Annotated in this window: 43 protein-coding genes and 2 pseudogenes (2 of these 45 only partly in view); 9 read left to right on the top strand and 36 right to left on the bottom strand. The window is 48.6% G+C overall.

Annotation, left to right across the window (positions count from 1 at the left end):
- From OK023_RS02025 to OK023_RS02005, 5 genes are all read right to left on the bottom strand, one after another.
- Positions 1-351, bottom strand: partial view of a hypothetical protein gene (locus OK023_RS02025; protein WP_317694530.1) — the 5' portion only. The gene continues 84 nt to the left of window position 1, outside the view; only the first 351 of its 435 coding nucleotides appear in the window; the start codon lies at positions 349-351; the stop codon falls past the left edge of the window.
- A gap of 27 nt (positions 352-378) precedes the next feature.
- A complete protein-coding gene (locus OK023_RS02020; RefSeq protein WP_317694529.1) occupies positions 379-564 on the bottom strand; it encodes a hypothetical protein in 186 nt (61 codons plus the stop codon).
- Between the two features lie 248 nt (positions 565-812).
- Positions 813-1859 carry a hypothetical protein gene (locus tag OK023_RS02015; protein ID WP_317694528.1) on the bottom strand — a complete coding sequence of 349 codons (1047 nt, stop codon included), beginning with the start codon at positions 1857-1859 and terminating at the stop codon, positions 813-815.
- Positions 1805-2404 (bottom strand): hypothetical protein, encoded by a 600-nt coding sequence (locus OK023_RS02010; protein WP_317694527.1) that lies wholly within the window; start codon positions 2402-2404, stop codon positions 1805-1807. Before OK023_RS02010 ends, OK023_RS02015 begins: the two co-directional genes overlap by 55 nt.
- Positions 2405-2422: 18 nt before the next feature.
- A complete protein-coding gene (locus OK023_RS02005) occupies positions 2423-4660 on the bottom strand; it encodes a CS1-pili formation C-terminal domain-containing protein (RefSeq protein WP_411569380.1) in 2238 nt (745 codons plus the stop codon).
- Between the two features lie 584 nt (positions 4661-5244).
- On the opposite strand from OK023_RS02005, the gene pfkB reads away from it, so the two are divergent.
- The gene (gene pfkB / locus OK023_RS01995) at positions 5245-6195 is read left to right on the top strand and encodes a 6-phosphofructokinase II (protein ID WP_317694526.1); all 951 of its coding nucleotides are present in this window, start codon (positions 5245-5247) and stop codon (positions 6193-6195) included.
- A 79-nt stretch (positions 6196-6274) separates the two neighbouring features.
- Here the strand turns inward: pfkB and tssL (OK023_RS01990) are convergent, their stop codons facing one another.
- The 13 genes and pseudogenes from tssL (OK023_RS01990) to OK023_RS01930 all read right to left on the bottom strand — a co-directional run.
- Positions 6275-7627 carry a type VI secretion system protein TssL, long form gene (gene tssL, locus OK023_RS01990; protein ID WP_317694511.1) on the bottom strand — a complete coding sequence of 451 codons (1353 nt, stop codon included), beginning with the start codon at positions 7625-7627 and terminating at the stop codon, positions 6275-6277.
- Positions 7627-8973, bottom strand: coding sequence for a type VI secretion system baseplate subunit TssK (tssK, locus tag OK023_RS01985; RefSeq protein ID WP_317694509.1), 1347 nt, complete (start codon positions 8971-8973; stop codon positions 7627-7629). The genes tssL (OK023_RS01990) and tssK (OK023_RS01985) overlap by 1 nt, the downstream gene beginning before the upstream one ends.
- A 3-nt stretch (positions 8974-8976) precedes the next feature.
- A complete protein-coding gene (tssJ, locus tag OK023_RS01980; protein ID WP_317694508.1) occupies positions 8977-9525 on the bottom strand; it encodes a type VI secretion system lipoprotein TssJ in 549 nt (182 codons plus the stop codon).
- 82 nt (positions 9526-9607) lie between these two features.
- Positions 9608-10093 carry an Hcp family type VI secretion system effector gene (locus OK023_RS01975; protein WP_317694507.1) on the bottom strand — a complete coding sequence of 162 codons (486 nt, stop codon included), beginning with the start codon at positions 10091-10093 and terminating at the stop codon, positions 9608-9610.
- A gap of 181 nt (positions 10094-10274) precedes the next feature.
- Entirely contained in the window at positions 10275-11777 is a 1503-nt protein-coding gene (gene tssC, locus OK023_RS01970; protein WP_317694506.1) for a type VI secretion system contractile sheath large subunit, read from the bottom strand.
- Between the two features lie 15 nt (positions 11778-11792).
- Entirely contained in the window at positions 11793-12326 is a 534-nt protein-coding gene (tssB, locus tag OK023_RS01965) for a type VI secretion system contractile sheath small subunit (protein ID WP_317694505.1), read from the bottom strand.
- Positions 12327-13746: 1420 nt separating this feature from the next.
- Positions 13747-14274: a fimbrial protein gene (locus OK023_RS01960; protein WP_317694522.1), complete on the bottom strand. Its 528-nt coding sequence runs from the start codon at positions 14272-14274 to the stop codon at positions 13747-13749.
- A 648-nt stretch (positions 14275-14922) separates the two neighbouring features.
- Positions 14923-15450, bottom strand: coding sequence for a fimbrial protein (locus OK023_RS01955; RefSeq protein ID WP_317694525.1), 528 nt, complete (start codon positions 15448-15450; stop codon positions 14923-14925).
- A gap of 376 nt (positions 15451-15826) precedes the next feature.
- Positions 15827-16354, bottom strand: a complete 528-nt coding sequence (locus OK023_RS01950; protein ID WP_317694524.1) for a fimbrial protein — start codon at positions 16352-16354, stop codon at positions 15827-15829.
- Between the two features lie 780 nt (positions 16355-17134).
- Positions 17135-17662 carry a fimbrial protein gene (locus OK023_RS01945; RefSeq protein WP_317694522.1) on the bottom strand — a complete coding sequence of 176 codons (528 nt, stop codon included), beginning with the start codon at positions 17660-17662 and terminating at the stop codon, positions 17135-17137.
- Positions 17663-18441: 779 nt separating this feature from the next.
- Positions 18442-18969 carry a fimbrial protein gene (locus OK023_RS01940; protein ID WP_317694521.1) on the bottom strand — a complete coding sequence of 176 codons (528 nt, stop codon included), beginning with the start codon at positions 18967-18969 and terminating at the stop codon, positions 18442-18444.
- A gap of 644 nt (positions 18970-19613) precedes the next feature.
- Entirely contained in the window at positions 19614-20210 is a 597-nt protein-coding gene (locus OK023_RS01935; RefSeq protein ID WP_317694520.1) for a fimbrial protein, read from the bottom strand.
- A gap of 457 nt (positions 20211-20667) precedes the next feature.
- Positions 20668-21032: pseudogene (locus OK023_RS01930) on the bottom strand (IS4 family transposase); the annotation flags it as partial.
- Between the two features lie 446 nt (positions 21033-21478).
- Between OK023_RS01930 and OK023_RS01925 the strand changes: the two are divergent.
- Positions 21479-24748, top strand: a complete 3270-nt coding sequence (locus OK023_RS01925; protein WP_317694519.1) for a hybrid sensor histidine kinase/response regulator — start codon at positions 21479-21481, stop codon at positions 24746-24748.
- Between the two features lie 21 nt (positions 24749-24769).
- Positions 24770-25420, top strand: coding sequence for a response regulator (locus OK023_RS01920; protein WP_317694518.1), 651 nt, complete (start codon positions 24770-24772; stop codon positions 25418-25420).
- Positions 25421-25845: 425 nt separating this feature from the next.
- Here the strand turns inward: OK023_RS01920 and OK023_RS01915 are convergent, their stop codons facing one another.
- From OK023_RS01915 to tssH, 18 genes and pseudogenes are all read right to left on the bottom strand, one after another.
- Positions 25846-26343 (bottom strand): type VI secretion system baseplate subunit TssE, encoded by a 498-nt coding sequence (locus OK023_RS01915; protein WP_317694517.1) that lies wholly within the window; start codon positions 26341-26343, stop codon positions 25846-25848.
- Entirely contained in the window at positions 26327-27148 is an 822-nt protein-coding gene (locus tag OK023_RS01910) for a type VI secretion system accessory protein TagJ (protein WP_317694516.1), read from the bottom strand. Before OK023_RS01910 ends, OK023_RS01915 begins: the two co-directional genes overlap by 17 nt.
- 19 nt (positions 27149-27167) lie before the next feature.
- Positions 27168-27992, bottom strand: coding sequence for a TagK domain-containing protein (locus OK023_RS01905; RefSeq protein WP_317694515.1), 825 nt, complete (start codon positions 27990-27992; stop codon positions 27168-27170).
- A 5-nt stretch (positions 27993-27997) separates the two neighbouring features.
- Positions 27998-28261 (bottom strand): PAAR domain-containing protein, encoded by a 264-nt coding sequence (locus OK023_RS01900; RefSeq protein ID WP_317694514.1) that lies wholly within the window; start codon positions 28259-28261, stop codon positions 27998-28000.
- 744 nt (positions 28262-29005) lie between these two features.
- Positions 29006-31642, bottom strand: a pseudogene (locus OK023_RS01895) (type VI secretion system Vgr family protein); the annotation flags it as partial.
- 97 nt (positions 31643-31739) lie between these two features.
- Entirely contained in the window at positions 31740-32384 is a 645-nt protein-coding gene (locus OK023_RS01890) for a hypothetical protein (protein ID WP_317694513.1), read from the bottom strand.
- Positions 32384-36199 (bottom strand): type VI secretion system membrane subunit TssM, encoded by a 3816-nt coding sequence (tssM, locus tag OK023_RS01885; RefSeq protein WP_317694512.1) that lies wholly within the window; start codon positions 36197-36199, stop codon positions 32384-32386. The genes OK023_RS01890 and tssM overlap by 1 nt, the downstream gene beginning before the upstream one ends.
- Positions 36200-36209: 10 nt before the next feature.
- Complete coding sequence (tssL, locus tag OK023_RS01880) at positions 36210-37562, bottom strand: type VI secretion system protein TssL, long form (RefSeq protein ID WP_317694511.1); 1353 nt, start codon at positions 37560-37562, stop codon at positions 36210-36212.
- Positions 37562-38908 carry a type VI secretion system baseplate subunit TssK gene (gene tssK / locus OK023_RS01875; protein ID WP_317694509.1) on the bottom strand — a complete coding sequence of 449 codons (1347 nt, stop codon included), beginning with the start codon at positions 38906-38908 and terminating at the stop codon, positions 37562-37564. Before tssK (OK023_RS01875) ends, tssL (OK023_RS01880) begins: the two co-directional genes overlap by 1 nt.
- Before the next feature lie 3 nt (positions 38909-38911).
- Complete coding sequence (tssJ, locus tag OK023_RS01870) at positions 38912-39460, bottom strand: type VI secretion system lipoprotein TssJ (protein WP_317694508.1); 549 nt, start codon at positions 39458-39460, stop codon at positions 38912-38914.
- Positions 39461-39542: 82 nt separating this feature from the next.
- Positions 39543-40028 (bottom strand): Hcp family type VI secretion system effector, encoded by a 486-nt coding sequence (locus OK023_RS01865; RefSeq protein WP_317694507.1) that lies wholly within the window; start codon positions 40026-40028, stop codon positions 39543-39545.
- 181 nt (positions 40029-40209) lie between these two features.
- Positions 40210-41712 (bottom strand): type VI secretion system contractile sheath large subunit, encoded by a 1503-nt coding sequence (tssC, locus tag OK023_RS01860; RefSeq protein ID WP_317694506.1) that lies wholly within the window; start codon positions 41710-41712, stop codon positions 40210-40212.
- A 15-nt stretch (positions 41713-41727) separates the two neighbouring features.
- Positions 41728-42261: a type VI secretion system contractile sheath small subunit gene (tssB, locus tag OK023_RS01855; RefSeq protein WP_317694505.1), complete on the bottom strand. Its 534-nt coding sequence runs from the start codon at positions 42259-42261 to the stop codon at positions 41728-41730.
- Between the two features lie 148 nt (positions 42262-42409).
- Positions 42410-43012, bottom strand: a complete 603-nt coding sequence (locus tag OK023_RS01850; RefSeq protein WP_317694504.1) for a fimbrial protein — start codon at positions 43010-43012, stop codon at positions 42410-42412.
- Positions 42991-45588, bottom strand: coding sequence for a fimbria/pilus outer membrane usher protein (locus OK023_RS01845; protein WP_317694503.1), 2598 nt, complete (start codon positions 45586-45588; stop codon positions 42991-42993). The genes OK023_RS01850 and OK023_RS01845 overlap by 22 nt, the downstream gene beginning before the upstream one ends.
- A 68-nt stretch (positions 45589-45656) precedes the next feature.
- Entirely contained in the window at positions 45657-46418 is a 762-nt protein-coding gene (locus OK023_RS01840) for a fimbria/pilus periplasmic chaperone (RefSeq protein ID WP_317694502.1), read from the bottom strand.
- 153 nt (positions 46419-46571) lie between these two features.
- Positions 46572-47105 (bottom strand): fimbrial protein, encoded by a 534-nt coding sequence (locus tag OK023_RS01835; protein ID WP_317694501.1) that lies wholly within the window; start codon positions 47103-47105, stop codon positions 46572-46574.
- Between the two features lie 324 nt (positions 47106-47429).
- Positions 47430-50096, bottom strand: coding sequence for a type VI secretion system ATPase TssH (gene tssH / locus OK023_RS01830; RefSeq protein ID WP_317694500.1), 2667 nt, complete (start codon positions 50094-50096; stop codon positions 47430-47432).
- A 772-nt stretch (positions 50097-50868) separates the two neighbouring features.
- On the opposite strand from tssH, the gene tssF reads away from it, so the two are divergent.
- The 6 genes in view from tssF to OK023_RS01800 are tightly spaced (at most 47 nt apart) and all read left to right on the top strand, a layout consistent with a single transcriptional unit that may run on beyond the window.
- The gene (gene tssF / locus OK023_RS01825; protein WP_317694499.1) at positions 50869-52749 is read left to right on the top strand and encodes a type VI secretion system baseplate subunit TssF; all 1881 of its coding nucleotides are present in this window, start codon (positions 50869-50871) and stop codon (positions 52747-52749) included.
- A complete protein-coding gene (tssG, locus tag OK023_RS01820; RefSeq protein ID WP_317694498.1) occupies positions 52749-53768 on the top strand; it encodes a type VI secretion system baseplate subunit TssG in 1020 nt (339 codons plus the stop codon). Before tssF ends, tssG begins: the two co-directional genes overlap by 1 nt.
- A 47-nt stretch (positions 53769-53815) precedes the next feature.
- Positions 53816-54883 (top strand): ImpA family type VI secretion system protein, encoded by a 1068-nt coding sequence (locus OK023_RS01815; RefSeq protein WP_317694497.1) that lies wholly within the window; start codon positions 53816-53818, stop codon positions 54881-54883.
- 34 nt (positions 54884-54917) lie between these two features.
- Positions 54918-55907, top strand: coding sequence for a fimbrial protein (locus tag OK023_RS01810; protein ID WP_317694495.1), 990 nt, complete (start codon positions 54918-54920; stop codon positions 55905-55907).
- Between the two features lie 36 nt (positions 55908-55943).
- A complete protein-coding gene (locus tag OK023_RS01805; protein ID WP_317694494.1) occupies positions 55944-57305 on the top strand; it encodes a GlcNAc-transferase family protein in 1362 nt (453 codons plus the stop codon).
- A protein-coding gene (locus tag OK023_RS01800) for a hypothetical protein (RefSeq protein WP_317694493.1) crosses the window boundary here: on the top strand, positions 57302-57671 show its 5' portion. The gene runs 236 nt beyond the window's last position; only the first 370 of its 606 coding nucleotides appear in the window; the start codon lies at positions 57302-57304; its stop codon lies off the right edge, out of view. The genes OK023_RS01805 and OK023_RS01800 overlap by 4 nt, the downstream gene beginning before the upstream one ends.

The following is a 57671-nucleotide window of genomic DNA, read 5'->3' as shown; positions in this document are numbered from 1 at the left end:
GCGCAGGTCCGCTCCGGTATAGCTTTCCCCTGGCAGCAGATTAAACACCTTGGCCGTGTCATCTTCGGCCAGACAACTCTGGTGGATCATCACGCGGAAATAGCTATTACCGGTATTTTTCAGCACCCCAGACTGTGGATCATATTGATAAGTGAAATGCATCTTACGCGGCCTAATCACCAGAATGGTGTCAAGCGCTACCGTGGGTGAAATCAGAGGCATTTTGCTTTGATTCGGTATGGAAATCGCATTGGCAGGGATCTCTTTAATGACGATACGATAATAACGTTCTCGCTCATCAGCTGCCCCACGATAGAGGATTTTAAAATATTCCCAACCGCCAGGTTCCACGATTTTCTTCAGTGGCGTGTATAGTATCTAGCCATGCTCCACCGGCAAAGGGCGCTCATCGACCCCCGGCTTATTAATCCGGTAAGCATTAATGACGTACAGATTGGTACTTTGAGTATTATTCACAAACTGGCGCGATAAGAAACGCTTGCCGCTCTCCAGCGTAAACACGCCGGAAGAGAGATAAATCGCCTGTGCCGGAAACGCGAGCATAAGTGCCACCAGCCACAAAACCAGACCATACGCCTTAATGGTGTATATACCGCAAGATTTTGCCGGCCGCAGAAACGACAAGTAACGTGGTCGTGCCCCCCAGTATCCCCTACCTAAAGGGGCAAGCGCACAAAGCCCGTGTTCTACGTTACGCCCTCGATACCTTCCACTTTCCATCTTGATGACGGTTTTTGGAGGCAGCCTCGGCGCCTTGGGCAATTGACGAGAATCGCCTGAAATCATCATAATCATTTCTTAATATCTACGCCTGTCCAGATGGCCGTAACCCGCACCTCACCAGAGGCGCTCACCATGCCCATCCAGTCCTGTCCATCCAGAGTCCGCATCGATTGCGGTTCATTCATCGGGAAAGTGAGCGATAAGTCGGTGCGATAAAAACTGCCATCATTCTGATAGGGGTCGGGCCAGGTTGATTCCACCCAGCGCGCCGGATTCAGGCTGATAGTCGAGTTATCACAACTATTGCGCGAACGGACGGTTTTCCCACTGCTATCGGTATAAGCCAGATAGGCGGAGAACGGAACACGGAACTTGCCATCGCTGGAGGAAAATATACAGTACGGACGCTGATTGACTATCTCCATCGGGCCGGAAACCTGTGCAGCAATCACATCGGCCTGCCTCGGCCCGCTTGTGGTCACGGTATAATCGAAAACAATCGGTGGCTCCTTTTCCCCCACCTTTCCTTCGCGCACAGGCTTGGCAACCAAATCCTTGGAAACGATGCTGATACCATAATCGCGCGGGTGGATAATAATGGTGTTCGAAGGGGTGAACTCGTAATACCCCGACTGCGGAGCTGAAAGGCTGGTAAATAGGAAAGTGAAAAAATCCTGGCTGTGAGCCAAATCAACACCACGATCGATCAGATTCTTCAAGAATGTCTGGGAAAAGAACACATAAATACCCCCATCACCTGTTTTGAATAGCCTTGAGGCCTGCGTGGTTGAGCTGTAGGACACCCAATTGTTAGCACCGTCTGGGCTGAGCCGTATCGTGTTTGCGGCAGGAGTGAACCCTAGTGCAGCCGTATTGACCCTCAAATTTACACGCACTGGCGCAATCATCGTTCCCTCCAACGAGTAATTCACCAGTCTACAGATAGCCCCGGATTGCGCACCAATGTAGCCTACGGTACAAAAATGTGAGCCTAATCCAATAACCGGGTTGCCATTACTGTCGATAAAAATCTCTTCCAGCGCGTTTGATGATTCAAGCTTTAAGTCGCCCGCTTTAGTGATGGTGAATTGATCGTTTCCCTGCGTTCCCCCCACCGAGACACAACTTTGCCCGGCGGCAGGACATAATCTTTGGTCGTGTAACAATAGTGGTACTTATAGACATTCACCGCGCCCACGGGGACATTTCTAAAATACTCATAGGCTGAGTTAGAGAATACGCCACGAGGGAATCCCGCCTCGCCCAACCAAGTGCTTACTTTTATGTGGTAAACACCGTTTTTACCTATGTAGCCCGGCAGATAGCCATCTGCCGGACAGGTTTTTTCGCTTCGCCAGCAGCGATCACCGACGAAAGGCCGATCTATCGGCGAGTCTTCCAGCCAGATATCAGCAAAGGAATTAAGCGCCATAAGGCCAAAAGCACCCATATAACCCAAGCTGAGTTGCCTGTTCGACGCATATTTAGTAAACATGTTGGCACCGGTAAAGCGAGGGTCAAGCGTCAGCGGCGTAACGAAGTACTCGCCATCAATCTGATTCTCGACAAATAAATACTGGTTCTTCACGTTAGCAGCCTGAATGGTGAATGAAGCCAAAAGTAAACCCACAGCTAATATGATAAAATTGCGCGGTTTCATCGTTTAATCCCCCTGTTGTTATCGTTGTGCCAAGACGGTCTGCGGCTTACAGACCACATCACCGACCCACTTCACACCCCGGGCTTTGCCCAGGTCGAGATCCACCTCACAAATCCCGTTATCCTCGGTAGTTAACGAAACGCTTGGGAAACGCTTATCGACATCCATAGAGAAGGCCCCCTGCGCATCCGTGGTTGTTTTTCCGATGTGGTTGCGTACTGCTGCATTAGCCAGCGCCTGGCCATTCTCGGTCGTCATTCGGCCGAACACCGTGACCAACTGCTTGACTTCTGGTTCATAAACGGCAATGTTCCCTGGATAGAGCGTGACATTACGGGTTCGCCCTTTCACGATGTCAAAACTGTCCATCGAGTTTTTATCATTCATCAGTTCAACCTTATATTGGGCATAAGGTGGTAGCGGAATAAAGTTATCAGCGCCGCTCAGGCGATAATTACGGCCATTGACCTGTGCGGAAAGCACCGCATTGTCAAGGATATTGGTTTTCACAATCACACCAGACTTCTCTTGAATACCGCTGGCAGCGAATTTTTTATCGCTGTAGGCGACAGAACCTCGAGCGGTGAGATTACCGTTGAGGTGGTTGTTATCGGGTCGTGAAAGGGTGAGCGTGCCCGTACTGTATTTGGTATCAAATGCAGCGTAGCCAGAAGCGGAATAGTCACTTTCACCGTTGTACTTATCTTTAACCAGCTTCGCCAGATTGAAGCCCGCAGAGGTGATAGCCGAATTTTCAAAGTTTTTGTTCGCTGCCAGATTGGCACGCACGTTACCATTGCTCGAAGAGACACCGGTACTCAGCCAGGCCGCCAGGGGTAACGAGAAGTCCAACGCGATATAGCGCTGATTGATACTGTTTGACTGGTAATCGTACTGATAACGCTGTATGCCCGCGCGAAGATTCACCGAACCGTAGCGTCCGGAAAACAGTGCCGTTGAATATTCAAGGTTGTTCGATTTGCTGCGATCGCGTTTATCTACGGTACGGCTCAGTGTGATTTGCCCTCCGCGCTCAAATAACCGGTTCAGGCTAAAAGTGCCACCATACGAATAGGTATCTGACTCGTAGACAGGCAGGCTATCGCCAATGTGACTTTTCTCACGGTTGGCCCACAACGAACCGAACCCTCCCGGCAGTAACGTACTGATGCTGAAAATATTACGATAGCGCCCACCTTGTGAAATAAGCCCTTGCCAACCCAGAGTGGCAGATTGGTTCACGCTCAGATTCACAGAGGTTTCGTTCACCACATGACGATCAAAGGTGTAGCTGGAGGTTTGCACCGCTAACCCTAAAATTACCGGTACGGAAGTGACCTTAAGTATTTCCGGTATCGACACCGCAGCCGCGCCTCCAGCCAGGTAAGTCTGGCGAGTACCATTGATAACGTTGGCGTCGTTGATGCGGTAGCTGCGCTTATCGTAATCCATATAGCCGCCGTAGAGCTGCCAACTGGTTTGATTAGCCTGAATATTACTGCCGGAAAAAGCTTTGTTGATGGTCTGACGCATCCGTGAATGGACTTTACCGTCAATCACCACCTCGACATCAACATCAACATCATAAATACCAAATGGCAAACGGCTGGTATCTACTTCAAAGCTCCCCATAGGGAAGTTCTGAATGTTCAACAGGCGCCCTTGGCGGTAAATGTGCACTTCCCCTGCACTGGGTAAAAAGACGGTGATTGGCGTCAACGAATACTGGTTATGATGGATCCGCGTGGAGGATTTGTTACCGTAAGTCAGGCCATAGACCTTACTGCTATTTAGTGCCGAAATACTGCCAATCGACTGTAGATTCCAGGTATCAACCATGCCTAATGCCAGGCGATGCCCGTTAATATCCCGCTCATACATTGCCCGATAAAGCTCCGTAGTTTGCTGGGCGTTCCCAATACCATAGAAGGAGCCATTCACGTTAAAGTGATGTTCAGCAATGCCAAAGGTATTATCAAGACTCAGATAACTATTAGTGGTGTTATCCCCCTGTTTTGCCTGGCTGTTGTATATACCAAGATCGTAGTTGAGTACCGAGCCGAAATTCGGCACCGAAGATGCGCCCAAAACACTTTGACGTGGAATGATGGCCGTAGACAGGCTTTTTTCACTCACGTCCAGCGTGAGAACAAACGAACGAAGATCCAGATTCAGCTCCGCATCAGGAGAAAGCTCAATACGAGTATTCTGATTGAAAAGACGGTCTTTCAGGCTGTCAATTACTGTTTGCGGCACCGATAGCGCTGATGGCCGGCTTTTCCCAGACCGTGTTTTTTAACGGATTCAGCCTGTTCAAAAAACGGGTAATCCACATCAACTTTCACCATTCGATACACGCTGTCAACAGGGTGATCTACAACACAATCAACACATTGAATACTTGACCGACTTTCGAGCCCCTTGATGCTGCTGTAAGGTCTCTTAAACATCCAAGATGGGTACTGGGAAAACGGACCAACACTCCGGTTGACAGTATTTTTTATACAATAGAGGACAGCTTACTTACTGCAAAAAGAGACAAAACCTTCAGTGCTACGCAAATAGTTTTGTATATACTTAAAGCCCGATGAATGTGTTAAGTATGCTGGCCTACTGAATAGGCTTCATTAATGAGACTCATGGTTTCCAAGAGTACAGATAGCTCTGTAGCAAAGGTGGCCAATTTATCAGTACAAACCAGTCAGAAACCGATTTGAATGCCACAAAGAGCCAGCCTGAATAAACGTTGAATACCTAACAGTAGCAATCGGCTTACCTGCCGATATCTGTTCTTCAACCAAATCAACAGAGTAAAATCAAAATAAGAGGGTTTGCCCATCATGACTCAGATTTTTACTTTAACATTATCCCCCTCTCTAGACAGTGCAACGACCACCGCAAAAATTTACCCTGAAGGTAAATTACGTTGCACTGTACCCGTTTTTGAACCTGGCGGTGGTGGGATCAACGTCGCTCGGGCTATCGTCTATCTTGGTGGGCAAGCCAGTGCAATCTTTCCGATCGGCGGCCCGACAGGCGAGCATTTGAAAGAGTTACTTGATCGTCAAGGCATTCAGACAGAAACCCTGAAAACTCAAGATTGGACGCGGCAGAACCTGCATGTCCATGCAGACAATAGCGGTGAACAGTTTCGCTTTGTTATGCCAGGCGCACGGATCAGTGATGCGGAATTTGAACAACTTGTGATGAAGGTACAAAAGATCCCCCAGGGTTCGATTCTGGTGATCAGTGGCAGTTTGCCGCCAGGTACCACGCTTGAAAGGTTAACGGGCTTGGTTAAGCACGCAAAGGCAATGGGATTGCGCTGTATCGTTGACAGTTCTGGGGATGCTCTCCAGGCCTGCCTGAATTTGGGAGGGCTAGCGTTGGTAAAACCCAATCAAAATGAGCTATCCGCGCTGTTCGGGCAAACATTGGCAGATCCCGATGATGTGCGCACTGCTGCACAAGAATTGGTGCAACGAGGTGGGGCAGAACGTGTGGTCGTATCGCTCGGCCCACAGGGCGCTCTTGCTGTCGACCGTAATATCTGCGTACAAATAATCCCGCCTCCGGTGAAGAAAATAAGCACTGTCGGCGCAGGGGATAGCATGGTAGGCGCGATGGCACTGAAATTGGCAACTGGCGCAGATCTAGTGGATATGGTGCGTTTCGGCGTGGCGGCAGGTAGTGCGGCAACGCTTAATCTGGGAACTCGACTCTGCTCACTAGCCGATACCCAACGTATGTATGACTACATTTGCAAGATTTCAAGTCGCTCAGCCAGTTAACCTACTAATACTAGGCTGAGCACCTTAATTTCATACAAGCACATTACTGCGTTATTAGCATGCAGCCAAGTGCCACAGCCTAGTAAGTTACAGAAATTTCTACACGACGATTTTGTGCTCGCCCTTCTGCGGTATCGTTACTGGCAAGCGGCTCACCCTCACCTCGCCCTTCAAAGCGGATGCGATCGGCAGGGATACCTGCCTGTTGGAGCAATTGCGCCACACTCGCCGCTCGTTTCTCCGACAACACCTGGTTGTTCGGTAAACCCGGACGGTTGATCGGCGTACTATCGGTATAACCCACCACCACCACGCTCCCTTTCACTCGCTGGATCTCCTCCGCCACGCGCTTGAGCACTGGCAACATCTCTGGCTTCACGCTGACGGCGCCGACCCTAAACATCGAGTCTCCCCGGAAGGTCACCTTACTGTTACCCGCCGTTTCATCAACACTCACCAGCTTTTGCGCTATCTCCGCCTTCAACAGTATCGCCAAACGCAATCGTTCCGGGGCAACCGGGGCACTGACCGGCTGAGCCTCAGGCTGACGCATCAGGGCCTTCATCTCTTCAAGCAGTTCACCTTGCGGCACCATCAGCAGGTATTTGAACGTGATAAAGCTGCTCACCACCAACACGCCTGCAAACAGCAGTGATACCCGCACCGGCACAAAAAAACGCTGCTGCTTCTTTACCTCACGCTGTGGGAGTGCATGTACTGACAGCGCCCCCACCGTGCTGTCTCGCGTGCTTTGCAACAGCGTCAGCAAACGTTGACGTATTTTCGTCAGTTGGCGTTCACCGTTTTCAATGATGCTGTAACGCCCTTCAAAACCCAGTCCCATGATGCGCAACAGGATTTCCAGAACATCGGCATACTCCTGTGGACTCATCGACAACCGGCCTACCAGCAGGAAGAACTTGTTACCGCCGTCGTTATCCCCTTCGAAGTGGTTGAGCAGGTTGCTCTGTGACCACCCCATGTCCATGCCCCAACGCCGGGCATGTGCCGCTTCATCCAGCGCCGTGCAGATACAGTAGCGGACTATCGCCATTTTCTTCCACGAAAGGTCCGCCTCGTCGCACACCACACTGAACAGCGTGATCTCATTCTTCAGGCTCTGCTTGAGCAGCGACGCCTGATCGCGGTCTTCTACCTCGTCAGGCATGTCACTCAGCGCACGTAACAGCGGCTCCGCGGCTTCAAGCAACGGGGTCGATGACGCCCGCACCGCGGCCACGCGCTGTTGCACACTCTCTCTACGCAGTTGACTGGCGTCATAACGGGTGCCGGCATCGTTACCGTATCCCCCTGTCGGGCTTTGGCTGTCCAGCAAGAAATGGCCCAGCGCTTGTGCATGGGGTTCGCTGGTGCTTTTTGGGGAAAACGCCGAGAAATCCCCGTTCAGGTTCGCTTCGCTGCTATCACTCATCAGTCTCTAATACCCCAGAGCTCCATTTTCAACCCAGGGAAGTTACCCGCCACGTGTGTGGCTATGGCCCCTGTGCTGGCAATTTTGTCCCAAAAAGGTTCACTCTTCATTAATTCGAAGTAGACGTATCCTGCCGTATAGGGGATTTGGCGCGGTGGCACCGGCAACGCATGGATCTCCAATCCCGGCAGGTGAGAACGCACCAGCTCGTGCAACTGCTGCGGTGCACTGAATTTGGCCTGTGCTGCGTACTGATGTTGCAACACATCCATCGGTAACTGCGCCGACACCGCCAATACCAGGCTTGAGAAGCTGCGCAATTCACCCGGGAGCATCGAAGCCGACCACACGCCGTTGCCACGCGGCTCCAGCGGGATCATCTGACCGGCACGGACCAGGATCTGGTTGAGCAGATCGTGGATATCATCCACCAACGGGCGGATCGACGGGTACAGCCGCGCATGGTCGTAGCCGGGCGCCGGACGCGGACGGCGGGTCTTGACCCGAATGAACGTTGACAGCTCACCGGCAAATTTGGCCAACTCCTGGTACAGCGTGATCGGCGGCAGTTCCGGAATATGCCGTAAATGGTCGAGTATCGGTTCGTATTTATTGAAGATCTGCAGCAGCAGGTAATCAACAATTTCCGCACTGGCGCTGGCTTTGCCGTCGCTGTTGGACAGACGCTGCGCCAGCATCTCGGCACGCATCTTGACCAAGCCATTTAGATGGGTCAACCATTCGGTCAGCAAATCATTGGCCGCGTAGCCCGTGACCGGCGGAATGTAGTCTTCGGTGTGCAGCAGTACGCTGCCATCCGGTTGTATCGCACGCACACGCGTTAATGGCAAACCAATCCAGGACTCGGTCATCTCAGTCTCCGAGAGCAATCGCAGGCGCAACTGCGCCAGTTGCACCGGTTTTGGCCCTTGACGAATGGCGTTGGTATCATTGAGTTCTGCTTCCTGCGCCTTGAAACGCGCCAATGAACTCAGGTCATACTCGTCAAAAATCGTTTCATCACTGTTATCTAAGCGTAGCGGGACAGCCAGATAAATCAACTTTCCCAGGTGATCTGGCGTGATGGTCAGCGGCTCTGGCAGGGCGGCATGGCCCGGCATATCAAACGGCGTACCGTCGGGCAACACACCCCGGCCGGAGCGCATCACCAGTTTGCCGTACGATAACGCTTCATTATCCACTTCGTATTGGGCAAATCCCCAGAAAAAAGGGGTAATGGTAGCAGCACGCTTATGGGCGTAATACTCGAGATAGCGTTCTTGTTGCTGGAAAAGTTGCGGACGAAGAAAAAGGCCTTCACTCCAGACGACTTTGTTTGTTCTCACGGCTTAATCCATTATTTTAATTGATGTAGTCAGATGTTCCATACGAACCAACATGTTAGGCTGCCAGGCATCATTGCTTGACCACCAGTTACTGTACCAAGGCGTTTCGGGCCTGGGTGGAATAATATAAAACACTCGCCATTCTGCTGCCGAAATGTCCCGGTACGCCGTGACCACGCCAATGGCAGTGGTTTCTTGATTAACCGGTAGCGTTATTTCTTTTTTTTCTCCGGGCACCATGATGGCGTCATAACTCTTGTGCGTCTGGTTTTTTGCCTCAGTGCCATCACTCAGACCAAAAAAATCACTAGCAAGGAATTCGTCACTTAACGTCAATTGATAGAGGGTAACGCGCACCGGACTCGGCTTGCCATTCTCATTAGGATTGACGTCCTTGGCGGTTTGTAATGTCACATGCACGCTCTGTGCACGGTTATCTGGAGGCGGTTTTGAACTGCAGGCGGTTAACCACAGAGCAACCAGTACCACCCACACGCTATGCCGCCGGCCTTGGTAACACGTCATGGTTTTTTTCAGGCATTTACTCGCCATTGTTGCACGCCTTATCCCGACAAATGCACGTAAACCCTACCACCCAATAAATGGGTGGCAGGGTAACAACAGACGACAATAATTAGCCGTGCAGGTTGGCTTTCACGTCATAGCTGGCAGAAATCACACCAGATTTATGACCTTCAGCATTCTGCATCACGTAATCTTGTGTCATTTTTGTGAAGGAGAAACGCACTTCTTCACGTGGACGGGTTTCGTCCTGGACAGAACCGGCCATCGCAACACGAGTGATAATCACATCGGTGAACTTGATGATCAGGAACTCAAGAGGGTCACCACCCGCTTTACGCACTACGAACTGGATGTTTTTAATGTGCTTGCCTGACAGGCAGTAGCTCAGCAGGTTAGGGCTGGCTTTATCCATGTAGTGTTCAAAACAGAAATCCGCTACGGTCGCTTTACCCGAACCACCGCCAGAGCCGCTGTGCATGTTAGAATGCTGTGACACATCCCAATTCCAGCCCAGTACCTGGATTTCGTTTTTATGAGTGGTATCTAAAGACTCCCCTTCAATACCGTCGATCTTAATAAACATATCTTGTGCCATAATATCCTCTTTTATGCACGTTAATTATATTTCCAATGCGTCCTCCTGGACGCTTTGAATGTCAGCAGCCCCGGTGCTGAAACCAGCACACAATGCTCCCTATACGGAGGGTAATGGAAACCATTACCTATCTTTTTTTACTACTACTGATACGCTGCTTGATAGCAGCGTTATCGGGTCTTTAAGCGACGTCTTTCACTGATGGCAGTTTAGCAACCATACGCAGAGAAACCGTCAGCCCTTCCAACTGGAAGTGTGGCCGCAGGAAGAATTTCGCCTGGTAATAGCCTGGGTTACCTTCCACATCCTCGACAACCACTTCTGCCGCCGCCAGTGGACGACGAGCTTTGATGTCTAACGAAGAGTTGGCTGGGTCACCGTCAACATAGTTCATTACCCAATCGTTCAACCAGCGCTGCATCTCGTCACGCTCTTTGAATGTACCGATCTTGTCACGCACGATGCACTTCAGATAGTGGGCAAAACGCGAACAGGCGAACAGGTACGGCAGACGTGCTGACAGATTGGCGTTGGCCGTTGCATCCGCATCGTAATATTCTGCCGGCTTCTGCAAGGACTGTGCACCGATGAAGGCAGCATAGTCGGTGTTTTTACGGTGTACCAACGGGATGAAACCGTTTTTCGCCAGCTCCGCTTCACGACGGTCAGAAATGGCGATCTCGGTCGGGCACTTCATGTCCACGCCGCCATCGTCGGTTGGGAAGGTATGGCACGGCAAACCTTCAACCACACCACCACTTTCTACACCGCGGATCAGGGTACACCAGCCGTACTCTTTGAAAGAGCGGTTGATGTTGACGGCCATAGCGTAAGCGGCGTTAGCCCAGGCATATTTGCTGTGATCTGCCCCATCAGTGGTCTCTTCGAAATGGAAGGCATCCACTGGGTTAGTCTTGATACCGTATGGCAGGCGTGCCAGGAAACGTGGCATGGCCAGACCGATGTAGCGTGAATCTTCCGACTGACGCAGGGAGTTCCAGGCTGCATATTCCAGGTTCTGCGTGAAGATTTTGGTCAGGTCACGCGGATTGGACAGCTCTTGCCATGAATCCATCTGCAGCACATTCGGTGATGCGCCAGTAATGAACGGTACGTGGGCCGATGCGGCCACTTTACCGATAGAGGCCAACAGATCCACATCAGGCGCGGTATGGTCGAAGTAGTAGTCCGCGACCAGACAGCCATAGGGTTCACCACCCAGTTGACCATACTCTTCTTCGTACACTTTCTTGAACAGTGGGCTCTGATCCCAGGCGATCCCCTTGTAGCGCTTCATGTTGCGGCGCAGTTCTTCCTTGGAGATGTCCATAAAGCGCAGTTTGAGCTTCTCATCTGTCTCGGTGTTAAAGACCAGGTGATTCAGGCCACGCCAGGCACTCTCCAACGCCTGATACTCGCTGTGATGCAGGATCAGGTTAATCTGTTCGGACAGTTTGCGATCAATTTCAGCAATGATCGAGGCAATGCTTTTATACGCATCGTCAGAGACCGTGACGCTGTTTGCCAACGCCTGCTCTGCCAGCGTTTTTACTGCGCCTTCAACGGCAGATTTAGTCTGCTCTGATTTGGCTTTAAATTCTTTCGTCAATAAAGAATTGAAGTCGTCAAAGCGGGTAACTTCCGCTGCCGGGCTCTGATTTACCTTAGTTTGCGATGTAGACATAATACCCTCTTTCACTTAGTCTTCCTGATCCACATTAGTATCGGCAGCCTTGGCTTCTTTAGGCGCGGATGCCAGTGCTTTCAGCAAGGATTGATCCTTGAGCAGTGCCATCACCAACTCTTCTGCACCGGCTTTACCGTCCATATAGGTTTGTAAATTTGCCAACTGGGTGCGTGCATCCAGCAATTGCGAGAGGGAATCGACCTTTTTCGCGACAGCGTCCGGCGAAAAATCACTCATGCTTTCAAAGGTGATGTCGACCATCAGCTGCCCTTCACCGGTCAGCGTATTCGGCACCGCAAAAGCGACACGTGGACGCATGGCCTTCATACGCTCATCGAAGTTATCGATGTCGATACTCAGGAAATGGCGGTCGGCTACCGAAGGGAGAGGCTCAAGCGGCTTACCGGATAAATCAGCCATCACGCCCATAACGAATGGCAGTTCAACTTTTTTCTCGGAACCGTAGATTTCCACATCGTACTCAATCTGCACGCGAGGAGCTCGGTTCCGCGCAATAAACTTTTGCGAGCTATTTTTACTGACCATAGTGCTTTCAATACCTTTAACTGATGTTGTCTTTTTTAAAGACTCAGAGACCACCCCGAGTCGACGGAATAATACTTTTTGTTGAAAAATAACCTGCATATCCCCCTTCAGTGATAGTGAAGTTCAAAGCCAGTAATATATTTACCAGTCCTGGGATTTACATTAGCGCTGGTATTTAGAGGGTAAACTGCCCTCAGCAGGAACCCTGTCACCAGCTAACCTTGCCGTTACTTTACTGACCGTCGCGCAAACGTCTCCCATTTGCGTAATCTGCGTTGTCCTTGCTCATTCATTTAACATCCTGCAAATCGATATCTATCCGCAAGATGTGCTGCTGCCCAGCACGCCAACCATATATCTGGTCATCCGTGCTCACCCAGAGTCATGATAGGGCATCAAGTGATGCTATTATCGTATACTCTCGGCTGTCGACCCGGGCATCTTGCTCATTTGCCAAGCACACACCAGTAGTCTCAGAGCGCCAGCGATGGTAGAAACACATCACCGATTACAGGGCTGGCAGCCATACCGCTTTTACGCATATCGAGACAGCCATTCAAAGCTGTTGTGCTAGCTAAGTTGCCAAACCCCACTTAATTCTTATCCTTCACCGCTGTAGCGTTACTGCTGGCATAACAGCAAACAACGTAAGTCAATTTGTTTGTTCCTATTGGCTACTATTGCCAACTTACAGAACCGGATATTACTATCGAGGCCACCGTTAAAAACAGCGTCTGTCTGTTGTCACAGCCCTTCGGTGACAAGGTGAGGAAAACGTTGACCCGTACGTTAATCAACGTTGTTAGTATAATCCATACTTTCGCTATGTTCCTAGCTAACACAAGAAAAGTATAAAATCCGCACCAAAAAGTATAAAACCCGCTCCAAGAGTAACTATACGCTCTCGTTACAGGCTGCTTGACGGATGGACCCAGGAAAATGCAATACAGTCAATAAAAAAATTAAAGCCTTATAAAACAGAATATTAAAATTTTAATTGTTATTTCTTTTCTGCTCATTTACCCCTGGCTAAGCGAATAAATATTGTTCTTGCAATACCCATTCGTCTTATTAGGGTTCAGTGACTGGCAACTTTTATATAGTGCTACCCAGTTTTAGTATCAGAGAAACTGCCTTTTAGCCTCTCTTTTCTGTTTTGACCAGCCTTGCGTTCGAGCACTTTTAACGAAATGCCCTATTTACGCTTCAAGTTGGTGAAAGTGACGCACAACGCCAACACACCGTGAACCCATCCATGGGTGCACGCATCCTTGCGCTAAATGGCCAGTAAACTAGCATCACTCTCACCTATTAACACGATTACGCGCTACTGTTCCATTTCATACCGGAGAGACTCTCCCCCCGGTATTCACTTTACCCAGCGGTTGCTAATAGCCCATCCGCTTACCGGGCTACGCGATTATGGGTAAGCCAGTACGTATGAAGCTACAGAAGTCACCGGACCAGGAGTGGTCACGCCTGTTGCGTAGTAACCACCAACATAAGTCATTGTTGCTTTTTGATTAACAACATTGAAGAATTCACCGGTAGAACCTACACGGATCTGCTTACCGTCGACGTTATACAAACGAACTTGAACTTGCTTAGCAGGTGTCGCTGCAGTTGACGCATTCACCAGGTTACCGGTCGTTGGGTCGAAAGCAGAACCACCAATCGCGTTAAAGTGTGCAGCAACCTGAGTAATGCTCGCTGGGCAGGCTTCAACATTGAGCTGGAACTCGCGAGAGCCTTGCTCAGCACCAGCAACGTTCAGATCCTGAGTAGGGATCTTTGGCAGTTGAACGATCTTGTTGATGCTGTCGCTAGAAATAGTACAGGTGTCAGCAACCAACTCACCGTTGAACGTTACTGTGCCGCTAGATACTGCGTTTGCGCCTACAGAAACAGCCATCGCCAATGCGCAAACAACGTGTTGAATCTTTAACATTAAAAATATCCTTAACAAACTACTTGGTTGATAAAAACTGGGAAGTCATGACGACTGATTAATGAGAAAATACGGCAGTGAACCCTATTTCCTTATGAGAGATTTCTTCGATAGACATTATATAGATGTCTTTGTCTAACGATATAAGGGAAACCTTAAAATTACTTTAGTAATGACATTCAGGTGACTTAAAACACAAAAAATAAAATCACTTTATTATATTTTAATATCGTAATACCACAATAGGCTTCATCACCCTATCTATTATCCATATTTCTGTACTTCGTGATATAAGGGAAACCTTAAAACAGTACAGTCGATATATTGTGTTTACTTTACGTACCGAAAATATGTGCACGCCTTAGGCTATGAGAGACCTCATCATCGTGACCCTATGCCGTCATACTTCAAGCTGCAGGAGACGGTGTTACCCGCCCCACCTGTGAGCTTCATCCCTTCAGGGGCAGTTCAAATCAGTTCTAGACCGATTTAAGCAACCTGCATCTTGAAGTAAGTTCGGTATTTACAAAATAATAATGTGAGTTACAGCGTTAAATCAGCAAACTTGAGAGTCCCTAGGAAAGTCTCTCCCCAGTATTCACTTTACCCAATGGTTCTAATAACCCATTCGCTTACTGGGCTAGACGATTATGGGTAGGCCAATTCGTATGAAACTACAGAAGTCACTGGACCAGGAGTGGCAGCACCCGTTGCATAGTAACCACCCACATAAGTCATCGTGGCTTTTTGATCAACAACGTTGAAGAATTCACCGGTAGAGCCTATGCCAATGGGAGTACCATCTACGTTGTATAAACGAATTTCAACTTGCTTAGCGGGTGTCGTTGCTGTTGACACATTGACAAGGTTACCAGTAACCGAATTGTAATCAGAAGCTACATTCGCACTAAAGCGTGCAGCAACCTGGGTAATGGTCTCCGGACAGTCTTCAACGTTGAGCTGGAACTCGCGAGAGCCTTGTTCAGCGCCAGCAACGTTCAGATCCTGAGTAGGGACCTTTGGCAGGGTAACGACCTTATTCACGCTATCAGCAGAAATAGTACAAGTATCAGCAGTCAACTCACCGTTAAAAGTCACTGTACCGCTAGACACTGCGTTTGCGCCTACAGAAATAGCCATCGCCAATGTACAGACAAAATATTGAATATTAGGCATTAAAAAATATCCTTAACAAACTATTGGGCTGAGAGAACTGAGAAGTCATAGCGACTGATTAATGAGGAAATACGGTGCTGAACCCGACTTATTGTGAGTCACTATCTCGATAGACATTGTTAAAACTTCTTCGCCTGCCGATATATAAGGAAGCCTTAAAAACAGTAAAGTAAATATATTGTTCTTACTTTAAATACTGAAAGTGAGTTCACTCATTAATAATGAGAGAGTCCCCAGACGAGATCATCCCGCTATCACTCTCACGTGTAACACGGTTACGCGCTACTGTTCCGTTTCATACCGGGAGAGACTCTCCCCCCGGTATTCACTTTACCCAGCGGTTGCTAATAGCCCATCCGCTTACCGGGCTACGCGATTATGGGTAAGCCAGTACGTATGAAGCTACAGAAGTCACCGGACCTGGAGTGGTTGCGCCAGTCGCGTAGTAACCACCAACATAAGTCATTGTTGCTTTTTGATTAACAACATTGAAGAATTCACCGGTAGAACCTACACGGATCTGCTTACCGTCGACGTTATACAAACGAACTTGAACTTGCTTAGCAGGTGTCGCTGCAGTTGACGCATTCACCAGGTTACCGGTCGTTGGGTCGAAAGCAGAACCACCAATCGCGTTAAAGTGTGCAGCAACCTGAGTAATGCTCGCTGGGCAGGCTTCAACATTGAGCTGGAACTCGCGAGAGCCTTGCTCAGCACCAGCAACGTTCAGATCCTGAGTAGGGATCTTTGGCAGTTGAACGATCTTGTTGATGCTGTCGCTAGAAATAGTACAGGTGTCAGCAACCAACTCACCGTTGAACGTTACTGTGCCGCTAGATACTGCGTTTGCGCCTACAGAAACAGCCATCGCCAATGCGCAAACAACGTGTTGAATCTTTAACATTAAAAATATCCTTAACAAACTACTTGATTGATAAAAACTGGGAAGTCATGACGACTGATTAATGAGAAAATACGGCAGTGAACCCTATTTCCTTATGCGATACTTCTTCGATAGACATTATATAAACGTCTTCGTCTAACGATATAAGGGAAACCTTAAAATTACTTTAGTAATGACATTCAGGTGACTTAAAACACAAAAAATAAAATCACTTTATTATATTTTAATATCGTAATACCACAATAGGCTTCATCACCCTATCTATTATCCATATTTCTGTACTTCGTGATATAAGGGAAACCTTAAAACAGTACAGTCGATATATTGTGTTTACTTTACGTACCGAAAATATGTGCACGCCTTAGGCTATGAGAGACCTCATCATCGTGACCCTATGCCGTCGTACTTCAAGCTGCAGGAGACTGTGTTACCCGCCCCACCTGTGAGCTTCATCCCTTCAGGGGCAGTTCAAATCAGTTACAGACCGATTTAAGCAACCTGCATCTTGAAGTAAGTTCGGTATTTACAAAATATTGCACTTCTGAAGCGTTTTTTCTAACAATTTCCTGTTTCTCTACTAGCTGAACGCCCGCAGGTACAAATGCGAGTTGCAACATTAAAGCGGCAAACGTGAGAGTTCCCAGACGAGATCATCCCGCTATCACTCTCACGTGTAACACGATTACGCGCTACTGTTCCATTTCATACCGGAGAGACTCCCCCCGGTATTCACTTTACCCAGCGGTTGCTAATAGCCCATCCGCTTACCGGGCTACGCGATTATGGGTAAGCCAGTACGTATGAAGCTACAGAAGTCACCGGACCAGGAGTGGTCACGCCTGTTGCGTAGTAACCACCAACATAAGTCATTGTTGCTTTTTGATTAACAACATTGAAGAATTCACCGGTAGAACCTACACGGATCTGCTTACCGTCGACGTTATACAAACGAACTTGAACTTGCTTAGCAGGTGTCGCTGCAGTTGACGCATTCACCAGGTTACCGGTCGTTGGGTCGAAAGCAGAACCACCAATCGCGTTAAAGTGTGCAGCAACCTGAGTAATGCTCGCTGGGCAGGCTTCAACATTGAGCTGGAACTCGCGAGAGCCTTGCTCAGCACCAGCAACGTTCAGATCCTGAGTAGGGATCTTTGGCAGTTGAACGATCTTGTTGATGCTGTCGCTAGAAATAGTACAGGTGTCAGCAACCAACTCACCGTTGAACGTTACTGTGCCGCTAGATACTGCGTTTGCGCCTACAGAAACAGCCATCGCCAATGCGCAAACAACGTGTTGAATCTTTAACATTAAAAATATCCTTAACAAACTACTTGATTGATAAAAACTGGGAAGTCATGACGACTGATTAATGAGAAAATACGGCAGTGAACCCTATTTCCTTATGCGATACTTCTTCGATAGACATTATATAAACGTCTTCGTCTAACGATATAAGGGAAACCTTAAAATTACTTTAGTAATGACATTCAGGTGACTTAAAACACAAAAAATAAAATCACTTTATTATATTTTAATATCGTAATACCACAATAGGCTTCATCACCCTATCTATTATCCATATTTCTGTACTTCGTGATATAAGGGAAACCTTAAAACAGTACAGTCGATATATTGTGTTTACTTTACGTACCGAAAATATGTGCACGCCTTAGGCTATGAGAGACCTCATCATCGTGACCCTATACCGTCGTACTTCAAGCTGCAGGAGACGGTGTTACCCGCCCCACCTGTGAGCTTCATCCCTTCAGGGGCAGTTCAAATCAGTTACAGACCGATTTAAGCAACCTGCATCTTGAAGTAAGTTCGGTATTTACAAAATATTGCACTTCTGAAGCGTTTTTTCTAACAATTTCCTGTTTCTCTACTAGCTGAACGCCCGCAGGTACAAATGCGAGTTGCAGCATTAAAGCGGCAAACGTGAGAGTTCCCAGACGAGATCATCCCGCTATCACTCTCACGTGTAACACGATTACGCGCTACTGTTCCGTTTCATACCGGAGAGACTCCCCCGGTATTCACTTTACCCAGCGGTTGCTAATAGCCCATCCGCTTACCGGGCTACGCGATTATGGGTAAGCCAGTACGTATGAAGCTACAGAAGTCACCGGACCAGGAGTGGTCACGCCTGTTGCGTAGTAACCACCAACATAAGTCATTGTTGCTTTTTGATTAACAACATTGAAGAATTCACCGGTAGAACCTACACGGATCTGCTTACCGTCGACGTTATACAAACGAACTTGAACTTGCTTAGCAGGTGTCGCTGCAGCTGACGCATTCACCAGGTTACCGGTCGTTGGGTCGAAAGCAGAACCACCAATCGCGTTAAAGTGTGCAGCAACCTGAGTAATGCTCGCTGGGCAGGCTTCAACATTGAGCTGGAACTCGCGAGAGCCTTGCTCAGCACCAGCAACGTTCAGATCCTGAGTAGGGATCTTTGGCAGTTGAACGATCTTGTTGATGCTGTCGCTAGAAATAGTACAGGTGTCAGCAACCAACTCACCGTTGAACGTTACTGTGCCGCTAGATACTGCGTTTGCGCCTACAGAAACAGCCATCGCCAATGCGCAAACAACGTGTTGAATCTTTAACATTAAAAATATCCTTAACAAACTACTTGATTGATAAAAACTGGGAAGTCATGACGACTGATTAATGAGAAAATACGGCAGTGAACCCTATTTCCTTATGCGATACTTCTTCGATAGACATTATATAGATGTCTTTGTCTAACGATATAAGGGAAACCTTAAAATTACTTTAGTAATGACATTCAGGTGACTTAAAACACAGAAAATAAAATCACTTTCTAATATTTGAATATCGTAATACCACAATAGGCTTCATCACCCTATCTATTATCCATATTTCTGTACTTCGTGATATAAGGGAAACCTTAAAACAGTACAGTCGATATATTGTGTTTACTTTACGTACCGAAAATATGTGCACGCCTTAGGCTATGAGAGACCTCATCATCGTGACCCTATACCGTCGTACTTCAAGCTGCAGGAGACGGTGTTACCCGCCCCACCTGTGAGCTTTATCCCTTCAGAGGACCGTTCAAATCAGTTACAGACCAATTTAAGCAACCTGCATCTTGAAGTTTGGTATGTACAAAATATGCGAGTTGCAGCATTAAAGCGGCAAACTCGAGAGTCGAACGTAAATAAGTATTAACTGGGGTGAGAAAAACAGCTAACATGCAGGAAACGTGAAGTATGATGAGTCTGCCATATCAATTATAACGAAGCTCAATACCTGCAACAGTATTTACTAACCCTGAAGTAACGTTTGCGGTTCCTGCATAGTAACTGGCACTGTAATGCTGGGTCACTTCACCACCGTTAGCCGGAATAACATATTGTTGAAAAGTGCTCGGATCATCAATACGCATCTGGTTGTTAAGCGTATTACGCAAACGTACCTGAACCCCCGCACTCATACCTACACCCGTAGTCACATTCTTCAGGTTACCGGTAGCGGTATCAGGGGCAATTCCGGTAGATACAAAATATAAATTGATATTCGTGTTTGCCGGGCAAGCTTTGAGCGCAATATTGAATTGCGTACTCCCTGCTTCACTCCCTTCACTTTGCAAGTTCGCCGTCGCTATTTTCGGCAATTGAACAACAGCATCATCCCCTTTGCCGTCAATACTTATTTCACAAGTATTTTCCTTGTAAACCCCAGTAAATTTGACAGGGATATTACAGTTGCCCTCTGCCTGACAGGTCTCAGCCAACACGGGGGTCACAAAAGCAAAATTAGCCCCAAGCAGAAAACCAGCTACCAGCCCAGCCTGTGGCCACTTTATTAAATGTTGCGCAAACATATTGCCTCCATTTGCGTAATCTGTGTTGTCTGTAAGGAGCAAAAAAGTACCGTACGAGTCGGTAGTGACGCAAACTTGTTGATCTTGTGTACCTTCCCTTTGGGATGCGGTATGAGGTGAAGATTGAACTCGTCTGCTTTCGGTATTATGAAATCGGCTTTGCCATATCCGCAGCCCATCAAGCTACGGTGATGTAGACCGCATTGCTCAGTACGGTTTTGATTTACCAAGCTTCTGGTAGTCCACTCAACCTGCACTTCGAGGTAATTGGGGGTACATCTTTTACACGCACCTTCATAACAGCCGCTATTATCTAGATTTCTGCACATGATGATATAAGCCGATCCTTAAAAACCTTTCAGACAGCTCAGAGATCCCCTCATTAACATCTTGTTCATAACGCCCCCTGCGTTTTCCGGCAAAAGGTGTGTTGATTGAAGAGAGCTGTGAACCTTTCCAGCAAGGGAGTATTGCGTCCATGCTCTGTCTTCAGGCTAAGCACCAATGTGGCGTGCCTCTCGGCGTCAAATTCGGTCCAATCCATGGACACGATAATGGCTTCGCGCTGCGCCACGATGAACGGCACCCAGTCGCGGAACAGGTCAGGCAGGTGAATAGCCGGATTGCTGAGCAGACCATCAACCTGCTTAATGGCGCATTTACGTTGGAGGCCGTTTGCCAGAGCAAGGCCGGAGCCGATGGCATGGAGGCGAGTGAACCACTTTAGATAACGCCGGTAGCTGCATTGCTGAGAGACCGAAGGTGTTTCAGGTGTATATTGGCACCGAAGACAGAATCAACAAAGCATGAAAGGTCAGACATGACGTGCTCCCAGACTAACGTCCTGAGAGCATTCTAAAACCAAATGTTAAAATTGAAAAATGAGAGGATATCTGAGTTCAGACAGACATTGTGTTATTTTAAAGTCAAGGCCTCGATCAGGTGGTGCACCACTACCGTCATACTACTGGTATGTGTCCCGCCACACTTCGAGTTTCAGCTTGAAAGATGATGAGGATAGACTACCTTTATACTGACATCACCCACTTTGAGTTACAGATAACAACAACGCCGCAGGGGCAAATCAAACCAAATTGGACTGTTTATTTGAGCACGTTGCTGTGTTGTTTGCCGCGCAGCACTGTTCATACTGGCCTTGTGCTCAAAATGACTGTCAGCGGCGCTTACGCGCAATCAAAGAGCACAGCCTAATAGGCTCCCCTTTATCTTTATAGGTGAGCGGCATATTCAACAAGAGCCCATAAGGTATGCTAGAGACTCCTTTCGTTAAAGTTACCAGGGCATTTCGTAGACAGAATCTGTTACTTTTTGTCTTGCTAACTATCACATTGCTCTTACTTACCATGCTATTTTCAGGTATGGTCCGCATCGTTAGCCATGAGCAGACCCGCTTGGAATTAGACTTTTCCACACTGGTTAAATATTCAGCAGAGCAAGAACGATTTTTACAACAATTGCACAATCATAATGAACCTTTGCTAACGGTTTCCGGCACAGTAGAGGAAATGTTCAAGCCGGTTGAAGTGAATTCAGATCGGCAGGAGCGTTTTTTTACCAGTCAACGATCGCCTGAACATACAGAATTTTCGTGGTCGTGCTCTACAGATATTGATTGTTCTATGCTATTTACTGAAATGTATCTCTACGGTGGATATATTGCAGATTTTTATTCTGTATTTTGGGCACCTTCATTCTTTCCTGAACCAGAAACTTATTATGTTTCCGCCAGGAATGATTTTAATATTACCGTGCCAGCTTTTAACGTATCAGAAAAAAACATTCTATATGATATAGATAATTTCAATAAAGTGATCAACGCTGTTCATTCTTATTTGGGGAAAGTGGCTGTACCAGATTGTAAACACATTGAAAATGATAGCAGCCATGATGTAATTTGGTTCAAAGATATAACATTACCGCGCAAATTGATTGGTCTGATCTCATTAGGAGAGTTCACTCCGTCAGCAAATCAGCCGACAATACAACCAGAATGTATGTATGCAGTAACCATTTTAGATCCAGTAAATATTAATATATTAGAAAGAACTATTTACCCCACTATCCAGAGCCGTTTTTGGCTAGGTCGTCATAAAAACCTTTGGTTAGAACACAGCAAATATGGCACCCTGATAGGGGAAGGTTCTGTACCAAAATTTGATAGGCAAGGTTGGCATATTACTCCAGATGGGGTTGTCTTTAAAGTTGTCGATAACTCCGGAACTTGGACAGGTTACTATTTTATAAGTTATGTGGATATGCTTAAGGATAACCGCTGGTTGCCCCTAAGCCTGTTTTTGCTTTTCTTAGTCAGTCTGATTACGAGTTTAGGCTATACAAGATGGTATGAACGCCGGGTACTTAAGCCGGCTCACATTGCACAATCTAACCTATTAGAAAGTGAAGCATTTAATCGTACACTAATTCAAACCGCACCTGTGGCACTTTGTCTTGTATCGCGTCATTCAGGCAGATTGATCTTTGCTAATGACCAGGCTCTGGCATGGCTAGAGATAGAGAATGGACAACACTTTAGTGCGAATAGAAACTCAAAGAAAATTATTAGCAAGCTATTGTCAACACATGGCGATGGCATGATCGAACAACTCGAAGTCTCGGCCAATCTCACGCTCTGTGTTGCTTATGCGCAGACACGATACAAACAACATGATGTGATGTTATGTGCTTTTACCGATGTGAGTGCCCGCGCAGAAATCGAACGTAATCTTATACAGGCTAAAACAGCAGCACATGAAGCAAATGAGGCAAAGTCCCTATTTTTAGCCACAATGAGCCATGAGATACGGACTCCACTTTATGGTGCAATTGGTACTTTAGAATTATTGTCTTTAACAAACTTAAATTCACAACAGCGTCAATATGTGGAACGAATAGAGATCGCCTCACAATCTTTAATGCAATTGATCAGCGATATTCTCGATGTCAGTAAAATTGAAGCTGGCCAATTACAATTAAACAATGTGGAGTTTGATCCTCGTGAACTGGTTCAACACTGTACAAGCACCTACTCTGCCATGGCTCATAATAAAGGGTTACTCTTATTTTCAGTCATTTCAATTGAGGTCCCTTCACTTGTACGAGGAGATCAGGCAAGAATAAAACAGATTCTAAATAATCTTATCAGTAATGCTATTAAGTTTACCGAATCCGGTTATGTAATCGTACGCCTTCATCTAGTAAATAACATTAAATCAAGCAGTTGCCTTTTATTTGAAGTTATTGACAGTGGTATAGGTATTGACCAAGCACTGCATAAAAATTTGTTTACCCCATTTTACCTGATTCATCCTAATAATTATTTGGTTAGCGGTGCAGGGTTAGGGTTATCTATTTGTAATCGTCTTGCAGAACTGATGGGGACCAAAATTCAACTTATCAGCGAATCCGGGTTAGGCAGTAAATTTTATCTAGAAATCGATCTAGAAACGATCTCTGATGACGGTCAAGGATCAGAACAGCCAAACCTGATCGGCTCTAACATTTTTGTACGTACTCCTCATCCACAATTAACCGATAATATTATCAGTTGGTTACAATTTTGGGGGGCTTGCGCAACGTCTGTCCTTGAACAATTGCGGGGAAAAGATGAGGAACAGATTCTTTTAGACATACAGAGTGAACCACAAAACCCCATTGTTGACTGGAAAGGCCATCAACTGGTGATCCCTCTTTATACTAAAACCGAGATTGCTGACGGTATCGACCCACACAATATAAAAAGTATCGGTTTTGGTATTCAGCAGATACTCCATGGCGAAAAATTAACAACGGTTGCATCTTCTATAGTTATGTTGCCGCAGTTCAACCTACGGGTCCTGGTTGCGGAAGATAACCCATTGAATCAAATCACCCTGCAAGGACAGCTTGAACGGTTAGGTTGTGAAGTTTCCTTAGCAAGCGATGGTGAGGAAGCCTTAGCTTTATGGGATATATCTTCTTATGACATTGTATTTACTGATGTGAATATGCCTTACCTGGATGGATATGGTCTCGCGCGTAAGCTTCGCTCGGAGGGCGTTAAAATACCGATCATCGGATTAACTGCAAACGCGATGCAGGATGAAGAAAAACGCTGTCTTGACGCAGGCATGAATGCATGGCTAGTCAAACCCATTGAACTAAAAGTTCTGGCCAAGGTACTGCATAAGCAAACGCTATCAAATACGCCACTTAATGAATCTTTGCATAACCTGAATCTGCAGCAACAGCTATTAGAACCTAGTGTACTGATAAAACATCGCTCTCTATTTATAAAAACAATGGAAGATGATTTATTACATTTAGAGCAAGGGATTAACGCAAAAAATACTAATGCTATAAATAGCATGTTACATCGCATGCGGGGAGCCTTAGTACTGGCAAATAAACATGAACTGGCTTCTGCAATAGAAACGTTAGAACAACACATTGCTACTTATGGATTGGATGAAAATGCAACACTTCGGATAGCCGCTATACTATCAGAAATACGTCAATTATTAAGTCACATTGCCACTTAAGCTGTAACAGAGGCTGGAAAAATGGAAAAACTACGCGTTGTATTACTTGATGATCATCAAGTCGTTTTGGCCGGTATGAAGGACTATCTTCAACAACTCCCGAACATTATTGTTGCTGAGTGCTTTTCAACATCTTCCGAACTTATACGCTACGTCACCGCAACACCACCAGATATTATTATTACTGACTATAATATGCCTAAAGATGAATCCTACCAAGATGGTTTGAAGTTCGTTGGCTATCTGGTGAGAAAATTCCCACAGATAAAACTGCTGGTGCTTACCATGATTAATAACCCATTGATCGTATCAGCGTTATATGATCTGGGCATAGCCGGTGTCGTTTACAAGCAAGATCCACTTAGTGAAATGCATGTTGCATTAAAGGCATTAAGAAACCACAAAAAATACTATCCCCCTTCTTTTACTGACAAAAATTCTGCTGAGAAAAAACCATCGCTTTTGCAGGAAAAGATTAATAGCCTTTCTCCACGCGAATTTGAAGTACTGAGATATTTTGTTGCCGGTGATTCCATTGCAAATATTGCTGAACGCCTTAATCGCAGTGCTAAAACAATTAGCTTGCAAAAAAATTCGGCGATGAGAAAACTTGAGATAGAGTCCAATCAGGAGCTTATTCAGTTTTTTACCTTGAATAATATTTTTGATTGAATAATAGGATATGTGAGGTACAACCAGATAACTTCAAGTTTAAGATGCAGACAGTAGTAACAAGTAGCACCCCGTCCATAGACCAATCTAAAAAGCGTTGGAGCAAGGCCCAAAATAAGAAAAAGCTCGCTTCATCTCCCCGTAGCTTGAAGAAGCGATGGATATTGAAGTGTGATAGGCTTAGAAAACTGAGTGGGGTCAAGCTGTGTGTCTCTAAACTGCCAGATGCCCTCACCGACTCAAAAGCCCATCCTCGGTGTTTGTCAGGCTTGAAGTGCAGCAAGAAGGGCTGGTAGCACTGAGCGCATGCAGTGTTGTTCGTTGCTCACTGCACCTCACCCCATAAATTGCCTGGTGCGATGATCAAATAATCACCAACAACGCTAACGCTCATATGCAGTTCATGGACACAACCTAAACCTATCTTAATTATTCAGCTTCACACTAGCACTGTCTGTTTCGATATCATAACGTGCACCAAGAGACAGATCGAACGGGTGAGGATCCCACGCGACCAAGCCCCGGATCTCAAAATTAATCACCCCGTTGCTTACCGGCGATTTTTTATCGCCATGCAGGTTGATAATAATCGATTCCGGCAGCAGACGCGGCTCGAAGCGCAACAACGCTTCACGGATCATTCGCTCTATTATGGTCCAGTTATGCGGGGTTGCATGTCCCCCAACTAAGGGGGATATGCCGAAGTTCAGTACCGATGAAGCCACTTCTCGGTGTCTGCCTGCAGTTAGACGACTCTCGATATTTGCTGTATTAAGGATATCGAAAATATTGCGCTGAACCATTGCACGCATGGCACGTATATCAAAATGATATTTGTCCCAGGCTTCGGTTTGCTGCCTCGGCTCATCATCCAGCAACCTGTCCCACAGACAGGGCAAAAATGGCTTACGCTTCGCCTTCATCGCCTACGGCTCCAAACTGTATCTCACCAGCCTCAAACACCGAATACTCGCCTACATTACTGATCCACATTTTGCGGCCTTGACCAATATAACGCCCTTCTCCTTGTTGCTGCCACGCCGTTTCCAGCCCGGTCTTGAACACGGTATCACTATCAGACTGCACCGGATAACGCGCAGGTACGTAACCATGCCAGGTCTTCCCATTAACCACTAGTTGCGCTGGAGCCCATACCAGATCCATTAAGCCCTGTGGTGCGCTGACCTTCAATAACTCAATATCGGCAAAAGGCACCCACCGGTAGCCACCTGCACAGATAAACTCGCAGATCGGCCCCAAACGTTCATCCCCGTCTGCCAACCATTCGAAGTCCCCAAGCATCTCACCATGCCCCGCCCGTGCAGAAGCCTCGTTGAGCGCCTGAGCTCGTTGCACTTCACCCTCAGCTTCCTGGCCTGCGGCGTATAGCGCATTTGCTCGTTGCAAAGACTCAGTCCACGCTGGCAGTTGCCCTTCCAATGAACCGGCCTCTCGTTCACCAGACAACACCAGCTCACGCATCCGCTCACTCAGCAACAGATTTTTATACAGTTCACTCTGCCGCTTCGATTCCGGCTCAATCTTTACCAAGGTATCCAACTGGCGCAAGGCACGGTCCCAATCCGCCTGGACGCAATACAGTTTGAACAGTTGCAGCCGTGCTTCAATACTCCCCGGAGAACGCTTAACCTCACTCACGGCCTGCAGCGTCCACTCATCAAGATCTACTGTTTCAGCACTGATAGTCACTGTGTTAGTTGTCGTCATAATCTTTCCTCATTCACCATTAAAGATGGCTGTCCAGCCCGAGTTTATGCAGTTCCCGATAGAGCAAGTCCGATACCGCCGATCGGTTAATCCTCGCCAAATGCTCCGGCGCCAGCAAACTCAGCAAGTCGGGCTGTTCATCCTCGCTGATTTCTGCCTGGTTAAAGGCCACTAGCTCTTCTAACACACGTTCAATCAGGCTACCTTCGGCAAGGATGCATTCCACCATGGTTTTATCCCTGACACTCTCCATAATATTATCGAGAAAAGGATCGCGTGCGGGGAGCCGATTTTCCTGCTGTACATCCTGATTCAAAAAATTACGACTCTGATCGCCCCAGAGTAAAAAGCGTTTGTACTCAGCGCTCAGCTGCTTTAGCACATCTTCTTCTTCCGATGGAGCCCCATCAGATATCGCCATCGCAGCCTGCCATGGCGTATAGTGCCCACCGTGACTCAACAGATTCTCAAGCTCAGGAAACTCTTCCTGTGCATCAAACTCTGTCCTACTCTCATCAGGCGCAAGCGCTTCTTCCAGGGGTGCTATTGGGGTAACGCTTAGACTAAACTGGCCAGCTTGGATTGCCATACCGTAACGCAAGGGCATGCGGGTACCCGGCAACAACGGTTGGCTATTTACAGAACAAATGTACTCAGTACTGTGATATTCCATCACCAGTTCCGATCGCAACCAGTAAAAGCATAAGTAGCCCGCGGCCCCTGCTGGGCGGATCAGGCCGAAGTTCCCATGCTGCAGACAGAAGTAATACGCCTTTTCAGGCGTAAATGACTCATCCACCGGATACATCTGCGAAGTCGGTGGCCAGTTAATCTGCAGTTGCATACAGGTTAACCGATAAAAACGTTAGGTGAACCACATACAACCGCACCACCACACCCGCTAACATCACCGACACGCCCTGCTGGCAGGCTGTTGATGAATACCGAGCACGAGCCAGTTGCGAGCGCTGCCCCACCATGCAGTGGACAAGGTATCGCACTCTTGCCCGCTATGGCGGCAGGAAGATTGTTGATGAAAACATTGTGGGAGCCGGTGGCGATCACTCCGCCATCGGACGTTGCATCCCCTACTTTTGCTGCAGGAAGAGTCATAACTTTCCCTCCTATTGAGAGTTCTAAAAGCCCCTGCATCTGCAGGGGCCAGGTTAATCACACTTAAGCTTCCGGCGTCTGTGAGCCCGTCGGCTCTGGCGTCGTCGGCTCCGGCGTCGTCGGCTCTGGCGTCGTCGGCTCTGGCGTCGTCGGCTCTGGCGTCGTCGGCTCCGGCGTCGTCGGCTCCGGCGTCGTCGGCTCTGGCGTCGTCGGCTCTGGCGTCGTCGGCTCCGGCGTCGTCGGCTCTGGCGTCGTCGGCTCTGGCGTCGTCGGCTCTGGCGTCGTCGGCTCTGGCGTCGTCGGCTCTGGCGTCGTCGGCTCTGGCGTCGTCGGCTCTGGCGTCGTCGGCTCTGGCGTCGTCGGCTCTGGCGTCGTCGGCTCTGGCGTCGTCGGCTCTGGCGTCGTCGGCTCTGGCGTCGTCGGCTCTGGCGTCGTCGGCTCTGGCGTCGTCGGCTCTGGCGTCGTCGGCTCTGGCGTCGTCGGCTCTGGCGTCGTCGGCTCTGGCGTCGTCGGCTCTGGCGTCGTCGGCTCTGGCGTCGTCGGCTCTGGCGTCGTCGGCTCTGGCGTCGTCGGCTCTGGCGTCGTCGGCTCTGGCGTCGTCGGCTCTGGCGTCGTCGGCTCTGGCGTCGTCGGCTCTGGCGTCGTCGGCTCTGGCGTCGTCGGCTCCGGCGTCGTCGGCTCCGGCGTCGTCGGCTCTGGCGTCGTCGGCTCTGGCGTCGTCGGCTCCGGCGTCGTCGGCTCTGGCGTCGTCGGCTCTGGCGTCGTCGGCTCTGGCGTCGTCGGCTCTGGCGTCGTCGGCTCCGGCGTCGTCGGCTCTGGCGTCGTCGGCTCTGGCGTCGTCGGCTCCGGCGTCGTCGGCTCCGGCGTCGTCGGCTCCGGCGTCGTCGGCTCTGGCGTCGTCGGCTCTGGCGTCGTCGTCGTCGTCGTCGTCGGCTCTGGCGTCGTCGGCTCTGGCGTCGTCGGCTCTGGCGTCGTCGGCTCTGGCGTCGTCGGCTCTGGCGTCGTCGGCTCTGGCGTCGTCGGCTCTGGCGTCGTCGGCTCTGGCGTCGTCGGCTCTGGCGTCGTCGTCGTCGGCTCTGGCGTCTGTGAGCCCGTCGGCTCTGGCGTCGGTCCTGGAGGTCCTGGAGGTCCTGGAGGTCCTGGAGGTCCTGGAGGTCCTGGAGGTCCTGGTATCGGAATTGGTGGTAATGGAATCGGTAAGCCAATCCCCCCCACCAGAGATCTCGGCATTAACAACCCACCTAACCCCGCCAAGCTGGCAAGACCAGATAGCCCAACCCCTGCACCACTACCACCGCAATCGTCATCGCATGGATTGATCTCCACGCACTTACTGTCGATGATGATTTTGTCTTTACCAATGATTTTGATCACTTTGCCGGTCAGCAGCAATTTCCCACCGGAATCGATCGCTATTGCACCACCGGCACACAGCGTCGCGGCACCACCGGCAGTTGCCTGCCATGCTCCGCCTACGCTCGTACCATTATAACCGCCGACGTTTGTGAGGTTGGCCCCACCTACGTTGGTAGTCATCGCTCCCAGCACGTTAAATGCATGGAAACCCTGGATCATGTGGCACTGTGGTGCAGCAATCTTCAGTGAGAATTGCCCGACCACAAAGTGGGTCGCAGTACCGCCAACGATTTGAGTGTAATTAGCCCCAACCGAAACGGTACGGTTCACACCCACACTGAGCGTCGAGTTTACCCCAATGGTGTCTGAGGCATTCACCCCAACATTGCGGCTAAAGTTCACACCCACAAGCTCACTACGGTTTAAACCAACACTGAGATCAGAGTTGGAGCCAATCACGTGCTTTTCATCGTTCTTTGTCAGGCGTGACATATTACGTTCAGCCTGCTCCCAGTACTGTTCCAGACCGGGTTTATCTTCAAAACGAAGGCCGTTGTAATTAGTGAGTCCACCGCCCACCGTACGAGTTATCAAACCGCTTTGTGTCGCATTAGCAGGCAGATCCCACGGCGGCGGTGTAACGTTGTTATACAGGTTGCCAACAATTAACGGACGATCAGGATCACCATTGATAAAATCAACGATAACTTCATGGCCCACGCGTGGAATATAGATCGCACCGAAGCTGTTACCCGCCCAAGCTTGACTCACACGAAGCCAGCACGAGTCGGACTCTGTGTTTGTACCGTAACGGTCCCAGAGGAAACGCACTTTGACACGTGCATGTTCATCCGTCCAAATTTCCTCGCCTGGCGGGCCGACCACTATGGCATTCTGCGGGCCATGGGTCCAAGGTTTCTGAATAATTTGCGGATGACGATAAATTTTGCTGGTCGGCTGAACGGTAAACTGACAATGCACGCTGAACTGTTCATCGTGTGACAGTTGGTCCACTTCCTGTATCGTCAAGTGGCTAGAAATCACCATATATTCACGGTTGACTTTATCTACCGGGTAGCCTTCAAGCACAAAGTTAGTGCCACAGACCACACCACGCAACTCACCGCTACCAACCGCACGTGACCCTTGAGCACCACGCTCTTCGATACGGATCCGCGCCAACTGCTCGCCTATTGCCGTTTGATCGTAATCCCCTGGCCACTTATACAACTCCATATCGCTAAAGCTGGTCTTGCGCGGCTTTACATCAATGGCGAGAATATCTGCACGAGATTTGGTAAAGTCATAATCGTTGGTTACCCAACGCCCACTGGCCAGCGCTTCCTGATGATGGAATTGCGTGACATACTCTTCACCAGCCTTAGGAGCATCTGGTGAATACTCCAAAGTTCGGTAAGCTTCACTTGAGAAAGTTTTGTGCGCTCCAACGTGGTCAACCAAGATCAATTTTTGCTTCTGATCCTGATGCTCGAAGAACCAGTAGATACCCCACTCTTCCATCAATCTTTCGATGAAATCGAAATCGGTTTCACCGTATTGCACCTGAAAATCAAGTAGAGGATAACTCGAAGCCAGACGTTTCTCATAAGAGAAGCTATAATCTGCCAGCACCTCTTCAATGATATCGACCACAGATTTACTCTGGAAGATTTTATAATCGCTGGTTAATGTGCTCAGGTACAACCATGGGCGAATCACGATCTCAAACATCGCCTGGTTGGCATCTCGCCCAATATAACGCGCTTTCTCAACCAAGCCGGAAATTTCGCGTACGCCTTTACCCATACCCCTGGTTTCATCCAGGCCGTTTCCATCCAGCTCTATTTCAACCGTCATCTCTTTACCGATCAGTGCTTTGAGATCGATATTCGACGCAGTCTGCCAAGGAATTTGTGGATTGGCGGGTGTTTTCACCGTTAAGGTGTAAGTATAGAGGGTTGAAAAGGCTTCTTCACCTTCCAACCTTGTCAGCACCAGCGCAGGTTCACCCAATAATTGGGGCATCGCCGGGCTGCTCAGTGTTATTGTTCGCGACATAGTCATATTCAATGCCCTGGTTAATATCGCAAAGTGTGCAATTCACACTTTATTATTTGTCGGTTTACTCAAATCGGTTCATCTTTTGGGATTCAATTACTTTTCCATACCTGCTTTGCCTCCAGATCCAGATTGTTTCCTCGTTCCGAATGCAGCCAGGCCACTCCATCCATGGCATTGCATCCACTCCATGTTCACTGCCAATTTCAACATCCGCCTCACACCGTGCATCCCGCAACCCTTCCCACAACGGCAGTGTATTGCTACTTAGAGCAGGCCGTCCAGCGATCAACATTCGCTGCAACAGTTTGCACCAGTGGCGTATTTCTGCCTCGCGCTTAGCATCAATAACAACTGTCATTGGGCTGGTCAGCGTGCGAGCCAACCAGAACGGTAAGCTATCCCGCATACCTAGAGGGGGAAACAATCCTTCACCACTTACCACAGCATACAACGCCACTGGTGGTGTTGTACCCGGTAAAAAAGCCCCTATAACATAGTGTCTTGGCCATATCGCAGGTGCGGGAGCAGCAAAACTCCAGGGATAGTGCGCAAACACCGTTGATGTCATGTGCGAAGGTGCCATCTGCCGTGTCACTTGTTCCAACAGGGAAGATACTGCATGCCGCCCACGGTTAAGACGGACGAAACGTGGTAGCAGACTGGGCTTATCCGGGAGGCAAAGTTTGATCTTAGAGCGGCCAAACATCAGCCAGCATCCTTCTCATTGCTAGCTGGACAGCGGAAACTCCGCAAAACATCCCCCAAGTTCTGCCCGTCGACACGTAACCCCACAATTTCAAGCTCTACGCGATCTTTACCCATTTCCCAGCCCACCAACAACCCGTCGTCCCCAGACGTTTTGACCATGTCAGCATCATCCAGCCAACGTAACCAAGCCCAAGGACCACGATAGACGCGATCGGGCAACGCACTTGCCTGTTGGCGACGCGTTGTGGCACTGAGTAAAGTACCGCGTTGCGTCCCAGGCCAACTAAAGTCTTGCGGCACCACCGGACCATGTGCATAGGTGAGTCGGTTGCCGTCCATATTAAGAATAAATTGTAAGGCTGTCGGCGAAAGATATTGCACCGAAGCCGAAAAATTCAGCACCATTTTCCGACCATCGCCAGCAAAAAATGCGTTGCGTATGCGGCCAGCCTGCTCAAAAAATTCTAGGCCGGTGCTGTCCGCTGTTCCTTTGAAACGCCAGGGATGGGATGACGTATCCACTTTCGCTGCCAGATTTTGCTGGAACCAGCTATCAACGACTCCACCTGTGCCAAAAAAACGTTCAAAATCGGCAAGGGTCGCATTTTGGTTGCTGTCGGCAAATGGATAACGCCCCTGCAGGCTGGTACGGCAGATCTCCCCTGGCCCTTGATCGATCGATTCAGCACTCAGTTTGACAACGCGCTGTTTAATTTTATCGTAAAAACGCGTCAGCAAAGGTGAAACGATGCTCTTCACTGGCTCCGGCCACAAACCAGACTCAGCGGCCAAGCGAGCACTTTCGTCCGTTAACGGCGGAATATCGCCATAGGCAAAAGCACTGTTGTAGACAATAAATCGCGTATATTGATCGCTAAGCAACCGCATCACCTGACTAAATTGGGTGCCCTGGGCTTGGGCAAAGTCTGCCGCAGCACCGTCACCCTGCGATTCGCCCCGCACAAAATTACGCAACGCGCTGAAATTGTTATCTAGTTGCTGACGTACCAGTCGCTGTTCACGAAAGTGAAGCGTCTCCTGCAACTTTTTTGCCTGCTGTAACACCACCCCCTGATTCATTTGGTTACTCAACGCATTCGGAATAGCTTTAGCATCAGTGCCAAGTGTGGTTTCACTCACTGCGCGAGTTACCAAGTTACGCAAAGGGGAATTATCAGCCACCAGAGTGCGCAACAACGCAATATTAAGCGACGTACCTTGCGCTGTCGCTTGATCCTCCCCCCCGACAGAAATCAGTCGAATACTGTTAAGAAAGCGCTGCCAATATGCTGTGTACTCTTGCAAATAGTAGGTCGTCACATCGTCCCGAAATGCCAACGGATTAACTGAAGGCGAGGACTTCCCCATTACCCAGCCATCCTCGTTTTGCACTTTCAGGAGGGAGGATAACAGTTTTTTTTTAACTACTTCCCACCCCTCACGGGTATACATCCCTGGGATACCCTGTTGTTGCAACGTCGCATCGTCCAAGGTAAATACCAAAGGAGCTTGCCGCCCGATCAAAGTCCGCAGCGTCAAATTGGGGGGCGAATCTCCGAGCACTTCAACTCTCAACCGCTGCCACACACGTTCGCTTTCTGGTTTGGCACCCAACCGATCGCGCGCCGCTTTCACTAACTCAGGATCCAAAGCACTGCCATATTGACGCCAATCCGGGTGAGAGAACAAGGCATTCAGGTGCGCCACAAAAAGTGTACGCTCCTCAAAGGCGCCGATAGCTCCACTGCGCTCCCAACGTTCGGTGATTTGCTCAACCAACCACGGGGTATCTTGCGGTCCTGCTCCCCCTAACATTAGGTAGAGTTTCAAGGATTGCCATACCGCCACATCATTAGGTGATTGCAATGCGCTTTGCAGACCCAATGCTACCTGCTTTTCCAACTGTGGCAACAGATAACGCTGTAAGAAGAAGTGATATAACACATCACTACCGCGTGATACCGCTCTTCCAGTATAGAGCCCATACCGCCAATCAAGGGCAGGCTGGTCAAGATCCAGGCGCTCGTACAACGCCAAGTTTTGCGATGTACTGAGAACCTTCGGCAGCCATTGCTCTCCCGGATTTTTCAGATACTGTGTCACTTGCCCTGATAAAGTATCTAGCTTACTCGCCAGCACTTGCAAGTAATCACGGTTCAGATGGTAACTGGTCAGCAAAGCTACAAACAGCCAGGCAGCAACCCCCCAAGTCGCCAAATGTCCGAACACGTTCTGAAAGCGATGCGTTGACTGCACTGTAATATTATCAACAACGAGATCGCGATCCTTGGTAATGATGTCGCTAAACAAGCGGGTTAAAAAATAATGTTTGCCCCATGCCGTTTCAGACACCAACGCATCTTCCTCATCCACCTTGTGAGAAAGTGAGGTCGGCGTTTGCGGCTTGAGCTGATGTATCAAGTTGTTCCATTTTTGCAACAACGTGTTGTTATTGAGCAACCCTACCGTCTGTGGTTGGCAGCTACTCAGAAAATAAACACCGCGTAGCGTAGCGTGGAAATGACTTTCATCGTAACGCGAAGCAAAGAAGATATTTTGCAACACTTCCGTTAGCGTCTGTGCCAGCAAACGAAAATCCTGCGGCAACGCATACATACGTTTGCGATCGCCCACGTCATACTCTTCTTGCTGGCGCAGGTACATTACGCGGCTGATACGATTTTCCAGTAAGGTTAACTCTTGACCGAGCTGCGTTTTCAAAACTTCAGCACTTACGGGTTTTTCGTTATTCCACGGGAAAGTCATACCCCAGACTTGTTCGCGCTCAGTTTCCGTAAGATTACGGAAATACTCTTCAAAACCTGCCAGTAAATCCATTTTAGTCAGGGTGACATAGACTGGAAAACGTACACCCAACTGCTGGCGCAAACTATCCAGACGCGCACGTAGTGTTGCTGAGATAGTCAGCAGCTCTGTTTTACTTTTATTCAGAATATCAGCCACAGAGAGTGTCAACACTACACCATTTATCCCTTTGGCAGGACGGTGTCGTTTTAGCGACTTAACTAGGCTCATCCATTCTTGGTTAGCCAGTGGTGCTTCGCTGGCGTACTTACCAGAAGTATCCAGGAACAGTGCTTCATTAGTGAATAAGCATTCACAATGGGCCGTTGGCGGATTCTCTTTTCCTTTGCGATTCAACTGTTCAGGCAGCGGGAATTCCTGGCCTGAGGAGAAAAGCATAGACGTCTTACCTGCTCCCGGTGTCCCAAGCACTAAATACCATGGCAAGCCGCCACGACGATAGTCAATAGAGAAGAACCGACGCCAAGCAGGTAACGAACGGTGGATCCGGCGCATATAGCGCTCCCCACCCTCGATCACAGAATTGATCGCGGAGTACTCAGGACGCTCCTCTAATACTTCAACGGGCTTCTTCTTAATGAAATTATCAAGTAGCGTAGGGTCTAACGCTAGCGCACGTACCAGACGCCACAACCCATAAAGTATGGTGACCAGCAAGATCACAGCCATAACTAGGCCGCGACGCAGAGCACTTTCCAGCGGGTGTCCCTTACCGATTAACAGATAGGGGCCAATAATCCACACAGCAGCCAATACCAGCAGCGCCACAGCAACAAATAGCGGGATACGGTACCAATAAGCCAGTAACAGTAAAAACAGTACCAGCAACATGATGACGCGCCCTTCTACAGCTTCCAGAGGACGGGCATCACCAAATCCCAGCCACGGGCCGAGGAACCAGATGGCGGCAGCCAGCAGACCGAAGCAGGCTATCAGTAAGATGCGTTTTAAACCTTGGCCTGAAAACAATCGATTAAATACTGACATGACACGTCCATTAGTAAGTTACAGAAATTTCTACACGACGATTTTGTGCTCGCCCTTCTGCGGTATCGTTACTGGCAAGCGGCTCACCCTCACCTCGCCCTTCAAAGCGGATGCGATCGGCAGGGATACCTGCCTGTTGGAGCAATTGCGCCACACTCGCCGCTCGTTTCTCCGACAACACCTGGTTGTTCGGTAAACCCGGACGGTTGATCGGCGTACTATCGGTATAACCCACCACCACCACGCTCCCTTTCACTCGCTGGATCTCCTCCGCCACGCGCTTGAGCACTGGCAACATCTCTGGCTTCACGCTGACGGCGCCGACCCTAAACATCGAGTCTCCCCGGAAGGTCACCTTACTGTTACCCGCCGTTTCATCAACACTCACCAGCTTTTGCGCTATCTCCGCCTTCAACAGTATCGCCAAACGCAATCGTTCCGGGGCAACCGGGGCACTGACCGGCTGAGCCTCAGGCTGACGCATCAGGGCCTTCATCTCTTCAAGCAGTTCACCTTGCGGCACCATCAGCAGGTATTTGAACGTGATAAAGCTGCTCACCACCAACACGCCTGCAAACAGCAGTGATACCCGCACCGGCACAAAAAAACGCTGCTGCTTCTTTACCTCACGCTGTGGGAGTGCATGTACTGACAGCGCCCCCACCGTGCTGTCTCGCGTGCTTTGCAACAGCGTCAGCAAACGTTGACGTATTTTCGTCAGTTGGCGTTCACCGTTTTCAATGATGCTGTAACGCCCTTCAAAACCCAGTCCCATGATGCGCAACAGGATTTCCAGAACATCGGCATACTCCTGTGGACTCATCGACAACCGGCCTACCAGCAGGAAGAACTTGTTACCGCCGTCGTTATCCCCTTCGAAGTGGTTGAGCAGGTTGCTCTGTGACCACCCCATGTCCATGCCCCAACGCCGGGCATGTGCCGCTTCATCCAGCGCCGTGCAGATACAGTAGCGGACTATCGCCATTTTCTTCCACGAAAGGTCCGCCTCGTCGCACACCACACTGAACAGCGTGATCTCATTCTTCAGGCTCTGCTTGAGCAGCGACGCCTGATCGCGGTCTTCTACCTCGTCAGGCATGTCACTCAGCGCACGTAACAGCGGCTCCGCGGCTTCAAGCAACGGGGTCGATGACGCCCGCACCGCGGCCACGCGCTGTTGCACACTCTCTCTACGCAGTTGACTGGCGTCATAACGGGTGCCGGCATCGTTACCGTATCCCCCTGTCGGGCTTTGGCTGTCCAGCAAGAAATGGCCCAGCGCTTGTGCATGGGGTTCGCTGGTGCTTTTTGGGGAAAACGCCGAGAAATCCCCGTTCAGGTTCGCTTCGCTGCTATCACTCATCAGTCTCTAATACCCCAGAGCTCCATTTTCAACCCAGGGAAGTTACCCGCCACGTGTGTGGCTATGGCCCCTGTGCTGGCAATTTTGTCCCAAAAAGGTTCACTCTTCATTAATTCGAAGTAGACGTATCCTGCCGTATAGGGGATTTGGCGCGGTGGCACCGGCAACGCATGGATCTCCAATCCCGGCAGGTGAGAACGCACCAGCTCGTGCAACTGCTGCGGTGCACTGAATTTGGCCTGTGCTGCGTACTGATGTTGCAACACATCCATCGGTAACTGCGCCGACACCGCCAATACCAGGCTTGAGAAGCTGCGCAATTCACCCGGGAGCATCGAAGCCGACCACACGCCGTTGCCACGCGGCTCCAGCGGGATCATCTGACCGGCACGGACCAGGATCTGGTTGAGCAGATCGTGGATATCATCCACCAACGGGCGGATCGACGGGTACAGCCGCGCATGGTCGTAGCCGGGCGCCGGACGCGGACGGCGGGTCTTGACCCGAATGAACGTTGACAGCTCACCGGCAAATTTGGCCAACTCCTGGTACAGCGTGATCGGCGGCAGTTCCGGAATATGCCGTAAATGGTCGAGTATCGGTTCGTATTTATTGAAGATCTGCAGCAGCAGGTAATCAACAATTTCCGCACTGGCGCTGGCTTTGCCGTCGCTGTTGGACAGACGCTGCGCCAGCATCTCGGCACGCATCTTGACCAAGCCATTTAGATGGGTCAACCATTCGGTCAGCAAATCATTGGCCGCGTAGCCCGTGACCGGCGGAATGTAGTCTTCGGTGTGCAGCAGTACGCTGCCATCCGGTTGTATCGCACGCACACGCGTTAATGGCAAACCAATCCAGGACTCGGTCATCTCAGTCTCCGAGAGCAATCGCAGGCGCAACTGCGCCAGTTGCACCGGTTTTGGCCCTTGACGAATGGCGTTGGTATCATTGAGTTCTGCTTCCTGCGCCTTGAAACGCGCCAATGAACTCAGGTCATACTCGTCAAAAATCGTTTCATCACTGTTATCTAAGCGTAGCGGGACAGCCAGATAAATCAACTTTCCCAGGTGATCTGGCGTGATGGTCAGCGGCTCTGGCAGGGCGGCATGGCCCGGCATATCAAACGGCGTACCGTCGGGCAACACACCCCGGCCGGAGCGCATCACCAGTTTGCCGTACGATAACGCTTCATTATCCACTTCGTATTGGGCAAATCCCCAGAAAAAAGGGGTAATGGTAGCAGCACGCTTATGGGCGTAATACTCGAGATAGCGTTCTTGTTGCTGGAAAAGTTGCGGACGAAGAAAAAGGCCTTCACTCCAGACGACTTTGTTTGTTCTCACGGCTTAATCCATTATTTTAATTGATGTAGTCAGATGTTCCATACGAACCAACATGTTAGGCTGCCAGGCATCATTGCTTGACCACCAGTTACTGTACCAAGGCGTTTCGGGCCTGGGTGGAATAATATAAAACACTCGCCATTCTGCTGCCGAAATGTCCCGGTACGCCGTGACCACGCCAATGGCAGTGGTTTCTTGATTAACCGGTAGCGTTATTTCTTTTTTTTCTCCGGGCACCATGATGGCGTCATAACTCTTGTGCGTCTGGTTTTTTGCCTCAGTGCCATCACTCAGACCAAAAAAATCACTAGCAAGGAATTCGTCACTTAACGTCAATTGATAGAGGGTAACGCGCACCGGACTCGGCTTGCCATTCTCATTAGGATTGACGTCCTTGGCGGTTTGTAATGTCACATGCACGCTCTGTGCACGGTTATCTGGAGGCGGTTTTGAACTGCAGGCGGTTAACCACAGAGCAACCAGTACCACCCACACGCTATGCCGCCGGCCTTGGTAACACGTCATGGTTTTTTTCAGGCATTTACTCGCCATTGTTGCACGCCTTATCCCGACAAATGCACGTAAACCCTACCACCCAATAAATGGGTGGCAGGGTAACAACAGACGACAATAATTAGCCGTGCAGGTTGGCTTTCACGTCATAGCTGGCAGAAATCACACCAGATTTATGACCTTCAGCATTCTGCATCACGTAATCTTGTGTCATTTTTGTGAAGGAGAAACGCACTTCTTCACGTGGACGGGTTTCGTCCTGGACAGAACCGGCCATCGCAACACGAGTGATAATCACATCGGTGAACTTGATGATCAGGAACTCAAGAGGGTCACCACCCGCTTTACGCACTACGAACTGGATGTTTTTAATGTGCTTGCCTGACAGGCAGTAGCTCAGCAGGTTAGGGCTGGCTTTATCCATGTAGTGTTCAAAACAGAAATCCGCTACGGTCGCTTTACCCGAACCACCGCCAGAGCCGCTGTGCATGTTAGAATGCTGTGACACATCCCAATTCCAGCCCAGTACCTGGATTTCGTTTTTATGAGTGGTATCTAAAGACTCCCCTTCAATACCGTCGATCTTAATAAACATATCTTGTGCCATAATATCCTCTTTTATGCACGTTAATTATATTTCCAATGCGTCCTCCTGGACGCTTTGAATGTCAGCAGCCCCGGTGCTGAAACCAGCACACAATGCTCCCTATACGGAGGGTAATGGAAACCATTACCTATCTTTTTTTACTACTACTGATACGCTGCTTGATAGCAGCGTTATCGGGTCTTTAAGCGACGTCTTTCACTGATGGCAGTTTAGCAACCATACGCAGAGAAACCGTCAGCCCTTCCAACTGGAAGTGTGGCCGCAGGAAGAATTTCGCCTGGTAATAGCCTGGGTTACCTTCCACATCCTCGACAACCACTTCTGCCGCCGCCAGTGGACGACGAGCTTTGATGTCTAACGAAGAGTTGGCTGGGTCACCGTCAACATAGTTCATTACCCAATCGTTCAACCAGCGCTGCATCTCGTCACGCTCTTTGAATGTACCGATCTTGTCACGCACGATGCACTTCAGATAGTGGGCAAAACGCGAACAGGCGAACAGGTACGGCAGACGTGCTGACAGATTGGCGTTGGCCGTTGCATCCGCATCGTAATATTCTGCCGGCTTCTGCAAGGACTGTGCACCGATGAAGGCAGCATAGTCGGTGTTTTTACGGTGTACCAACGGGATGAAACCGTTTTTCGCCAGCTCCGCTTCACGACGGTCAGAAATGGCGATCTCGGTCGGGCACTTCATGTCCACGCCGCCATCGTCGGTTGGGAAGGTATGGCACGGCAAACCTTCAACCACACCACCACTTTCTACACCGCGGATCAGGGTACACCAGCCGTACTCTTTGAAAGAGCGGTTGATGTTGACGGCCATAGCGTAAGCGGCGTTAGCCCAGGCATATTTGCTGTGATCTGCCCCATCAGTGGTCTCTTCGAAATGGAAGGCATCCACTGGGTTAGTCTTGATACCGTATGGCAGGCGTGCCAGGAAACGTGGCATGGCCAGACCGATGTAGCGTGAATCTTCCGACTGACGCAGGGAGTTCCAGGCTGCATATTCCAGGTTCTGCGTGAAGATTTTGGTCAGGTCACGCGGATTGGACAGCTCTTGCCATGAATCCATCTGCAGCACATTCGGTGATGCGCCAGTAATGAACGGTACGTGGGCCGATGCGGCCACTTTACCGATAGAGGCCAACAGATCCACATCAGGCGCGGTATGGTCGAAGTAGTAGTCCGCGACCAGACAGCCATAGGGTTCACCACCCAGTTGACCATACTCTTCTTCGTACACTTTCTTGAACAGTGGGCTCTGATCCCAGGCGATCCCCTTGTAGCGCTTCATGTTGCGGCGCAGTTCTTCCTTGGAGATGTCCATAAAGCGCAGTTTGAGCTTCTCATCTGTCTCGGTGTTAAAGACCAGGTGATTCAGGCCACGCCAGGCACTCTCCAACGCCTGATACTCGCTGTGATGCAGGATCAGGTTAATCTGTTCGGACAGTTTGCGATCAATTTCAGCAATGATCGAGGCAATGCTTTTATACGCATCGTCAGAGACCGTGACGCTGTTTGCCAACGCCTGCTCTGCCAGCGTTTTTACTGCGCCTTCAACGGCAGATTTAGTCTGCTCTGATTTGGCTTTAAATTCTTTCGTCAATAAAGAATTGAAGTCGTCAAAGCGGGTAACTTCCGCTGCCGGGCTCTGATTTACCTTAGTTTGCGATGTAGACATAATACCCTCTTTCACTTAGTCTTCCTGATCCACATTAGTATCGGCAGCCTTGGCTTCTTTAGGCGCGGATGCCAGTGCTTTCAGCAAGGATTGATCCTTGAGCAGTGCCATCACCAACTCTTCTGCACCGGCTTTACCGTCCATATAGGTTTGTAAATTTGCCAACTGGGTGCGTGCATCCAGCAATTGCGAGAGGGAATCGACCTTTTTCGCGACAGCGTCCGGCGAAAAATCACTCATGCTTTCAAAGGTGATGTCGACCATCAGCTGCCCTTCACCGGTCAGCGTATTCGGCACCGCAAAAGCGACACGTGGACGCATGGCCTTCATACGCTCATCGAAGTTATCGATGTCGATACTCAGGAAATGGCGGTCGGCTACCGAAGGGAGAGGCTCAAGCGGCTTACCGGATAAATCAGCCATCACGCCCATAACGAATGGCAGTTCAACTTTTTTCTCGGAACCGTAGATTTCCACATCGTACTCAATCTGCACGCGAGGAGCTCGGTTCCGCGCAATAAACTTTTGCGAGCTATTTTTACTGACCATAGTGCTTTCAATACCTTTAACTGATGTTGTCTTTTTTAAAGACTCAGAGACTAGTCCGAGCCGGCGGAATAAAGCTTTGCTAATAAATAATTTGCCTATGAACCGTCATATTTGAAGTCGTATCTTCAACTATTTAGGGCATATAGCCTCAGTTATAACGAAGCTCTATGCCAGCAAGAGTATTTACCAGCCCTGGAGTGACAGTCCCTGCCCCTTTAGCGTAATAACTGGCGATGTAATACTGGGTTACTTCCCTGCCGTCAGCCGGAATAGCGTATTGTTGAAAAGTGCTACTATCATTAATACGCAGCTGGTTATTAGGCACACTACGCAGGCGTACCTGCACTCCCTGACTCATCCCCAGACCTGTGCTATTCATCAGGTTGCCAGTGGTGAGATCAGGATCAATTCCAACGGAAACGAAAGATAGATTGATATTTGTGTTCGGCGGACAAGCGCTGAGAGAAATATCAAATTGCGTGCTTCCTGCCTCGCTGCCGTCAACTTGCAATTCGCTCGCCGGTATTCTAGGCAATCCAACAATGGCATTAGAACCTTTTCCGTCAATGCTGACTTGACAAGTATTTTCGAGGTAAACACCGGTAAACTTCACCGGGATTTTGCAGTCACCGCTACCATTACATGACTGGCCTACAGCAAACACTGGTGTAACAAAAGAAAAACTTGCCCCCAACAGTACTCCTGCTACCAGCCAGCCTTGCGGCAATCCTACTGGCCGTTTCGCAAACATGTCATCTCCATTTGAATAATCTCCGTTGTCCCTAACTTAGCTGACTGACTGGAGGTTGGCTTACAGCGTAGTTTCACTCCATCGATCACGGCGTAAAGTGCTTCTTTCTCAGGCTGCCAACCACGAATAAACAACTGACCAGCTTGTCCAATAATACCTTTGCTTATTCCCTTTTCATCCTGCAATTCTGTACCTATCGGCAACAGCTTCTGCTTCTCGTCACGAACCGTCAGCACCATTGGTGAGCCACTGATCGTCTTCATATCAACGGATATTGCGGCACCTTGGCGCGGCACAACGACCTTTTCGTTTTCCAGTACGTCAACGGTGTCTGGCAATCCACGAGCATCCAGAGAAACCGTATTTTTGCGATAAGGTGTCAGTGAAGGCATAATTGCATAGCCACGGCTGTCAATTTCTGCGCCTTGCCCATTCTCTATGCGTGCACCAGTCGCTCCTGGTGCTCCAATGATGGCAAAAGGTGCATCGCCAATGGTTGGACCTGCCGTCACGCCGCCTTTGTGGGCCACTAAGCTGCCATTAGCAAACAATGAAAACTGTTGCGTGTTACGGTTATTCGCGGAACCTGATATACCATAGCTACCGGTTCCTGAGCGGTAATTCATATTACCCGTTACAGCTGTAGCACTGCTGGTGTTAGGACTGCTGCCAAAAGATCCACCTACACCATAGGTCAATTCATTACGTTCGCCCTGGCTGCCGTTTACCAGCGTCTGGAACTGCGTATTTCCGCTGCCGTCACGGCTAGCTGTACTATAAACAGAGCTAAACAACGGCTTAGTATAACCAGGTTTACTTAACGGCACGTTAACAGAAAGCAACAAGTTGCTTTCCTCATTGCCGTCTTGGTTTTGCGTACGTGCGGCAGTCACGCCATAACTGAAATGACGCAAGGACTGGTTAAAAGTCACGGAATACTGGCGTGCACTCCCCCTTCCGTCCCAATAAGTGTACAAACTACCGTTAAAAAACAATGTGATACTGTCAGTTACCTTCTGTGACAACGTCGCGGAGAAACGCTGACGAGCACGGTAATCAACATTGTTAGTACTTACGTTCCCATCCCGTTGCCGTGAAGCATCACGGAAAGAGTAAAACCCGCTTGAGGAGTAGCGATAAGCTGCCAGTGACACGTTAGTATCAGTGCTATCAAGATACTTGCTGTAAGTGACCTGATAACTGTTACCTGAAGCACTTTCGCCATCACGCAGGTCACTTTTCGCATGTGTGATGTCAAAAGCAATACCACCGATAGGCGTATTGAATGCACTCCCAACTGCAGCAGCAATATATTTCGCCGCTACTTGTACACCACCATACAATGTCCAGCTATTTGACATACCACGACGATAGGTACCCTGAAGAATAGCAGGATAGCTGTCCACATCGTTGTCTTTCAATTGCCCCGCAGAGACGGCAAAATTCGAAACACCTTCGCGCAACAATATTGGCGGCACAGAAAATGAAATGGTTTGTTGGCGTTCACGACCATCCGCTTCGGTAACAATTAAGGTCACATCTGTACCTTGACCTATATTGGCATCATTGATCTCGAACGGCCCAGGTGGTACCACGGTTTCGAAGATCATCTGACCACGCTGCATTACCCTTACACGCGCGTTAGTTTCCGCTACACCACGCAGAATAGGGGAGTAGTTACGCAACGAGTCTGGCAGCATGCTGTCTTCAGAATGCAGTAACACTCCGCGCAAACCATAGCTGTCGAACACATCACCGACAGTATTTGCCTCACCCAAAACCAGCTCGCTCTTCAGTGAAGTAATGTCACGTGCGGCGTAGCCGTAAAGGTTATCGGTCTTCAGCGAACTATTGTTCTGCCAACTGCTATTGATTTTCTTACGAAAACGCCAATCACCGTAGTTGAAACCTGCGCTGAGCATGACATTGCCGCTGTTGTCGGAATTACGATCTCTTCCCGCACTTGCGCCTTGGAAGCTAGAGTAAAAGTTACCCGTGTAATCCAGGAAGCCAACGGTGTCACCTTTCTCCCACAGGCTAGGATCGATGTAGCCACGCGGTAAAACCTTCACGTAGAGCTGAGGAATTGTCAAATCCAGCACAAAGTCGCCACTGTTGTAACTGCTCTTCGAGAGCGAAATCCACTCGTCTATGCGTGCACACCCTGATTCGGCAGCTTGCAGGCGTTCGGGCGTTTTCTCAGCCACGAGGCCTAATTGCTCTAATTGAGCAGCAGTGAAACAAGGTTCAGCGCTGGTTTTATTTGGGGGTGTCATAAAGGCTATTGTTTGCTTGCCTCTATTTTCACCATTAACCACGACAGTGACATCGTACTGTCCCGGTGATACTGGGTTGCTTTCACTAAAACGCGATACATCGACGTCCGAACCACGAATGAACATCGGATTATAATCCACATTCATGGTTTCATTATCGCCGGCGTTCGGTTTATTAGGCTCAGTGGCTGCCAAACCGCGTTGGCAGAACAACACTGTGCTAATCAGTGTCAACGTCAGTGGTACTGACGTTGAGCGTTTTCTTTCAGTTTTAATATGTCCTACCTTCGAGAGCTTCACTCGCAAAACTCCATTTGCTACGAGCCAGACGTCCTTGAACGATGTCATCATATAGCTCTGTGCAGATATTAACTGTCTTTAGCAGTAGCGATGAATCGCCCTGCTGCTGCTGACCATACTAGCTTTTCAGCAATTACGGCCCCGTAATCATTAATAAGTTTAAATTCTAAACTAGATACCGCACCTGTCAGTTTCTGAGCAGGGTACAAAACCTTTGAACCAATCGGAGGTACCATATCTGAGTTAAGCGTGATTTTTCGCCCATCGCTCATAACAATAACGGAATCGAATGAGAAGTAGTAAGCAGTCGGGTTAGTCACTTTAAACCCTATACCACGCTGAGCGTCGCTAACAACTTCCCATTTTAACTTGTCACGTTCATTTTCAGAGGAGCTTTCTTCAATTCCAGTTGGACGATAAAAAATCTTTATACGGGTACGGAATGCTAATTCCAGCTTCTGCCCCTGATCAGCATCTTTCGCTTTAGGGGGAATTTCCAGCATATTAAAGAAGAATAAAGACTCACGGTCTTGAGGCAATGCCATGCCGTTATAAATCATTCTAACGCTCTGCCCTTTCCCCGGCTCTACACGGTAAACTGGCGGCGTGACAACAAATGGCGTTTTTACATTGTCCAGATTTGGGTTTGTATCACCGTCATCTACCCACACTTGTACTAACGCGGGTGTTGTACCTTTATTATTAGTTCGGACAAGGACTTCTTTTTCCGACCCGGGGAAAATAACCCGTGTCCCGCTAATGGTCATGGAAGCAATAGCAGGGGCACAGGCTGTCATTAATGCTGCTAGCAAAAGCACTCTAGGTATCATCGCTAACCCTATCCTTTTTACTCTGACACATCAGTGGAATTAACTTATCTTAGATTTTAATACCGGAAGAGTTCTTCTCCCGGTATTGGGTATATAAAGCGACTACAACTACAGTATAGTAAATATATAGCAAGCCGCTACTGGGCTACACGATTATGGGTAGGCCAGGGTGTAAGAAGCTACAGAAGTCACCGGACCAGGAGTAGTCACACCAGTTGCGTAGTAACCACCAACGTAAGTCATTGATGCTTTCTCATCAACAACGTCGAAGAATTTACCGGTAGAACCTACACGGATTTGGCTACCATCAGCGTTGTACAAACGAACTTGAACTTCTTTAGCAGCTGCTGGTGCAGTTGACGTTGAAGCGTTAACCAGGTTACCGGTCGTTGGGTCGAATGCAGAACCACCAATCGCGTTAAAGTGTGCAGCAACTTGAGTAATGCTCGCTGGACAGGCTTCAACATTCAGTTGGAATTCGCGAGAACCAGCTTGGGCACCAGAAACATTCAAGTCCTGAGTAGGGATCTTTGGCAGTTGAACGATTTTGTTGATGCTGTCGCTAGAAATAGTACAGGTATCAGCAACCAATTCACCGTTGAACGTTACTGTGCCGCTAGATACTGCATTTGCGCCTACAGAAACAGCCATTGCTAACGCACAAACAACATGTTGAATCTTAAACATAAAAAAACATCCTTAATTTACTATTCCATTGGGTAAAAAAGTCTTTAAAACTTATTACTTACCTACTAATTAGCCTGAAGATTTCAAATCCCCTGCTAAACGTCACCATAAACGCGTATCTGTTGCGTTCAAGTGAAATTACATTATCCGTTGCATCACACTGTTATTGCAATAAGGATTTTCTTAGTTGCATCACACTGTATATTGCAATAGAGATTTTCTTAACGGTCTAACAATATATCTTTCGATATAACGAATCAATGAGCGTGCACCTATTTCAGCAATAGGGAATTACTCAACCACCTGCGAAATAGCCTGAAGATTTCAAATCTCCTTGCTAAAGGTCACCGTAAACGCACCATCGTGGCGTTCAAGTGAAATTATATTATCCGTCGCATCACGCTGTTGTTGCAATAAGGCTTTTCCTAACAGTGGCGTAATATATTGTTCGATGTAACGAATCAATAAGCGTGCACCTGTTTCAGCAACAGGACATTGCTCAACCACGTGTGAAACAACATCAGCACTGTAGCGCAACGTTAGCCCATGTTGTGATTGCAGACGAGCGTTAAGACGCTCAAGGTGCAATGCAACAATATGATCAAGGCTTTCCTTCATCAGCGGCTTATAAGGCACTACTGTCACACGGCCAAGAAAAGCAGCCGGAAATGCTTTCAATAGCTCAGGCTGTAACGCCTCAATCAGTGCCGGGCTGTCAGGTGCAGTCTCTTCATCAGCATAAAGTTGACTGGTTAAATCGCTGCCAACGTTACTTGTCAGTAACAAAATGGTGTTTTTGAAGTCAATACGACGACCTTCACCATCTTCCATTTGCCCTTTATCAAACACTTGATAGAAGAGCTCATGCACATCTGGATGCGCTTTCTCTACTTCGTCAAGTAATACGACACTGTAAGGCTTACGTCTTACGGCCTCAGTCAGTACCCCACCCTCTCCATAGCCAACATATCCTGGTGGCGACCCTTTAAGAGAAGAGATTGTGTGCGACTCCTGATATTCACTCATATTTATGGTGATCAGGTTTTGCTCACCGCCGTACATACTTTCAGCAATCGCTAAAGCGGTTTCAGTCTTACCAACGCCTGATGGGCCAACCAACATAAATACGCCTAGAGGCTTACGAGGATCTGCTAATCCAGCGCGCGCAGTCATAATACTCTCACTTAACTGCTCCAACGCTGAAGACTGACCAATCACACGACTGTTTAGGCGCTGTGGCAACTCCATCACCGCCCGTAGCTCATCTTTCAGCATTTGCCCTACCGGAATTCCGGTCCAGTCCCCGACAATACGGGCGACGACTTCAGCATTAACTTCAGCTTGTACTAATAACTGATCCTGCCGCAGGTTGTGCAAAGCCGTTTCCTGGACATCAAGTTCATGACGTATACCTTGCAGAGCCTGGGTATCCCCTTCTTCTGCTGCTGCCACTATGTCCGCGACCTGCTGACGTAAAGACACGATGGCCTCTACATGTTCACGCTCTTTTTTCCAGCGTTGATGTAAAACATCGACAGCGATACGGCATTCACTGATATCGGTTTTCAGCTCTTCAATACGTTCTACTTGTTCTTTACCAAAATGGCTTGCTTTCTCTAACGATGCCAACTCGGCTTGTGCTGTCTCTAACCGCCAATTAAGCTGCTGCAACTCAGCTGGCGGAGCAAATTGTGCTACTGCGATACGAGCACATGCGGTGTCCAACAGGCTGATCGCTTTATCAGGCAGTTGACGAGCTGGTATGTAGCGGTGAGAAAGACGAACAGCTGCCTGTATGGCTTCATCCATAATCCAAACACCGTGGTGCTTTTCTAACGCAGCGGTCAGACCACGCAGCATTGCAATTGCGCTCTCTTCGCTAGGTTCTTCCACCTGCAATACTTGGAAACGACGCGTCAAGGCTGCGTCTTTCTCTATATGACGTTTAAATTCGCCCCATGTAGTTGCACCGATAGTCCGCAGTTGACCACGGGCCAATGCAGGTTTGAGCAAGTTTGCTGCATCACCGGTTCCTGCATTACCACCTGCCCCCACCAATGTGTGAACCTCATCGATGAAGAGAATTACCGGCTGTTCGGAACTCATTGCTTCGTCAAGCACCGCTTTAAGACGCGCTTCAAATTCACCTTTCATGCTGGCCCCAGCGGACAAAGCCACCACATCCAGCGACAATAAACGCACTTGGCTCAATGCAGGGGGAACTTCACCTGCAACAATAGCCTGTGCCATACCTTCTACCACTGCGGTTTTCCCCACACCAGCTTCGCCGGTTAGTAAAGGATTATTCTGCCGACGACGCAACAGAATATCGATCATGGTAGTAATTTCTTGGCTACGGCCCAGAACTGGATCAATTTTGCCTTCGCGGGCCAATGCTGTCAGATCCGTGGTGTATTGTGCCAACGAAGCATTGGTTTTAGCCGAAACAGCTTTACTGGCCTCACCAGGTAATTCGCCGTCATAAAAAGGAGTACCATCACTCGCACTCTCATTGGTTTCAGGAGAACCACGTGTGATGTAATTCAGATCGCTGCTGAGCACATCTAAAGCAATTTTTTCCAACCCTGGTGCGATAGACAGCAACGTCCGCCGCAATTCCATGTTGGTAAGCAATGCTAGTAGCAAATGACCACTGCGAATACGATTCTCTAAATATTCAAGACTGGCGCATACCCAAGCACGCTCAATAGCCAGTTCGATATGATAAGAGAAATCAGAAATCGAAGATGCACCAGCGGGAAGGCGAGCCAAAGATTGCGCCAACCCTCTTTCAAACGCCTCTGCATCAACTTCGAAATAACGAATTATATGTTTGAAATCGCTATCTTCGTTATTCCATAATTGGTTAATCCAATGCACTAATTCTACATAAGGATTGCCACGAAGCTTGCAGAGAGTTGTGGCGCTTTCAATAGCATTGAAAAGTGTATTATCTAGTTTACCAAATAAATTTTTCCGGATAATAGCCACATGTCACCTTCTTTTAATTGACTTTACAAATATTTAATTTAACTTAAGCGACGCACGACGTCCAGCTTCACTTAGAAGTTTAAGTGCGATGTAGATTTTTCTGTAATGTAGCTACCTAGAGCATTTCATCCAGAAACCGAACACCGTTAACTGTCGCTGTCATTAATCAAGCATAACCCAAAATTGATAAATGCCTAGCTGATGTGTAAATTTTACCAAACTCAGCAGACTATAGGGTCAGCAACATTAGTTACATATCGGAATGTTCTCAATCTACGGACACGTATGGATGTCTATCTTGTAAGGTCATTTACATTTAAAATCAGGGTGTTACACATGTACGGTTAGATTTTCTGCTACTATCAGCATCACTATCCCATCCAAAAACTGAGGAAATAATACACTGTCGAACTCATATTGGAAGACAACCCTAAAAAATTAAGAATAGACCCTGCGAATAATCCTAAAATTAAAACAAAAATCAATAAAAATTGCGTTATTTCCCCCTATGAAATATAAATTCATTTAGCTATGAAAACAGTTTATCCAAGCGCTACCAAAATTCCTTAGTAAAATTAGTGATTTCCTGCTTTGCGAATCATATTTACCTACTATAAGCACTAGAAATGCACTTGGATTTAATTGAAAGCCATTAAATTATAAAACCCTAAAATATTATTGTATTAATCTGAGGTTTCTTCCCTCATCGAAACTGGCAAAACCAAGCGTATTGCAGGGTAGCCAAGTATCATCATCACATCAGGTAATGCTCGTGGACCACAAATTTCTTGATTATTACAATAAAGAACTCACTTTTATGCGAGAAATGGCACGTGAGTTTGCAGATAAACACCCCAAAATCGCTGGGCGCCTTGGCATGCGTGGTATTGAGGTTGCCGACCCTTATGTCGAACGCCTCATTGAATCTTTTTGTTTCATGTCTGCCAGAACGCAGCTCAAGTTGGATGCTGAATTCCCTCTTTTCACCCATCGTCTGCTGGATATCGTCTACCCTAATTATACTGCGCCTACTCCGTCAATGGGCGTCATCCAGCTACAGCCTAACTTAAAAGAGGGAAATTTAACTCAAGGCTACCGCGTTCCTCGCCATAGCGCCTTTTTTACCGCTATTGCTCCAGGGGAAATCACTCGCTGCGAATTTCGCAGCGGTCAGGATGTCCAGCTCTGGCCATTAGAAATTACCGAGGCGCGCCTGACCTCAATTCCGCCGGATATCCCTAACCTTGACAGACACCGCATTTCGCAGAGTCGTTTGAAAAGTGCGTTACGTATCAAGCTGAGGTTGCAGGGCGACTTAACTTTTTCCCAATTGGAAGGACTTGAGCGTCTGCCCATCTACATTGATGGCGATGAACGCATAGTTTCCCACATATTTGAATTGATCCATGCCAGCCACGTTGCCACTATCGTGCGTGCAGGAAAGGGTGAAAAAGCGAAAGATACGATTATCGGCGACGAACCACTTTCGTTTGAAGGGCTGTCACCGGATCAAAGCCTGCTGCCCGTTGCCTGGAATATTTTCCATGGACACAATCTAGTACAAGAATATTTCTCTTGTCGTCAAAGATTTTACTTCTTTACGCTCAACAAGCTAGCTGATGGCTTGAAACACAACAATACTAACGAAGCAGAAATTATTATTCTGCTTGATCGCTTAGATCAATCGCTAGCAGGGCACGTTTCAGCCTCACGTTTTCTACTGCACTGCACGCCAGTCATCAACCTGTTCCCACGGCGCATGGATAAGTTGGAGATTAACCGGGCGTTGAACGAGTTCCATGTCATCCCTGATCGCAGCCGACCGCTGGATTTTGAGATCTACTCCATCAGCAAGGTTTTTGGTCAACTGGCTGAAACGAGTAAAGAAGTGGTCTTTAACCCGCTTTATCAAACTCGCCATTCTGACAATGGTAATTTTGGGCGCTATTTTTCTATTACTCGTAAGCATCGGCAAGATAATAGCAGCGCACGTAAATACGATACTCGTACGGCCTATACTGGCACAGAAGTCTTTGTGTCGTTGGTAGATCAACAAGAAGCACCTTATAGTGATGATATTCGCTATCTGTCCATCGATGCCATGGCAACAAACCGCGATCTGCCGCGCCTCATAGCCGCAAGCGGTAATTTTTCTTTAACGATGCCGGATTCTGCACCGATTCATGGGGCACGATTTGTTTTTCAACCTAGTGCCCCTCGTCCACCGTTTGCTAACGGTGAATCGGCATGGCGCCTGATACGACAACTCAGTTTTAACTATTTGCCGCTCTCTGATATGACACATAGCAAAGGTGGAGAATCCCTGCGCAACATGTTACGTCTGTTTGTCAGTAGCTCTGATCATGACTCCAATACACAGATAGATGCTCTGGTAGGTTGCCATAGTGAACCCGTCATTCGGCGCTTACCGGGGAATGGTTTACTGATTTATGGTCGTGGTGTGCGTTGTACACTCACCGTTGATGAAGATGGTTTTTCAGGTATCAGCCCTTATCTGTTCGGCATGATTATGGAAAACTACTTTGCTCGTCATGCAGCAATTAACGTCTTTACTGAGACCGAACTGCTTTCCATGCAGCGTGGCAAAGTCGGTCAATGGAAAGCCCGGCCAGGGCGGCGGGGAGTACTTTAATGACAGGCAAAAAAACGACTCACGCCTTTGAACCAGAAATCGACCCTGGGCAGGGTGAACCGTGGAAAAGCGGCTTTATCAGTACAATGCGCACTCTTTCAGCGCGCTCGCCGGAACAACCACCACCCGGCACAGCCGGTCTGCCGTCAGAAGAAAACTTCCGGCTAGGCCAGCCTGCTCATATGACATTTGCGCCGCGCGAACTTGCGCAAGTCAATCAGGAAAACGGCAAAATCCATTTGCAGTTGTTTGGTCTAGGCGTTTGGGGGCCACAGGGGGCAATGCCCCTGCATCTTACCGAAATAGCCTATAACCGAGCAGAAGGTAACGACAATACGCTTGCCGACTTTGTCGATATCTTTCACCATCGCGCTTTGTCGCAGTTTTATCGCGCTTGGTTTGTATCTCAGGATACGGCTTCTCTGGATCGCCAGAGTGACGAGGTATTTTCGTTCTACGTTGGTAGCCTAGTTGGGTTGGCAGCAGATGAGTTGGGCGGAAGTGAGTTACCACTCCACCCTCGCCTCGCTTCATCGGCACACTTAGTTCGTGAAGCGCGTAACCCTGAAGGGCTAGTTGGTGCTTTGCATTACTACTTCGAAGTTCCAGTACAAATTCGTGAGTACGCTACACAGTGGATCTTCCTGCAACCGACCGATCAAACCCAGCTTGGGGCCGGTCAGGGTGCAATGTTGTTAGGTGATGGTGCCATCCTCGGCGACACTGTGCTAGACCGACAACACAAATTTCAACTTATTTTCGGGCCATTAACCCTACAGCAATATCTACATTTCAGCCCTTCGGGGCAGGATTTACCCGTCCTGCGCGAGTGGGTGCGCAATTTTGTCGGTTTTGAGTATGCTTGGGAAGTCAGCCTTGTGCTGGCAGCAGATGAAGTGCCTTGTGCCACTCTGGGTGAAACACATCAACTGGGTTACACCAGTTGGCTGGATCGTAGCGATGACCGCACGCCACTAGCCGGTATGAGTTTTGACCCGGAAATGAATTACTATCGTTAATCATCCTGGGTAACCCCGCATACTTCAACATCCAAGAAGGAAACAACGTGAGTGAATCGAGTAGCATAGTTTGCCCTCCATGGTACCAGGCGGCACTACAGCCTTGCGCAGAGCATCCCCCTTGCGGTGTGCCCTTGGAATACAATTCCAGCTTTATTTTGTTACAAGGCAAGCTTCAGCCAAAACTCGGAGCCGAATACGGTAACTTTGTCGAGGTTGTAGAGTCGGTTAACTGGGCAGAGATAGAGCGTGATGCAATGGCACTGCTGGCGCACGGCAAAGATATTCGCCTGATCATCGCTCTGATGCGTTGCCGTATGCGCCGGATCGGTGTGCAAGCACTCAGTGAAGGGCTTGAAGCTTTATTACTAATGCTTGAACAGTGGCCAGATGATGTCCACCCACAGCTGCTTGACGAAGGCGAATTTGAGCCAATGATGCGGGCGAATGCCTTTGCTGAGCTTGAAGCCCCTGACGGTTTTCTGGCTGATTTTCGCCAGCAACAGTTACCCAAGGCAGCAGGACTGCAACTGTCCATACGCGATGTTGAAAAGGTTTATGTCATACCACGCGAAGAGTCTGCGTTATCTGAACTGACCATGGCTGCGATACAACAAGATTGGCAACGGCAGCAAGAAGGTGCTATTGCTTCACTGCAACTTGCCGCCTTGCGTCTGGATCAATTAAAGACAAAACTGCAGAATATGCTTGGGGATTACGCACCCGATTTTAACATTTTGCTGACGCTGCTACGCCGATTCGGCCCAGCTGCTGTAGTGCCGTTATCTTACGACATTGTTGAAGAGGCCCCCTCTCAAGCACCTGCCGCAGCACCTACTATAGAAAGTATTGAAGATGCTGAGGCTGAGGTTAAGGTAGCCATAGAGACAGCTGTTGAGGCTCAGCCTACGTTAGCGACACCAGCAAACGTCGTGACCGTTGTGAAGCCCAAAGAGATTAGTAGCCGTACCGATGCATTGAAGAGTTTGCAAGAGGTACGAGCTTGGTTTACCCAGATGGAACCGAGCAGTCCAGTAATTGCACTACTGGCTGTTACGGAACAAACCATCGGGAAAAGTTTTATTGAGTTATTGCACTTTTTACCCCGGAATTGATAGCTAAACTGGAAGCTGGACAGGAGTCCTCATCGTGAAGAAAACAAATATCGTATTACTGGCTCTGGCATTAATGAGCCAATACTCAATGGCAGTCTGTGAAGTAGATAGGGTTACCCCAGAGAAAGGTACTGAGCCTACCACACTGGAGGTTCCCGCACAGGTTATCCGGGTTGACGCTGATGCACCGGTCGGCACCATGATTGCGACATACGAATCCAACCCCAGTACGTTAGTCAGCTTTATAAATTGCGTACCAGACGTATCACGCTACGGTAAGAGCGTGAACGGACTCGCTGACGCCTCGCAAGCGGATAGAACATTTTTGACGAACATAGATGGGGTCGTAATCAAACCGCGTTGGAGCAATACTGCAGCAATAGGACAGTTTCCCTCCACTGCCATTGTGAAGGAACAACGCTTTAACTATCCTGCTGGTTCTAAGTTCATTACTGAATACTATAAGACCAAACCCCGTTTATCTCTCAAAAACCCTGAATCACCTGGAGACATCGTTCTCCCGGGGGGGTTTATTGCCTACAACTGGATAGAAATTAACGATCCCAGCAATTACGGCCAAAAATTGAATATCGGCCAAGTCACTATCATCAGTACCCCTGTTTGCCGTATAGATGGTGAAAAAACAGTTGATTTCAATACCGTCTCTTCTAGCGATATTGAAAGAGGCGTGACACGCCCGCTTGATTTCAGCCTTACCTGTGCGACGGACTATGGTGATTATACCGCCAGCGCTTCTTTAACAACGCAAACACCAAGCGCGGATAGCAAATTTATACAAGTGACTGACAACGCGGGTAACGCTGACAGGTTAAAGATCCGCATAGATAGTAGCACAGGCACTCACCTGCTTCTCGATGGATCCAATGGGGAAAGCAAGAGCAGCACCGATGATATTGCGGCTCAATTTAATTGGCGCGCAACACTGTTGCGTGATTCAGCTACCGACCTGCCGGCGAGTGGGCAATTCAACGCCACCGCTGAAATTGTTTTGCTGGTCAATTAATACGATGCACTGCGTATCTTGTAACACGGAAGCGTTATGAAGCAAAAAACCAAAGGTAAAGTCAAAACCAAACCTACAATCTTTGTCAGCATAGCCAGCTACCGGGATCCTGAGCTGATCCCTACACTGCTCGATATGATCAAAGAGGCTAAACACCCCGAACGTTTACGTATCGGCGTTTGCTGGCAGGATGATGAAAATACTCAACCCTTCCTTGATGCAGGCATGACACTGGTTGACAGCCTGCAGCACGAGGGCGTTCCAGTATTTTATTTTCAGTATCAGAAAGCAGCTATTGAGCTACTCTCTTTTCATTATTTCGCCAGCCAAGGCGCTTGTTGGGCTCGTCATAGTGTTGAATTACACTATAAGCAGGAAGATTATTTTCTGCAGATTGATTCCCATTGCCGGTTTGTCCCTCATTGGGACACTGAAATGATTACGATGTTGGAAGGGCTACGCGGGCAAAGCAAATACCCGGTTCTTTCCAGCTATCCTCCTGGCTATACCCCTGGAAATGATGAAGCTCGTACAAAATACGTCAGTCGATTGATTTTTAGGGGTTTTAACAATGAGAAGATTCTGGGTTTATCATCAACCCCTTTTGAATCCACTACACCACGCCGATGTGGTTATCTCGCTGCTGGCTTTGTTTTTGCTGACGGTCACTTTGTGACAAAAGTCCCTAACGACCCGCAGATCTTCTTTTTGGGCGAAGAGATCGCAATGGCAGCACGCGCCTTTACGCATGGCTACGACATGTGGTCTCCCTCACATATTTTGTTGTGGCATTTTTACTCACGTAAGGATCATCCGAAAGTCTGGGGCGATCATAACAATCAGGCCAAAAAAGAGGGTGCTGTCGATAAAGCCTGGTGGGAACGTGACAAAACTTCCAAGATGCGCGTTTTAAGCGTATTGAATGCCAGTGACGACGAATGTGACCTCGGCCCTTACCGTTTGGGCAATGTACGTAGCCTGCAGGAATTCCAATACCGCATCGGCGTTGATTTTCGTGAGCAGAAAGTTCACCCAGATGTTTTCAGCACAGAGAAAATCAATTGGTTTGATGAGTTGCCTACCGATCATAATCAGTGGCTTCTCCAGCTCAGATGCATCAACGAAAAATTACTGCAAATACCCAAAGAAGAATTAGACTTAACTCGTACGGACATTGCTTGGTGGCACGTTGGCGTCTACAGTACGCAAAACACGCCATTGATGGTAAAGCAGTACACGCCTGAAGAAATGCGCAAACAATTGCGGGATGTCGACGAAAAAATGGTTGAACTGAATATCCGTTTTATAACGATTAATCATTCACCCGTGAATAATATTCGTATTTGTCCTTATTCCACGCAGGAAGGTTGGGGGCAGGTAGTGGAGAAACCGTGGTGAACAATAGCCGTGTTTTTAATGAAATTCTGGCGACCTGCACATTGATCATCATGCGCGGCATCGTTCCTTCGCTGACGGAATTTCAGGGGCAGCTAAAGGATCGTATAGAGCAATTGTGCCTTGATCTTGAAGAGGAAAAGCATTCACTACAAAAGATCGATGCCCTACGCCGGTTAACTTGCCTGGTCTTAGACGCTCATGCTCGGAAAAATTTTGGGGCGCAGAGCATAAGCTGGCACGGTTATGAACTAGAACATGCATTTTATGGTTACAATAACGGTACGTTATTTACCGAGCAACACGCTATCGCCTTGTTTAATAATGATGATGAAGTCATTACCCACTATGCACTGCAACTTGCCACAC

This window comes from Serratia sp. UGAL515B_01 (genome assembly GCF_033095805.1).
Classification (GTDB): domain Bacteria; phylum Pseudomonadota; class Gammaproteobacteria; order Enterobacterales; family Enterobacteriaceae; genus Chania.
Note: the sequence above shows the minus strand (reverse complement) of the source record. Positions and strands in the feature narration are given on the sequence as shown.

Coding starts and splice junctions, on each gene's coding strand:
- OK023_RS01840 (WP_317694502.1), bottom strand. CDS start 46,418: ATGATACCTAGAGTGCTTTTGCTAGCAGCATTAATGACAGCCTGTGCC.
- OK023_RS01940 (WP_317694521.1), bottom strand. CDS start 18,969: ATGTTAAAGATTCAACACGTTGTTTGCGCATTGGCGATGGCTGTTTCT.
- OK023_RS01945 (WP_317694522.1), bottom strand. CDS start 17,662: ATGTTAAAGATTCAACACGTTGTTTGCGCATTGGCGATGGCTGTTTCT.
- tssC (WP_317694506.1), bottom strand. CDS start 11,777: ATGTCTACATCGCAAACTAAGGTAAATCAGAGCCCGGCAGCGGAAGTT.
- tssJ (WP_317694508.1), bottom strand. CDS start 39,460: ATGGCGAGTAAATGCCTGAAAAAAACCATGACGTGTTACCAAGGCCGG.
- OK023_RS01865 (WP_317694507.1), bottom strand. CDS start 40,028: ATGGCACAAGATATGTTTATTAAGATCGACGGTATTGAAGGGGAGTCT.
- tssG (WP_317694498.1), top strand. CDS start 52,749: ATGACAGGCAAAAAAACGACTCACGCCTTTGAACCAGAAATCGACCCT.
- OK023_RS02020 (WP_317694529.1), bottom strand. CDS start 564: ATGCTCGCGTTTCCGGCACAGGCGATTTATCTCTCTTCCGGCGTGTTT.
- OK023_RS01925 (WP_317694519.1), top strand. CDS start 21,479: ATGCTAGAGACTCCTTTCGTTAAAGTTACCAGGGCATTTCGTAGACAG.
- tssL (WP_317694511.1), bottom strand. CDS start 37,562: ATGAGTGATAGCAGCGAAGCGAACCTGAACGGGGATTTCTCGGCGTTT.
- OK023_RS01960 (WP_317694522.1), bottom strand. CDS start 14,274: ATGTTAAAGATTCAACACGTTGTTTGCGCATTGGCGATGGCTGTTTCT.
- OK023_RS01975 (WP_317694507.1), bottom strand. CDS start 10,093: ATGGCACAAGATATGTTTATTAAGATCGACGGTATTGAAGGGGAGTCT.
- OK023_RS01955 (WP_317694525.1), bottom strand. CDS start 15,450: ATGCCTAATATTCAATATTTTGTCTGTACATTGGCGATGGCTATTTCT.
- tssC (WP_317694506.1), bottom strand. CDS start 41,712: ATGTCTACATCGCAAACTAAGGTAAATCAGAGCCCGGCAGCGGAAGTT.
- OK023_RS01905 (WP_317694515.1), bottom strand. CDS start 27,992: ATGCAACTGCAGATTAACTGGCCACCGACTTCGCAGATGTATCCGGTG.
- OK023_RS01910 (WP_317694516.1), bottom strand. CDS start 27,148: ATGACGACAACTAACACAGTGACTATCAGTGCTGAAACAGTAGATCTT.
- tssJ (WP_317694508.1), bottom strand. CDS start 9,525: ATGGCGAGTAAATGCCTGAAAAAAACCATGACGTGTTACCAAGGCCGG.
- OK023_RS01850 (WP_317694504.1), bottom strand. CDS start 43,012: ATGTTTGCGAAACGGCCAGTAGGATTGCCGCAAGGCTGGCTGGTAGCA.
- OK023_RS01805 (WP_317694494.1), top strand. CDS start 55,944: ATGAAGCAAAAAACCAAAGGTAAAGTCAAAACCAAACCTACAATCTTT.
- OK023_RS01950 (WP_317694524.1), bottom strand. CDS start 16,354: ATGTTAAAGATTCAACACGTTGTTTGCGCATTGGCGATGGCTGTTTCT.
- tssB (WP_317694505.1), bottom strand. CDS start 12,326: ATGGTCAGTAAAAATAGCTCGCAAAAGTTTATTGCGCGGAACCGAGCT.
- OK023_RS01890 (WP_317694513.1), bottom strand. CDS start 32,384: ATGTTTGGCCGCTCTAAGATCAAACTTTGCCTCCCGGATAAGCCCAGT.
- tssB (WP_317694505.1), bottom strand. CDS start 42,261: ATGGTCAGTAAAAATAGCTCGCAAAAGTTTATTGCGCGGAACCGAGCT.
- OK023_RS01935 (WP_317694520.1), bottom strand. CDS start 20,210: ATGTTTGCGCAACATTTAATAAAGTGGCCACAGGCTGGGCTGGTAGCT.
- OK023_RS01915 (WP_317694517.1), bottom strand. CDS start 26,343: ATGAAGGCGAAGCGTAAGCCATTTTTGCCCTGTCTGTGGGACAGGTTG.
- tssL (WP_317694511.1), bottom strand. CDS start 7,627: ATGAGTGATAGCAGCGAAGCGAACCTGAACGGGGATTTCTCGGCGTTT.
- OK023_RS01900 (WP_317694514.1), bottom strand. CDS start 28,261: ATGACTCTTCCTGCAGCAAAAGTAGGGGATGCAACGTCCGATGGCGGA.
- OK023_RS02010 (WP_317694527.1), bottom strand. CDS start 2,404: ATGAAACCGCGCAATTTTATCATATTAGCTGTGGGTTTACTTTTGGCT.
- OK023_RS01920 (WP_317694518.1), top strand. CDS start 24,770: ATGGAAAAACTACGCGTTGTATTACTTGATGATCATCAAGTCGTTTTG.
- OK023_RS01835 (WP_317694501.1), bottom strand. CDS start 47,105: ATGTTTAAGATTCAACATGTTGTTTGTGCGTTAGCAATGGCTGTTTCT.
- pfkB (WP_317694526.1), top strand. CDS start 5,245: ATGACTCAGATTTTTACTTTAACATTATCCCCCTCTCTAGACAGTGCA.
- tssM (WP_317694512.1), bottom strand. CDS start 36,199: ATGTCAGTATTTAATCGATTGTTTTCAGGCCAAGGTTTAAAACGCATC.